The sequence below is a fragment of the Terrimonas sp. genome (assembly GCF_003075435.1).
Lineage (GTDB): Bacteria > Bacteroidota > Bacteroidia > Chitinophagales > Chitinophagaceae > Agriterribacter.
In genome coordinates this window covers 1-55,536 of record NZ_QCZJ01000034.1, presented here as the reverse complement: position 1 = coordinate 55,536, position 55,536 = coordinate 1, and the positions used below count along the sequence as shown (strand labels likewise).

The window sequence follows — 55,536 nt, the reverse complement described above, 5'->3', positions numbered from 1 at the left end:
AGCTGTAAATCAAATAAGTTTATAATAATCCACAATTAAAATGTGGATTGTAAAAAGAAAAAAAGTAACAAAAAAAAGAAAAAGGGTAATAGTAGTAATAGTGTCTACTTTTTTCAGGACATGACAAAAAGATTGTTGTTGGCATCCAAAAAACCTGATAGCTGATACCTGATAGCTTACGGCTGACAGTTCCCCATACCATCTTCCCCTCTTTTACGTTAGATACCAAAACATTATATTGCAGGCAATGCCTTCTTCTAACGAAATAAAAGCTTTTATTAAAGGATTTTACTATTCATTCCCTGTACAACTGTTTATGCTGCACCTCAGGCGTTACCAGGTATTTCTCATTTTCTGGTTTATCCTTTTCAGCACGGTCAATGGTGATTTTATGAGCACGTTTGGCGCTGATGCCTTGTTTCTATCTCCTGAATACCTGGGTGAGGTAAACTGGTTGGGTATGGTTATAGTAGGCGCGGCAACAGGTATATTCTGCATGAGCTGGAATATTACCACGTTTATCCTGCACAGTAACCAGTTCAAATTTCTGGCCACTACCTCAAAACCGTTTTTAAAATATTGCATCAATAATGCCATCATCCCACTAACATTTATCATTTTTTATATCGTTAAAAATGTTTTGTTCGATATACATAGTGAACTATTATCAGCAGGCAGAATAATGTTGCTTATTTCAGGTTTTCTAACAGGCATAACAATAACAGTGATCATCGCCTTTCTCTATTTTTTCCGTACGGAAAAATCAATGATGCGTACAATGGAGCCGGTATTTCGCGACCCTAAAGCATTTGCCAAACAGTTTGGCATCGGCGGAAAACATTTTCATGAAAAGGGCATACTGCGTGTGGAATGGTTTTTCAATACAAGCTTTAAGTTGAAAATGCCACGCAATGTTTCTCATTACTCCCAGGAGTTTATTGATACGGTTTTTAAACGTCACCATTTCACCGCGGTAATATCCATCATATTCGCATTTTTGTTTTTAGCGTTATTGGGCATGCTGATGGATAAACCATTTTTTATTATTCCTGCCGCAGCTGCCATTCTCCTTTTTTTTGCTATACTCATTGCCGCATCAGGCGCATTGGCGTATTGGTTAAAAAGCTGGTGGTTCCCGGTGGTGCTGGTAATTATTTTAGTGTTGAATATTTTGTTTGAAAAAGAAATTATTGATCCGCGTAACAAAGCTTATGGTATAAACTATACTAACCGCAAAGAGCGGCCGGTATATAACAGGGATAGCATTATGCAGCTTTGCAGCATACAGCAGATGGAAGCAGACAAGCAGCACATGATTGGTATCCTGGAAAAATGGAAGCATAAACAAACAGAGGAAAAGCCTTTGCTCTATATCATTAATGTGAGCGGCGGTGGTACAAGGTCTGCAACATTTACATTGAATGTTATGCAGCAGCTTGATGCCATGATGCAGGGCAACCTGATGAATAAAACATTTATCATCAATGGCGCATCAGGCGGTATGCTGGGCGCTGCCTATTACAGGGAACTTTTTCGCTTAAAGCAACAGGGTAAATCTATTAACCTCCAGGATAAACGATACACTGAAAACATTTCTAAAGATTTACTGAACGCATTGTTTTCCTCTTTTGTAACCCGCGACCTTTTTGCACCGGCACAGCAATTTGAAACAGAAAAATTTAAATACTCAAAAGACAGGGGATATGCTTTTGAAGAGCAATTCAGCCGTAATACCGACAGAATACTTGATTACCCGCTGAAGAATATTATCAGTGATGAAGCCGAAGCTAAAGTTCCTTTAATGTTCTTTAATTCTACCATCACCCGCGACGGAAGAAAAATGATGATCAGTACACAGCCTGTCAGTTTTATGATGCGTAACTGGCCTGACTCTGCATCGGGCATCAGTTCAGAAGCAGATGCTATTGATTTTGCTGCCATGTTCAGGAAGCAGGATCCTTATGATCTCCGGTTGCTTTCAATACTCCGCATTAATGCCACATTTCCTTATGTGCTGCCTAATGTATGGTTACCGTCTACTCCAATTATTGATGTGATGGACGCAGGCATGCGTGATAATTTCGGGCAGGAATCTTCGCTGCGGTTGTTAAACGTGTTTAAAAAGTGGATTAAAAATAATACCGGCGGTGTTGTTTTTATACAAATACGCGACCGAAAAAGCGGCGAATGGGAAGACGGCTACGAAGACCCGAGTATTGGAGGTATGTTCACCAAGCCTGTTATGACACTTCAAAATAACTGGATGAAAATGCAGGACTATTACCAGGATGAAATGACGGAATACGGCAATAACAGTTTTCCTTTTTCTTTCACCAAAATCACCTTTATGTATACGCCTCTTCCAAAACAAAAAGGCGCTGCATTAAATTTTCACTTAACACAAACTGAAAAACTGGATATCAGGCGTTCGTTGCAATCAGCGGAAAATGCCGCTTCATTTAAAAGAATCACTTCGCTTGAGCAAGGGTCTTCAAAGGGCGTATCAGGCGAAATGCGTTAGGAATAATGCGGATATCAAACGAAGCCGCTGTATCCTTAGGATCTCCGTCTACGTGCAAAGGTGCTGCGCCCGGGTTATCAATTACGAGCTTTGCGGTTTGATAATATATTACTTTGTTTTTTGTATATAAACGCTCTTTTACCTTGCCGTTGGTAATTTGATGAAGCAACGAAAACAATAGTTGCAGCTTACTCATTTTTTGAACAATCACAATATCAAGCTGCCCGTCATTCAGGCTTGCCTGCGGTGCAATGGTAAACTGGTTACCGAATTGATTGCTGTTGGCAATGCTTATAAAAAAAGCTTCGGTATCAACCTTTTTATCATCCGCATTAATCGTAAATGTGTAGGGCTTTGCTTTTAAGAAGTTAGCATATGTTTGCCTGGCATAAGTAATAAGCCCTCGTTTTTTTTGTTGAGCAAAATCGTGCGCTACCTGCGCGTCAAAGCCAAGCCCGCTAAGCATGCAGGAAAAATGCCGGTTAATAACAAATGCGTCAGTCAATACCGGCTCGCCTGAAAAAATATTATCAAAAGCCCTGGCTGCTTTTTTTGAAATGCCGGCGCTCAGTGCAAGCCCGTTACCGGAACCACAGGGAATCAATCCGAAATTTACATTGGTATCTCTCAGGTCATTTACCACGCTGCTGATGGTTCCGTCACCGCCGGCTACCACAACATCTGTAAAACCCTCATGTAAAATTTTTTCTCTTACCTCGTCATATTTCCCTTCTGCATTGGTTGGCAGCAACAGGAATGCTGTTTGCATGGCAGGCATTCTTGTTTCTATAAGCCTTTTTATTCCAGACCTGTTGCCACTACCGGCTATAGGGTTTAGGAGAAATATGATTTTGCGTTTCATGCCAAATACGGTAATCTCGTAAAACGGTGAAATTATTTTAAATAGCGCATTATATGAAAATGTGCAACACTTTTCTTACTGCCGGTGTCAGCTTATTTTACTTACCCAAAACGTATTTCAATATGCAAAATTTTATCCGCATAGTCTTTGCTGTCATGACATTTGCTACACTGGCATTTAGTTGCTCTAAAGAAAAAAGAGCAATTACCTGTGAAGATAAAATGATTGAGAAACTTGGCGCGCAGGTTAACTGCTCAGTGAAAAGAGAGCTTGAGCGGATGGACAATGTATTAGCTAAAGGCAGCTATAAAGGGAGAATAATTTATTTTATGTTTACCGTGTGCCCATCCTGTAATACCGTTCCGCCGCAGGAAGGTTATGTGTGTGGTAAGGATGATAATATTGAAAAGATTGTTATAGATGACTTTCTGAATAACATAAGCAATGTAACAATTGTAAAAGGCTGCGGTGATTAACAGTAAATAAAAAACCGGCAGGAATACCGGTTTTTTATTTAAATATTTTCAGGTAAAATTTATGCTCTTTGCGAAACCTTTTTCCTGCTTTTTAAAGCCTGTGTAATAGAGGCTGATAAATTCTGCAGCGTTGGTTTACCTTCAAAGCGTTCGCCATTTATAAATAAAGCAGGGCCTGTAACACCGGCATCGGCACCTTCCATCTGGTCTTCCCTCACATACCAGCCGTATTTGGAATTCATCAGGTCATCCAGGAAATGTTTGCTGCTCACGCCTGCATCGCGGGCATAACCTTTAAGACTGATCGTGCCGAGTGTGCGCTGATGCTGCAGCAATATTTCATGCATTTCCCAGAATTTTCCTTCCTGGGCTGCCCCAATGGCAGCTTCAGCAGCCTTAAACGAGCGTTGGTGTATTTTGGTCAAAGGAAAATGGCGGAAATTGTATTTTACTTTTCCCTTATATGTTTCAAGCAACTGGCGTACCACATCGTGGGTTTTGGCGGTTTCAGAGCTCTCATAATCACCATATTCCACAATCAGCACCTTTGCATCAGGGTCGCCAACTATTACTTCTTTTGGAGCGATGATCCTTTCTTCAACTTTAAACTTCATATCCTTTCATTTTATGCTATTTATAATGTCAAAACAAGTGCCACATACGTTATAGTGTCTTTAACGGAGTTGTAAATAACCTGCTTTGAAGTTTACCGGCAAACATACGTTTGATTTCCAGTAGATTATTACAATATACAGAAAAATGACATATTGTCTTTATACTGCAACATGGTTTTAACAAAAAACAGGTAGGTTTGGGTGTAAAAACTAGTAATAATACGATGTCTAAAGCCACTAAATCGGAAATTAAGTTCCTGGAAGGCCCTCAGTCAAGATGGGAGGAATTTACGTTTACATTAAAAGTAGTAAGAGAATTTATCAAAGGGTTCAGGGCATTGCATTTTGCCGGGCCCTGCGTAACCATTTTTGGGTCAGCAAGGTTTAAAGAAGATCACCAGTATTATAAACTCACGGAAGAATTAGCAGCGGAAGTAGCTAAATTGGGCTTTACTGTAATGACCGGCGGCGGACCCGGTATTATGGAAGCGGCGAACCGTGGTGCAAAAGAAGTAGGTGGCAAGTCAGTGGGCTGTAACATTATTTTGCCTTTTGAACAAACGCCTAATCCTTATCTTGATAAATGGGTAGACATTAAATACTTTTTTGTACGCAAAACCCTGCTGATGAAGTATTCCTATGCCTTTATAGTAATGCCCGGGGGATTCGGTACAATGGATGAGTTTTTTGAGGCGCTCACGCTTGTTCAGACAAAAGTGGTGCAGTCATTTCCCATCATTGTTTTCTGCAAAGATTTTCATAAAAAACTGATGGAGTATATTGAGCACCTGAAAACAACAGGCACTATTTCGCCGGAAGATATTGACCTGGTATTGCTAACCGACTCAATTGAAGAAGCTATTGCATATCTTAAAATAAAAAGTATTGAGCAGTTCGGGTTGAAATATGCGCAACCCAAACCATTGGGCTGGTTATTTGAGCGGAAGTTTTTCAGGTGAGTACCTTTTTTTTTCCTGTTTCTCTTCAGCATGAATACAACAATTGCAAATCCATTCCAATTCTAAACTTGTGGATATTAATAAAACAGTGTTGAAATCTGCCACAACCCGGAGAGCGTTTCTTAAAACAGCAGGCGTTGGCGCTGTAGCATTAGCGCTACCCGGCTATTTGTCTGCTGCCGGTTATTCACCGCAGCGCAAAGTTAAGATAGGTATTGTTGGCGGAAGATTTGGCTTGAGCTTCTATTTTCATGAGCATCCCGCCTGTATTGTTGAAGCAGTAAGCGACCTGCGGGAAGATCGCAGAAAACTTCTGATGGATACTTACCGCTGTAAAAAAAGCTATACATCATTAACCGAATTGTTGAAAGACAAAAATATTGAAGCGGTTTTTCTTGCTACGCCTGCACCGGACCATGTAAAGCATACAGTTGAATGCCTTAAAGCCGGTAAACATGTTTTATGCGCAGTGCCTGCTGCAATGACGCTTGATGAATGTGATGAATTAAAAAGAACTGTAGAACAAACCGGGTTGAAGTATATGATGGCAGAAACCAGCGTTTACAGGCAGGGCGCTATTTCTGCAAGAAGGTTTTACAAAGAAGCAAGGTTTGGCAACATATTTAGCGCTGCGGCAGAATATAATCACCCGGGGCTGGAGAAATATTATTTTGAAGAAGGAAAACAAACCTGGCGCCATGGCTTTCCGCCAATGCATTATCCTACACATTGCACAGCATTCCTGGTTTCTGTAACCGGAGCAAGATTAACGCATGTAAGCGCTACGGGTTGGGGTGATGATAGCGATCTGCTAAAGCACAACCCTTACAACAACCCTTTCTGGAATGAAACAGCTTTCTTTAATACCAGTCAAAACATTCCATTTCGTGTTGAAGTTAACTGGAAGGGCGCACTGGTTGAAGCTGAAAGAGCAGAATGGCGGGGAGATAAGATGAGTTTTTTTTATCCTGACGGGCGAAGTAAGCAATTTTCTGTAATAAGCGCCGGAACGGCTTTGGGTAAAGATGATGCCGGATTTACACATGCCCACAATGTGGCAGAGCCCTACGAGGTGCCCAAATGGTGGGAAACAGATATGCTGCCTGAGCCATTAAGACACGATAGCGGTCACGAAGGTTCGCATACTTTTATTACACATGAATTTGTGGATGCCATCATCAATGATCGTACTCCCGAAGTAGATGTTTACGAATCCATTGCTTACACTGCTCCGGGTATTGTAGCACACCAGTCTGCCCTTAAAAGAGGGGAGTATATGGCAATACCTGGATTTGATAAGTAAGCTTTTGCTATCGTTTGAAAGCAGCATGATGAAGTCCTGCTCAATTACTTTTTACCCGGGGATATTCCTCTGTTTTTCTGTTAAGGGTATAACTAAAGTCCTCATCTCCTGAAAGCAGATGCCCCCTGGTATCAATAAAAAACAGGATATTGTCGTCTCCTTTAAGCAAATCAAGCGGTCGTGCCCATCCATCAAAACTAATACGGTAAAGAATACGCCCGGATTGCTCTGTAATAATTTGCCAGCTGCCTTTTGCCATCGTTTCTTTTCTATAACCTATGCCACCCATCATGAAATAAGATGGGTTTCCTGTGAGCGTATCCATGTAAAGAAGAATATACCACTTCATTTTATTGCAGTCCTCATTTTTTTCCAGGCCAAGCTGTATAGCCAGATCGCGGCACGGAGTCCTTCCCTCAAAAACCTGCGGATTGGGTGTTACTGATTGTTTGGCTTTCAGATTAAATGCACCTGTATCTATCGGATTAATATTATTTAATGCAAAGCTATATCCCCCGTTTCCAATAAGCATATTACTATTTCTGTCGAGCAGGTGCAATACATTCTGATTTACTTCCAGGATTGAAAGTACTTTGCCTTCATGCTCAAGATGATAATAATACCCGGATTGATTTAATTGTCCTTCAAAAGCTACACTTTGTTCATTTATAAATCCCGGTGTTCCTGGTTTAGAGATGCCATACTTTGCAACAAGCTTAAATCTTGGTGAATTGATTTCTAATTTCCAGCGTATAAAATCAATAGAATCAACCAAAGATATCCGGAAAAACTCCCTTACAACAGCATGCGGAGGTGTGGAACCTACATAAGTTTGGAGTTTTGCGCCCGCCTGACTGCAAATAATCATTAAAAACAGGAGGCAAAAAAAGGCTTTCATAAATTTTATTTTAAGATAGCAACTGTTTTACCACTTCTTCAACAAAATATATCAACTACCAATTTTTTTGACAAACAGGATTATAATAGCAGCAACCGGAATAAAACGGATTTGTGGATAGGATAAACAAAATGGTCATACAGCATATGGTTGTTTATCATCCGGCTCTGTTCCAAACCTTAAAACATGACCGTCGGGATCCTCTATCTGCATTTCGCAGGCCCATGGAAAATTAGTGGGAGCAAGCCTTATCACCACGCCACAGGACCGGAGGTATTGATGAAAAGCGGATATATCCCCGTCAAAACCGATCCATACCCATGTTCCTGAAACGCCCTGCCCATCCCGGCATAAATATAACCCTGTATTGTCGCGGTTAATGCAGGTAAAACTATCATCACCCCATTCAGCATTTTTAAAGCCAAGAATACCAACATAAAATGCCAGGCTCCGGGAAATGTCTTTTACATTCAGAATAGGAGTAATGTTTTCAAGTCTAAAACCTGCTGCAATACTTTCGCCCATATACCGCCGTGTTCAATAGTAATCAATACCAACATTCAATATGCAACAATTACAGTGTTGCATATTTTGCACAATGTCCGTTATATCTCACGCTTCCTGGATTTTGCATTTTATTAATAATGCAAAAATCAGGCTGAATAGTATCTGTTACTATTTATTTTTTGCATTATGTTCTTATAAATCATATGCTGGCATGAAGTTTTAATTATCTAATAATTGTTCACCCAAAAATAATGATCATGAAAAATGTTGCACAGGTAAAACAAGATCAGAAAAAGGGATTCAGTAATTCCAGGCCGCCTGCAAGAGATAAACTTGATAGTCGCGGGGATTTAGAGATTAACGAAAATCCGGCGGTTCATAATAAGAAGAAATTAAGAAAAGGGGTTAAGGATAAGAACAATGACCCGCAGGGCACCCGTTTGAAAAAGTAAGCGCAGTTATTAAGCATAAAAAAATTGCGCAGGTTCAATACGGTAAAGCCTGCGCAATTCTAAAAACATATCTCTCTTACAATAAATGCTTCTCCATCAAATATTCTGCTATCTGCACTGCATTGGTAGCAGCGCCCTTGCGCAGGTTATCACTTACAATCCACATATTTAAAGTATTGGGCTGCGTTTCATCTCTTCTTAACCTGCCTACAAATACCTCATCCTTTTCATGGGCGTCTTTGGGCATTGGATATACTGCATTTGCGGGATCATCAGCCACTATTATTCCCGGTGATTTTGCCAAAAGATTTTTTACATCAGCTAAATCAAAATCTTTTTCAAACTCCACGTTTACACTTTCGCTGTGGCCGCCCATTACCGGTATGCGAACCGTGGTGGCAGTTACCCTGATATTATCATCCCGCATGATCTTTTTGGTTTCATTCACCATTTTCATTTCTTCTTTGGTATACCCATTATCAACAAACACATCTATCTGAGGGATCACGTTCAGGTCAATCGGGTATTTATATGCCATGGGGTATTCGCCATTTTCTCCCTTAACAGATTTGTTTCTCTCACCATGCAATTGCTCAACCGCTTTAACGCCGGTGCCGGTAACGCTCTGGTAAGTACTCACAACAATTCTTTTAATGCCGTATTCTTTATGCAGCGGGTTTAAAGCCACCACCATTTGTATGGTTGAGCAATTGGGGTTGGCTATAATCTTGTCTTCTTTGGTAAGTGCGTCCGCGTTTATTTCAGGTACCACCAGTTTTTTGGAAGGGTCCATACGCCATGCGGAAGAATTATCAATTACTGTTATACCTGCCGCGGCAAATTGCGGCGCAAGCGTAAGGGATGTACTTCCACCTGCTGAAAATATAGCCACATCAGGCTTTGCTGCGATAGCATCTGCTGCTCCCACTACCTTGTACTTCTTACCCTTAAACTCCACTTCTTTTCCTATTGACCTTTCTGAGGCAACAGGGATCAGTTCCGTAACCGGGAAATTTCTTTCTGCAAGAACCTGTAACATTTTGGAGCCTACTAAGCCGGTGGCTCCTACTACCGCAACTTTCATTTTGGTTTGTTTTAATTTTTAAAGTAATGAAAAATAAAAAAGCCCTTCCGTTCAGGAAAGGCCTTGAATATATTTGTCATACAATACACTTCTTAACCTTTCCTCTGGAGGAACTGTTTCTTTGTGCGCTTTGTATGTTTCATTTTTGTCATAAACGGGGGCAAAAGTAATCAGCCTTTATCATTCTTCCAAAAAATAAACTAATCAACCTGTAAATACGTTTCATCAATAACAACTCATTGAGCTTAACCTGTGGTTTATTCAATATTTTTGTATTTGATCAAATCAGCAATTCTATGAGGAAAGGATTTGTTATAACAGCCATAATAGCTATCGTATTAACGGTTATCCTGAGTTTTACCGCAAGCATGTGGTGGCTTGTGGCGCTTGCTTTTGTATTGTTGGTAACCGGTATGGGCGTTCACGATATGAACCAGAAAAAGCATTCTATTATGCGTACGTACCCGGTGCTTGGGCGCATGCGCTATTGGATGGAAGAGCTAAGACCTAAAATGTATCAATACTTTGTGGAGTCAGATATTGACGGCCGCCCTATAAACCGCATTGACAGGTCAACCATATACCAGCGCGCCAAAAAGCAAACGGACACTATGCCTTTTGGAACGCAGTTGAATGTATATGAAGAAGGATATGAATGGATGAGCCATTCTATTGCGCCTAAAGATTTTAATACATTAGATCATAACCCGCGGGTATTGATCGGCAATAAAGATTGCGGACAACCATATTCAGCCAGCATTTTTAATGTATCGGCTATGAGTTTTGGCTCATTGAGCTCCAATGCTATTGAGGCATTGAATGCAGGCGCTAAAATTGGCGGCTTTGCCCATAATACGGGAGAGGGAGGGTTAAGCCCCTATCATTTAAAACCCGGAGGTGATATTATATGGCAGATAGGCACCGGTTATTTTGGTTGCCGGGATGAGCAGGGAAATTTTTCTGCTGAAGTATTTAAAAAAACGATTGATAAGCCGCAGATAAAAATGGTGGAACTGAAATTATCGCAGGGTGCAAAACCCGGGCATGGAGGAATTTTACCAGCCAAGAAGAATACGCCGGAAATAGCTGCCATCCGCCACGTTGCGCCTTACACTACTATATTCTCGCCGCCGTATCACAGCGCTTTTCATCATCCTAAAGGATTAATACAGTTTATACAGGAACTGAGAACATTATCAGGGGGAAGACCAACCGGGTTTAAATTATGTATCGGCAAAAAAAGTGAGTTCATAGGTATTTGTAAAGCAATGGTGGAACTGGATATATACCCTGATTTTATTACCGTAGATGGTGGCGAAGGCGGAACTGGAGCCGCGCCCCAGGAGTTTTCTAACTATGTAGGCGCTCCTTTAATGGACGGGCTTGCTTTTGTACATAATATGCTGGTTGGTTTTGGTATCAGGCATCACATCACGATCATCGCTTCCGGAAAAATTTTATCAGGCTTCCATTTGCTGAGGGCAATTGCACTTGGTGCAGACGCCTGTAACAGCGCAAGGGCGATGATGATGGCACTGGGTTGTATACAGGCATTGCAGTGCAATACCAATAAATGTCCTACCGGTGTGGCAACACAGGATCCGGAACTTACGGTTGGGCTGGTTGTTGAAGACAAAAAGGTACGTGTAGCCAACTATCACGAGGACACAATTAAAACATTCCTTGAGTTAACAGCCGCTGCCGGGCTTGATAATTATAAGCAACTTACCCGCTCGCATATTTACAGAAGGGTATTTATGAATGAAATGAGAACATTTGAAGATATATATCCTTCTCTTAAACCTGGATGCTTTGTAAATGGTGAGATTCCGGAGAAGTATAAGCAGGATATAGAAGCAGCGAGTGCGGATACATGGTAAGGGGATGTGGGCTATCAGCTTTCAGCAATCAGCTATTGTGCGGATTTATATTCACATTTCGCCTGTCACATATTACGTTTGCTATTCACCATTGCCCTATTTCAACCGCTTAACCTTCACCATCTCAATCCGGGTATCGCTCACGTTAATAATATCAAATTCGTAGCTGTCGATTATTATCCGGTCTTTTATTTTGGGGATCATTTCATAATTGCTGATGATAAAGCCGGATAAGGTTTCTGATTCGGTTTCTTCAAAATCGAAATGGTATTTTTTATTGAGATAATCAAGCTCAAGCCTTCCGGAAAAAATAAATTCATTTTCAGATATCTGTTTTTCAACAAACCTGTCGGTGTCGTATTCATCACGGATCTCTCCAAAAATCTCTTCCAGCAAATCTTCCATTGTTATAATGCCGGCTGTGCCTCCAAATTCATCTACCACCCATGCTATAGTCTTGCGCTCTTTGGTAAATTTTGTAATAAGGTCAGATGCACTCATGCTTTCCGGAACCGCGGGAATAGGCAATAATATTGACTTTATATCAGCAGGGTTTTTGAAAAGCCCGAGCTGGTGAATATATCCCACAATATTGTCTACATTATCTTCATACACTATTAACCGGCTTAGCTTGGTCTCTATAAACCTGCGTTTAACTTCTTCTATTGGCGTTGTAATATCTACAGCGTCAATCTCTTTCCTTGGAATAAGGCATTGCCTGATCTTAACAGAAGGCAATTGAAGTGCATTCTCAAAAAGCTGTGTATTCATGTCCTGCGATCCATCACTCTGGTCTTTATTCTGCTGAACAAATGTTTCAAGATCAACAGGATTAATGGCAGGCTTTTGATCAGATATGCGGATATTAAAAAGATATTTCAGTATCCACTCTGAAGCGTTTACAAACAGGGAGGCGATAGGTGAAAACAATCCATGAAAAAAGTCGAGAATACCCATTTGGGCAAAAACAGATAAAACAGAATCATTCTTTGCCCTGAAAAACGCCCTGAAAGAAAACTGTACAATTAAAATAATAATAGTTGATAGTAATGTTTCAAATATCAACCGCATGTATTTTATATATGCGGAAAAAGTTGAGGTAATATGTCGTTCTATCCAATCCCATAATGGCGACAAAAACTCGCCTACCAGCAATCCGTATATAACTATGGTAAGGGTAAGTCCCAGTATAGCAGTACCAATAAATTTTACGGGCTGATCAAGCAGTTGCGATAAGATTTTACCACTGCGTAATCCCTGCTTTCTTTTTAATTCAAAAGAAAATTTATTGGCAGATACGAATGCCACTTCAATCCCGGCAAAAAAACCAACCAGGAGCAAAGTGAAAACAATACCTACTATTTTTAATACATCTACATTATTCATCTATTCCAAAAATAACAAATTGGTGAAACAAAAGGAAAACTATATTCTGTAAAATATTGAGATATATATTGTTATATACCCGGAGTTGCAGGGATTTCGCTTTTAGAAAAAACTGTTTGCGGGCATCGTCATTTCGACCGCGCAGTACGAAGGCTATGCTGTAATCGCTTTTACGCGCGGGATTCAAAATGAACGATCACCGTTTGCATTTCACTGCCAGCACTAATACAAAGTGTATGACTATTCAACTTAAAAGCGAAATCCCTGCCGGGAATAGTAACGGAACGGGAATAATTATAGTGTGAACAAAAGGATAAATCAGCTATTGAGATAATTTATGATAATCTCCTCCGTTTCGGCGCAGGCCGCATTCAAATCTTTATTAATAACAATATGATGAAAATGATCTTTAAACGATAGTTCATAGGAGGCTTTATTCACCCTTGCAGCCAGTGATGCTGCGGTTTCTGTTCCCCTGCTTTGCAGGCGTTTCTTTAATTCATCTACCGAGGGCGGTTGTATGAAAAGCGACAGGGAGCAATCCGGGTACCGCTCTAAAATACGCAAGGCGCCTTTTACATCAATATCCAGCACAGGCATTTTATTCATATTCCAGATACGCTGTATTTCTGATTGCAAAGTGCCGTAATATTTTCCCTCGTAAACCATTTCCCATTCCACAAATTCGTTTTGATGTATCTTTTGTTTAAACTCATCTTCGCTCATAAAATAATAATCCCTGCCGCTCACTTCCTTCTCTCTCGGTTTACGCGTAGCCGCAGACACAGAAAACGCGAGTTGATCAGGATACTTTTGTAGCAGGTAATGAACAATAGAGGTTTTACCTGCACCTGAAGGTGCCGTTATAATAATTATTTTATGATTGTTTACTGCCATGCTTTCCTATTATATTCTTTTTATCTGTGCGCCCAGGGCGGTTAATCTTTTATCAATATACTGGTAGCCCCTGTCAATTTGCTCAATATTCTGAATAATGCTTTTGCCATCCGCGCTCAGCGCCGCGATCAGCAAAGAAACACCTGCGCGTATATCAGGGCTGCTCATAGTGATACCGCGAAGGCTTTGTGATCTTCCCAAACCAATTACGGCGGCACGGTGCGGATCACACAAAATAATCTGTGCGCCCATATCAATCAGCTTGTCTACAAAAAACAGGCGGCTCTCAAACATTTTTTGATGAATAAGCACTGAACCACGCGCCTGTGTGGCTATAACCAGCATTATACTGATAAGATCTGGGGTGAAGCCAGGCCATGGGTGATCGTAAATGGTCATCACAGACCCGTCAAGAAAAGTTTGAATTTCATATACTTCCTGTGCGGGTATATGTATATCATCTCCTTTAAACTCCAGCTGAATACCAAGCTGCCTGAATTTTTCCGGTATCTGCCCCAGGTGCTCAATACCTGCATTTTTAATAGTGATATCGCTTTGTGTCATGGCCGCCAATCCTATAAAAGAGCCTACTTCAATCATATCCGGCAACATGCTATGTTCTGTTCCGCCTAGATTGTCAACACCTTCTATTGTCAGCAGGTTTGAACCAATGCCATTGATTTTCGCTCCCATGCGTACCAGCATTTTACACAACTGTTGCAGGTAAGGTTCACAGGCGGCATTATATATGGTGGTTGTGCCGCTTGCCAGCACGGCAGCCATTACTATATTTGCGGTGCCGGTTACAGAAGGTTCATCGAGCAGCATATATGTTCCTTTCAGCTTTTCGGCTTCAAGGTGAAAGAATCCATCCTCAGGGTGATAGTTAAATGCCGCACCTAATTTTTCAAAGCCAATGATATGCGTGTCGAGCCTGCGGCGGCCTATTTTATCACCTCCTGGTTTGGGAATGAATGCTTTTTTAAACCGCGCAAGTAATGGACCTGCCAACATAACGGAGCCGCGTAAACGACCACTCTTTTTTTGATATGCCTCACTGCGTAAATAATCAATGTTTACATCATCAGCTTTAAAGGAGCAGACATGCTGGCTGATGCGGTCAACCTTAACATTCATATCCTTCAGCAGCTCAATCAATAAGTTTACATCGAGTATATCAGGTATGTTACTGATGGTTACTTTCTCGGGTGTAAGTAAAACGGCACTGATAATCTGGAGCGCTTCGTTTTTAGCGCCCTGTGGGGTTATTTCACCGTTTAGTTTTTTGCCTCCGGTAACTTCGAATGCATTCATATTAAAAAAGAATGTTTGCAAATATAAAACCCCGGGAATTCCGGGGTTATTTTATTTTTTGAGAAGTATATTTATTTAAACCTCTTCTTAAAATGTTTACCGTTATTTTTATTATTCCTGTCGTTGCGGCCATTGCCATTGTTTCTTTGCTGAAAATTATTCTTCCCTCCGCGCTGATAGCGGCCACTATCCCTGTTATCCCTTTCACGGAATGCTTTTACAAAAGGTGTGTTGGTAAACTCCAACTGCCCGTCTGTAATAGCGTTTAGCTCATTACGTATAGCATCATCATGCACCAGCTCTTTATGCCAGGTATTATAGGCAAGCTTCATATAGTAAGCGATAGAATTTGCAAATCCAGACTTCTTTTCAGGATTTTCTTCTTTCAGCGCTTTATTAATAACCAGCTCAAGATTTTTACCCAAATGGGAATATTTTGGATATTTCTTGGGGTAAGCAAGCATTTCAGGTTTTGCCTTTAATGTTTCGCGGGTAGGTATAGGGTAGGGGCTTTCAACATCCAGTTTAAAATCAGATATCAAAAAAAGATGATCCCATAATTTATGGCGGAAATCCTCTACGTTTTTTAAATGTGGGTTAAGAAAACCCATGAGTTCAATCAAAGCCTGCGCGTTTTTTTGCCTCCGCTCCTTATCTTCTATGGATATTACATAGTCGATCATTTTTTGAATATGCCTGCCATATTCCCGCATTATCAGGTGATTTCTTGTTGTATTATATTCCATGTAGCTTAAATGAGAAAAACAAAAATACGAAAGAGTTGGCAACTTTAAGTACCAACTCTTTCTATAATTTAACGAAGATATGTTTACTTTATGATAAGCCTGCTTACCTGTTGTTCTTTTGTTTTAACATCTATTATCTTCAGGAAATATACACCAGAAGCGTACCTGCTGTTAAACTGCAGTGCTCCCTGGCTTGTTCCGTTCAAATTTAAGCGGCTTGTTTGTACCACCTGCCCGGTACTATTTATAAGCTGCACCTGTATATTATTTTGCCTGGGCGTTCTAAACTGAAGGGTTACTCCGTTGGTGGCAGGGTTAGGAAATAAAGAAAGATTAGTTTGTAATTCATTGTTTGCATCAACCCATTTAATGGCCGTATATTTTACTTTTCCGGCAGCGTCTGTTTGTTTTACACGGAAATACAGTTTACCTGTTACTCCTGCTGGGCGCTCATGATCAAACATATATTTTACAACCGTTGCAGGATTTTCAGGCTTCTTGCTCTGCATACTTCCTATTGTGGTAAAATCTACTCCATTGGCACTCATTTCCACGCCATATAATATATTATTCTCTTCGTTTTCCTTGGTCCAGCTTAATGCTATACTACTATTTTCAGAAGCCTTGGCAAAAAACTCCAGTTTACCAGAAGGCAATACAGAATTGGTACAATAGGTATAAGTAATGCTCATACTGACATTGGTAGCCATTGTAATAACATTGCTCCCTACATGTGAACCAACACTACGGTAAGTAAATTGCGGGTAGATATCGTAAATCACAGCAGTCATACCGCCACCTATGTAGCTGGAAAATGCACTTGCCGGTATGGTTGTATTATAGGTTGTGCCCGCAGGAGGCAGAAAAGCACTTCCTCCCCATATATTAGTGTAATCACTATTTATTTCCCACGGTGGGAGTAAAGAAGGATTATAGCTTGGACCAACCAGAGCATCCGGAAAATTAACTGTGCCATCATATACTTCATCGGTACCAATGCCAGGCAGTGTGATCTCATCCGTTCTTTGAAATACGATCCTGGTAAAGTTGTTTGCAAAGTCGTCTGCATTTATAAGCTGTAACATGGTAAACCCATCAGTGGTCAAATTAAATTCCGCACCAATCAAAGTTCCCATAGATGGGTTAAATTGAGGAAGATAATAAGTCTCGTGCTGCGTTGCAGGTGGACCACCAACATTGTATGTAACCGTTTGGGGGCTGCCTGTAGCACACTGTGCATTAACACTCTTATTAAAGTTTAATAAAGCATAAACTATAATTATGTAAAAGTGTAGAGATTTTAGCCTCATAGGAATTCATTTAGGTTTACAATAGGTATGGATAATATTTTTCCGGTGTTTTCCATTTTGCCTGCGGTCAGACCGGTTAACTTTGCCCCATTCACGCTTCAATGCTCATGGCTCAGTTTAAAAACGGCCTTATTCACCTATTAAAACACCCATTTATTCGAATAATTGTATGCTATGGACGTAATGATAAGCCTATCCCGGCGATTTTTAACAAAGGACAACAACAGCAGTACCCTGGTAGAAAATATTATAACCACCATATGCAATCAATACCCCGGTGCTCATTTTTACCTGTTATCTTATGATAATAAGCAATACAAATTTTCATTGCCAGGCAATGTGCAAACAATAATTGCAGCAATTCCTTTTTTTTTGAGCCCCATAACAAAGTGGATATATCAACGTCAACTAAAAGCACTGGTTAAAAAGTTCAATGCTCAGATATTACTCCATATTAATGATTACATTCCTGTAAATGCAGCAACAACCTATTTGCTGCTCACAAGTGTTACAAACAGTAAACCAGACCAATTAAACAAACCGGATAGAATTATCACATCTTCCCTTTCCATTAAAAATGAACTTGTAAAAAACAACATTGATCCATCACGGATAAGGATTATCCAACCAATGGCTCTCAACATATATCAACCCCTTGATTGGGATACACGTGAACAATCAAAAAAATATTTTTCTGAGGGGAAAGAATATTTTCTTTTTAACGCCTCAGGAGCATCTCATACAAATTTCCTGAACGTATTGAAGGGTTTTTCGACCGTAAAGAAATGGCTTAAATCGGGTATAAGATTGATTATCGTTAATATGGAAACGGGAAAGCATACCGAGAATTTGCTTAACACCTATAAATATAAAAGTGATATAACAATATCAGCAGCAATAAGCAAAGCTGATTATCCCAAACTAGCCGGGGCGGCATTGGCGTTTATATACTTACCCCAATTTGATAGCAATGGTCTGCCATTGGTTGAGGCAATGCAATGCGGTGTGCCTGTAATTACATGGCATAACAATATTTTTTTTGAGTTAGGCAATGATGCTGTTTTATATGTTGAACCGAATAATGAGCAGGATATTGGCGAAAAAATGATGAAAATATATAAAGACGAAAAAACCAGGACAGTATTAATCCAAAAATCCCTGTTGCAGCTGCAAACATTAGCAACGCATAATACAGCCGCTATATTGGAATAATACCGGATTCTTAAGGAAAGAAATCCCTCCTTACATTTGCAGCTTATTTATAAATACAATGGAACAATCAAGAATTACTATTGATGTAAAATTAGATCATGATAAAATTCCGCAGCAAATACTTTGGAATGCTTCTTCAAGCAGCGCGGAAGATGCCCAGGCTGCCAAAGCAATGATGCTGGCTTTTTGGGATGGCAAAGAAAAATCTGCATTGCGTATTGATTTGTGGACAAAAGAGATGATGATGGATGAAATGGGCGATTTCTTCTATCAAACCTTTATGACGATGGCTGACACATATAACAGGGCCACTCATCAGAAAGAGCTGGTTGATGATCTAAAAAAATTCGCAGCAGACTTTTATGCCAGGTCAAGAAAATTGCTGGAGAAATAATAAGCCGTAGCTTTATTTATAAACTATCATTCTAAATTTCTACCGTATGTCACTGGAACAAACTATAAATGATAAATTGAAAACTGCCATGCTGGCTAAAGATGAAAAGGGGCTTCGCGGATTAAGAGCTATTAAGGCAGCAATTATAATTGCTAAAACCGCTGAAGGTGCAGGTGGTAAGATTTCAGAAGCAGATGAAATAAAATTGCTTCAGAAACTGGTAAAGCAAAGAAAGGATTCTCTTGAAATATATCAACAGCAAAACAGGCCTGAGCTTGCACAAAAAGAGCAGGAAGAGATTGAAGTAATTGAAGCATTTTTACCCAAACAGCTTGGTGAAGATGAGTTGAAAGAGGTATTGAAGAAAATAATCGCGGAAACCGGAGCTTCTTCACCTGCAGATATGGGTAAGGTTATGGGGGCTGCAACCAAACAATTATCGGGGCAGGCAGATGGTAAGGCTATCAGCGCAATGGTCAAAATACTGCTGTCAAACTAATGGCGTTTCTGTCATTTCACCTTCAACCTGAAACTTGTATTAATACCATATGTGGCTTGATATAGTTTTTATAATAATCTTAATTGCCGCTGTAATAAAAGGAATCAGCCGTGGCATCATAATGGCGATTTTCTCCTTTATAGGTTGGTTTATCGGTCTTGCAGCAGCCTTAAAACTATCTGCATCACTTGCCGCCTACCTGCAGGACCACACAGCAATAAATAGCAAATGGTTGCCTTTACTATCTTTTATTATCGTATTTGTAATAGCCGTTTTACTTGTGCAACTGGCAGGTAAGGCAGTAGAAAAAATATTCACCATTTCATTATTAGGATGGGTAAATAAGCTGGGGGGTGCATTACTTTATGCGGCCATGTATACGCTGGCTTTTAGTATTATACTTTTTTTTGCAGAGAAAATGCATTTGATAAGTGAGGCTACCGCTTCATCCAGCAGGGTATACGGTATGCTCAGCGGGCTGGGGCCATCTGTTATAGAAGCCATAGGCACGATTATGCCTTTTATTAAAAATTCATTTCACGAGTTGGAAAAGTATTTTGAAAATGCAGGTAAGAAAAGAAGCCTGATCTGATTTTATTGCTCCGGTTTCTTTTCAATTTTTATAGAATCAGCCTTGTTATCACCACTGCTGTCCTGCGAAGCAGGAACGCCCGAAAACTCGGAGTCTGAAACAATAAGTCTTCCGTCAATAGTTTGAAAAAGCTCTATTTTCTTAAAATCCTGAGAAGCCTTAAGTCCCTTTGTTGCAGGTATAATAGTGCCGTCTTTTTTTGTGATCTTAGCCGGCTTATCAGTATAAAACACCTGTTTATTTTGATCCCACCAAAGCTCCTCACACCTTACTGTGTCCTGTTTTGTTAACTGAATAGCAACCACACTATCACGCAGGTAAGCTTTGTTCTGTCCTTCAATATATCTCCCATACTTAGCATCTACAATGCTCTCCACCTGCATGGTCGAATCAAAAAAATCTATATGAAGCGAATTAGGAAACTCAACTCTCGGTAATGTATCCTGGTAGCGGTTCATTACTGGTGCGGTAAGCTTGGAACGCACTTTTCCAGCCTGGCTGTATAGCAACTCAACTTTTTTTGCTTCATCAACACCCATTTTTCTTTTTGCACGCTCACGCAAAACATTTTCATCGTTTTCGCAGGCTGCTAAAAACATGCAGCACACACAAATAAAAAGGGGAAGAAAAGAAATATAGTTGTTTCGGTCAGACATTATTGATAAGTGCGTTTTATAAACCAGATATCACTTAAAGAAAGCCCGACAGCAATGCGGTAAAAGCTTTCCCGGAGCGAATTGCTTTTATTGCCACGGGCGCCGATTTCAAATGCGGTATTTATGCTGGTATATTGTCCGGTATAAAGGCTATATCCATATTTACGCACAGGAAAGGATGCTCCGAACGTTACGGCATAAGTAGGCAGGTTTTTGTTAACCGTTACATAATCCGGTCCTACATAAAAACCGGCGCGGTACTGAACCTGTCCCCAATAGCTGTTGCTTTTATAGTTAGGGATGAAGTTTGTACCCAGGCGGAATACCCAGGTATTCTTAACATCGTCTTTGGTATCATAATACCTGTAATCTGCCCACTGGGCAATATTATATTCGGCGCTAACAGACCATGCCAGCTCTTTCTCTATTGAAATAGCAGCGCCATAAGAAGCAGGCATTATAATTTTACCCTTATCATCAGTAGAGTAATAAACACTGTCTTTCATGATTTCCCCATAAGTGGAATTCACTACATATGTTTCACGCCTGATATCTCGTGTGGCATTCAGATTACTTTTCAACTGTGCAAATGCGCCAAGCTTTAATAATACGCTTTTACTTATATGGGTAGAGTACTGAACACCGCCATGCAGGAATACGCCACCAAAATGCGTACTATCGGCCCATTTTCCTCTCTCGTAAAACACTGTATCATTAACCAGCGAACGCTGTGTTACATAATTTTTACTGCCGAACGCATATCCAAAATTAAAACCAGCTGTAAAATGCTTGCTGCCAAAACCGGTACCTACATACGTTTGATAAAGACCACCATCGCCGGTATAATTTGTTTGCACACTGTCTATACCAGGCAAACGTTCATTTTGCTGAAGCTGGTAACTGATGCGTGTCACGGGACGGATGCCTATATTCATTCCCCAGTTTCTTTTTTTTGCCAGGGGAAATCCAACCTGTATATAAGAAGGAATAATATAGCCCGACCTAAGCGTACGAACAGGATCAACAGCCCGGAGTGTTCTGCCGGTATAATCCAAACCGACATCAAACGTGGTATATTTTAAACGTGCATAAGACGCGGGATTTGTAAAATTTACTGTGACAGGGTCGTAATAAGTTGCTGATATACCGCCCATTGCGCGGTTAACGATATTTTGCCCCGGAAGAATATCTCCAAGTCCATACCGGGAATATGGCGAGTTTTCCTGTGCCAAAACATTATTGTTTACTGCTGATAGAACCAAACTGAAAAAAACCAATCTTCTGCAGTTAGTTATTATACTCACTGATTGCATACAAGCCTTTATAGATTAATTGAGGGTCTGCAAATATCTTATTTTTCATCAGTTGAGCAAAATAGGGTGAATCGCCCCCGGTTAAAAGCACGTTAAAGTTGCTATATCGTTCTGAGTATGCGTCAATTATACCATCAATTTCTTTTGCCATTCCTAATATCACACCACTGGTTATATTGGTTCTGGTATCATAACCAACCAATGGAAAATTCCAGTCTGCCTTTACCAGCGGCAATTTAGCAGTATAATCTCTTAATGATTTCAACCTCATTTCCATGCCAGGAGATATGCCGCCGCCTAAAAACTGCCTGTATTTATCTATAAAATTATAAGTAATACATGTTCCCAAACCAATTACAAGATTATGCCTGCCCGGAAAAAACTCCACTGCCGCAGCACAAAGCGCTAACCTGTCCGCACCAATCGTTTCAGGTTTTGTAACAGGAGCTGTAAACGGCAAAGTAGTGGTATTAGAAAGCAAATGAAACTTTGAATAATTGGCTAAGATGGTTTCAACCTCTTTGGTATGCTCTATTACAGAAGAAAGAATGGTTTTGGCAGGCGATGTTTCTTTCATCAGGTTGGCTATGGTAGAAGGCTCTGCGTCGGGTAAAACTTTTTCATATTGCAACGACCTATCATTGAATACTGCGTATTTAAGACGTGTGTTTCCAAAATCAAAACAAACGGTTATCATTTTGAGCAGTTTGGGTTTATAAAAAATGCATAAAGAGATCAAAAATCACAGGGATTTCGCTTTTAAAAGAAACCGTTTGCAGGCATCGTCATTTCGAGCGAGCAGTACGAAGACTATACTGTAATCGCTTTTACGCGCGGGAGAGCTTTTCTCACCGAAGGTAAATCTGCCGGGACCGTACTAATGCTCAACATTTGCTCTACTGCCCAACGGACCTGCCTGCCGGCAGGCAGGTTTCTCTCCCGCCGCAAGACACTTTAATTAATTTCAACGTACAGGCGGGACCGAAATGACAGGCGCCGTTTGCATTTCACCACCAGCACTAATGCAAAGTGTATAACGATACAACTTAAAAGCGAAATCCCTGTCAAAAGTCAGATAAATAATCCATTTATTTAATAAACATTAATTTTGTAATATCTTTTTCTTAATTCGATTTTCTTCCACAGACTGTTTGCCAGGAAACCTTTTAAAAACTGTAGCTGCATTTTACACAAAGCATGGCTATACAAAAACTTAGGTTAAATGCATCTTATCAAAACTATGACAGCAGAACATCAACGACTTTCCGTAAACGCATCAAGAAAAATACCACTGGAGCAATGGGGACCATATTTAAGCGAAAGACAGTGGGGAACAGTAAGGGAGGATTACAGCAGCAATGGTGATGCCTGGAATTATTTTCCTTTTAAAGACTCGCACAGCAGAACATATAAATGGGGTGAGGACGGATTGGCAGGTATTTGTGACTTTTTTGGAAACCTGTGCTTTGCCATTGCATTATGGAATGGAAAGGATAAAATACTAAAGGAAAGATTATTTGGATTGGGTAACAGTGAAGGCAATCATGGTGAAGATGTAAAGGAGCTTTATTACCAGCTTGATAATATTCCCACACATTACTATATGGAATACCTGTATAAATACCCGCAACAGGCATTCCCTTATGATAAACTGGTGCAGGAAAACCGTTCCAGGTCGCGGACGGAGCCTGAATACGAAATATTGGATACCGGTGTATTCGACAAAAATGAGTACTTCGACGTACTGACCACTTATGCCAAACAAAGTCCGCAGGATATCGTAATTAAAATTGACGTAACCAACCGCGGACCCAAAGCTGCACCTATAACGGTATTGCCTACCCTATGGTTTTATAACCGTTGGAGTTATGTTGGTTCAGATAAAAAGCCTGGTATCAGCTACCTCAGCAAAACTGCGGTAAAAGCAAACCACCATCGCCTGGGAACCTATTACCTGTATTTTCAAAAGCCGGATGATTGCTTTTTTACAGAGAATGAAACCAATATGGAAAAAATTACCGGCAAGCCTAATGAAACGCCTTTTGTAAAAGATGCTTTTCATGACGCGGTTATTGAAGGGAAAAACCTACAGGCATTACGCGATAAAAAATCAGGCACAAAATGCTCTCCTGTTTACAAATTGAATATTCCTGCCGGAGCTACTAAAACTATTTACTGCAGGCTCAGCAATAAACTTATTGAAAACCCTTTTGCTGTTGGCTTTGAAAAAATATTTACCACCCGCAAAGAGGAGGCAAATGATTTTTATGCCGCTATTTTACCTGCCGGTATGGATGCTGATATGGCAACCATACAGCGCCAGGCATTAGCAGGATTATTATGGAGTAAACAATATTATCATTATGATGTAGAACGATGGCTCACTACCGGCGATGGTATAACACCGGTTAGTGACACCAGGAAGCATGGGCGCAACAACGACTGGAAACACCTGAAGAACCAGGACGTTATAGCCATGCCTGATAAATGGGAATACCCCTGGTATGCGGCATGGGACCTGGCATTTCACTGTATAGCAATGGCGGTAGCCGATCCTTGTTTTGCTAAACACCAGCTACTCCTGATCATGAGGGAATGGTATATGAAACCCGATGGCCAGTTGCCTGCATACGAATGGAATTTCAGTGATGTAAATCCCCCGGTACAAGGATGGGCGGCTTTGCAGGTATACTATATTGAGAAGAAGAAAGAAGGCAAAGGAGATATATTGTTTTTGAAAAAAGTTTTTCAGAAACTGCTGATCAATTTTACGTGGTGGATGAACAGGAAAGACGTAAAAGGCAACAATTTGTTTGAAGGAGGGTTCCTGGGACTGGATAATATCGGCGTATTTAACCGCAGCTCTCCTCTCGGCAGTAATATGCATCTTGAACAGGCCGACGGCACAAGCTGGATGGCTATGTATGCGCTGAATATGATGGATATGGCTTTGGAAATAGCCATTCATGATAAAGCTTTTGAAGATACCGCTACCAAGTTTTTTGAGCAGTTTGTATTGATCGCTGAAGCACTAAACGAACATGGTTTATGGAATGAAGACGACAAGTTTTTTTATGATACCCTTTCCATTGCCGGCTCCCAACCATTGCAATTGCGCATTCAGTCTATTGTTGGGTTAACCACATTATTCGCAGTATCTAATATTCAGAAAAAATCACTGGATAAATTAGACGATTTTAAAAAGCGGATGACATGGTTTGAAAACTACCGCAAACGCAATAACTTATTTTGGCCTAATGAAGATCGTAATGATGGAGAGGTTGTACTGCTGTCTCTCCTGCCAAAAGAAAGACTGGTGTTTTTGCTAACACGTTTGCTGAACGAAAGTGAGTTTTTATCTGAAGGTGGTATAAGGGCGCTCTCAAAGTACCATAAGAATAATCCTTATTCCGTAACCATCAACGGCACGTCCTATAATGCCCAGTACGACCCCGGCGATTCAACCTCAGATTTTTATGGAGGAAACTCCAACTGGCGCGGGCCGGTATGGATGCCGATGAATTATCTCGTTATTCAGTCAATCAGGAAATACGGAACTTTTTACGGGGAAAATCTTACTGTTGAATATCCTACAGGCTCAGGTGTACAGTTAACATTAGGTGAAGTGGCTGATGAACTTACGAGGCGCGTGATAAGTTTATTTAAGAAGAATGATAAAGGCGAACGAAAACTTTATGGTGAATACAACTGGTTTTATAAAAATCCCGGCAATGAATCGCTTGTATTATTCTATGAATATTTTCACGGTGACTCAGGTAAAGGATTAGGTGCCTGCCACCAAACCGGCTGGACGGCCCTTGTGGCAGAACTTATAAACGAACTGCATCACAGCACCGCTAAAACAGATCTTGCCTCCGAAGCTGTAGCCGCAGAAAGATTGGCCAAACTGAGGAAAACTGTGGAGCAAGCAGATGAAATAGAATAAGCAGCAGGAAGTAAGCTTTCGCTAAAGCAAAATAGAGATTTCTATAGAACACTACAATACCTTTACGAGGTAACACATTCATCAACCCAGGCTTTGCAGGCTTGTTTGTAACCAGTACCTTTGCTCCACTTTTTTAAAAAGTAAGCAATGAGCACACAACATTTATCTGAGCAGGAAATCATAAGAAGAGAGAAAAGAATTGAACTGGAAAAGCTGGGCATTAATCCCTATCCGCCTGAAGCTTTCCCGGTAACGCACACCGCCGCACAGATCAGAAATAATTTTTCTGAAGAAACCAAGGACCAGTTTGCAGATATAAGTTTTGCCGGCAGAATAATGAGCATACGTGATATGGGCAAAGCCTCTTTCGCGGTGTTACAGGATAATACCGGTCGTATTCAGATTTATGTAAAACGGGATGATATATGCCCGGGTGAAGACAAAACATTATACAATACTGTTTGGAAAAAATTGCTTGATATAGGAGATATTATTGGCGTGAAGGGGTATGGATTTATTACCAAAACAGGAGAAATATCCATACATGTAAGCAGCTTTACAGTTCTATCAAAGTCGCTTAAGCCATTGCCGGTTGTTAAGGAAGCCGATGGTCAAAGCTTTGACGCGGTTACCGATCCCGAATTTAAATACCGCCAACGCTATGTTGATCTTATCATCAATCCCCAGGTTAAGGATACTTTTATAAAACGTACGGTAATGATCAACACTATCCGTGAGTATCTTAACAATCACGGGGCATTAGAGGTTGATACACCGGTTTTGCAAAGCATTCCCGGAGGAGCTGCTGCCCGGCCCTTCATCACGCATCATAATGCGCTGGATATTCCTTTATACCTGCGCATCGCCAATGAACTGTATTTAAAAAGACTGATCGTTGGCGGCTTTGACTGGGTATATGAATTCAGCCGCAATTTCAGGAACGAAGGCATGGACCGTACCCATAATCCTGAATTTACCATTCTTGAATTTTATGTAGCATATAAAGATTATTTCTGGATGATGAATACAACAGAAGCGCTTTTGGAAAAAGCGGCTGTTGCTATGCATAATACTACCGATGTACAGGTGGGCGATAAAACCATCAGCTTTAAAACACCATTCAAACGTGTATCTATACATGATGCTATTAAAGAACATACGGGCATTGATGTGAGCGCTATGAATGAAGATGAACTAAGAGCAGTATGCAAACAACTGCATGTAGAAAACAAACCTAATATGGGCAAGGGCAAACTGATTGATTCCATATTTGGGGAAAAATGTGAACATCACTATATACAACCAACTTTCATTACAGACTATCCTGTTGAAATGAGCCCGCTTACTAAAAAGCATCGTGAAAAAGCCGGGCTGGTTGAGCGATTTGAATTAATGATCAACGGAAAAGAAATCGCCAACGCGTATTCAGAACTTAATGATCCGATAGATCAGCGTGAGCGTTTTGAAGAACAATTAAAGCTGATGGAGCGCGGCGATGATGAAGCAATGTTTATTGATCACGATTTTTTGCGGGCTCTTGAATATGGCATGCCGCCTACTGCGGGTATTGGCATTGGTATAGACAGGTTGTGTATGCTGCTTACCAACCAGGCTTCCATACAGGATGTTTTATTTTTCCCGCAAATGCGGCCGGAAAAAAGAGAAGGAGAAGCACAGGCAATACAGGAAAGCTAAGCAGGATTATTTCCAATGATACTTATCTCTTTTGTCCTGCTTTTCGGGCATATAGCGTGCTGGTAACAACAGATGCTTATAGTGTGTTGATCATAGAATCTATTGATATTGCATATGCTATAGAAATATCTCACAAGCTGTTCCCTGAAATATTTTATCTTTTCTGCATCTGCACCAGTATTGCACAAATCACAAAGCAAACATTTTCTTAATCTAAAAGAAAAGGTTAACCCCAGGGATTTGCACATATCCCAATAAAAAAAACTGCAGCAAAATGCTGCAGGCCCTCTTCATAAAAAACAATTTTATCCATTCACCACAAGGCGGAAACCATTGCCATGAATATTCACGATCTCGATATTATCGTCTTCTTTTAAATACTTTCTCAGCTTTGCGATATACACATCCATGCTCCTTCCATTAAAATAAGTATCACTACCCCATATTCTTTTCAACGCTATTTCACGCGGCAATAAATCATTCTTATACTCTGCCAGCATACGGAGCAATTCATTCTCTTTAGGTGAAAGGGTTTGCGTTTTGCCTTCTACACTCAGCTCTCTGAGTTTCGGATTGAAATGATATTTGCCTAAATCAAACTCAACATTCGCTGTATCCTTGCTCAAATCCTCATTGCGTTTCAGGATGGCTTTTATTTTCAGCAATAAAACTTCGCTGTCAAAAGGCTTGGTAATATAATCATCCGCGCCAAGTTTATATCCCTGTATAATATCTTCCTTCATTGTTTTTGCAGAAAGGAAAAATAATGGAATATCAGGATTGATGTCTCTTATTTCTTCGGCTAATTTAAAGCCATCCATATTAGGCATCATCACATCCAAAAGGCAGAGTTCAAACTTTTCGCGTTGAAACGCCGCTAAGCCAAGCCGCCCATCTCTTTCAAGCGTTACATCATAATCATTCAATTCAAGATAGTTTTTCAAAACCAATCCAAGATTCGGATCATCCTCGCATAATAAAATTTTGTGCTTTTGCGCTTCCATAATCAAAATATTTAATTCAAAATAAATATAATCATTTCCTGCTTACGTATTACCATCAATAAAGTTTTGTTAAACCCTTTTTTTGAGATATCAATGAAGCAGCATTTTTAAAAACATGAATCTTTATTTTTGTTGCAAAAAATATGAGACTTACACCTGAAAATAAATTCAAAAAGTTAGTAGTTATTGGTGATAGGGTGCTTATTAAACCTGTGCATGGTAATGAGCGCACTGCCAGCGGTTTATATCTTCCCCCCGGTGTGCAGGAAAAGGAAAAAGTGCAACAGGGATATGTAATAAAACATGGTCCGGGTTATGCTATCCCGATGCCTGTTGAAACAGAAACCTGGAAGGCGGAAGAAGAGCAGGTAAAATATATTCCCTTACAAGCCAGGGAAGGGGACCTGGCTATATTTCTTTTAAGCGGTGCCACTGAAGTAATGTATGAGAACGACAAATATTTTATTGTGCCTCAGAGCGCCATCCTCATGCTGGAACGCGAAGAAGAACTTTAAAACATTTCAACTATCTTTCCCTAAAAATTTCCATTATGCCTGATAAAAACGGCTTTATTGATTCCATTAAAGCAGGATATAGTTTTAAAGGAGAAAGTTTTCCGCTTGGGGGCGCCATGCTTGATGGCGAAGTTCTGGAGGGGACCTTCGTTCAGCTGCCATTAAAAACAATGAACCGCCACGGGCTGATTGCCGGCGCAACAGGCACCGGAAAAACAAAAACCCTGCAGGTGATTGCCGAAGGACTAAGCGATGCCAGTGTTCCGGTTTTGATGATGGATATCAAAGGTGATTTGAGTGGCATAGCGGAAGCAGGCACAGAAAATGATAAGATAAAGGAACGTTATAGCAGGATAGGGCTTACCTGGTCTGCAAGAGCATACCCGGTAGAACTGATGACGCTTAGTAATGAAAAAGGCGTTCGTTTAAGGGCTACCGTTACTGAGTTTGGTCCAATACTGATTTCAAAAATTCTTGGATTAAACGATACCCAGCAGGGGCTGGTAGCAATGATATTTAAGTATTGCGATGATAATAAGATACCATTGCTGGATCTTAAAGACTTTACCAAAATATTACAGTATGTAAGCAATGAGGGCAAAGCGGAGCTTGAAAAAACCTATGGCAAAATAGCAACCACAAGCACCGGCACTATTTTACGCAAAGTGATAGAACTGCAGCAACAGGGCGCTGATGTTTTTTTTGGCGAACCATCTTTTGAGGTAGATGATTTGATGCGGATAAGTAATGATGGCGGCGGCATAATAAATATACTGAGGGTAACGGATATGCAAAACCGCCCAAAGCTGTTTTCAACTTTTATGCTGCAACTGCTTGCAGAGCTATATGCCGTATTGCCCGAAGCAGGAGACCTTGATAAGCCTAAACTGGTTTTATTTATTGATGAAGCTCATCTCGTATTCCAGGAAGCAACCCAGGCTTTGATGCAGCAAATAGAAACGGTTATTAAACTCATACGCTCAAAAGGTGTTGGCATTTTCTTTTGCACGCAAAACCCGCAGGATGTACCGGCTTCTGTGCTCAGCCAGTTAGGGTTAAAAGTGCAGCATGCGCTGCGTGCTTTTACCGCTGCTGACCGTAAAACCATAAAACAGGCCGCAGATAATTATCCGGAAACAACTTATTATAAGGTTGAAGACCTTATCACTCAAATGGGTATAGGAGAAGCCTTTGTTACATTATTAAATGAAAAAGGTATTCCAACTCCTTTAGTGCATACTATGCTTGCTTCTCCTCGTTCAAGAATGGATATACTGACAGATGGAGAAATTGATGGGTTCATAAAACAATCAAAGCTTGTAAAGAAATATGAAGAAACTATTGATAACGAAAGTGCTTACGAGATAATTAATGACAAATTAGCAGAAGCCGGGAAGAAGTCGCAGGAAGAAAAAACAACTTCCAGGAAGGAGAAAGAACCGCCCTCTGTTATTGAAAAAGTATTAGATAACTCTGTAACCCGGCAGGTGGGAAGAACTGCCGCATCTATCATTACCCGCAGTTTGTTAGGCGCTTTAGGTTTGGGCGGGCGAAGCTCTAAAAAGAAAAGCAGTTGGTTTTAGGATCAAATTGTCAGGTTGTACATTTTTACAATAAACATTTAATTTTTTTCTAAAAAGATCGCATTTTATACAACACAAAAAATTAAATAGATACCACGAAAAGGGTATTGCAGGAATATATATCCTGTATATCTTTGACTCGGTTTTTCATAGGATATTGGATTTTAAAAACGGGCTGGATTTTTATCCTGGCCCTTTTTTTTTATACAGAGTTTCCCTGAATTATCTTCCGTCATACTGAGTATATTTTCTCCAATAAGATGATCAATAATATTCCAGAGTTTTTGTTCTTCGGTTATGCCTAACTGTTGTACCAGTTCTTTAACTGTTGCCGGAGTTTTTTGAAGCAACGTAATTACCTGTAGTTCAAGTTGTGAAAATTCCTTTCTTGATATACTGTATTTTCTCTTTTTTGAAAGACAATTATCACACACGCCACAATCTTTAGCAGTCGTATCTCCAAAATAATTTGCGATGATTTTTGCACGGCACGTCGTTGCGTCTTTCACATAATTTGTGATAGAGGCAATTTGCGACACCAACGCACCTTTCCTTTCATTATAATGCTGCAGATTGATGGCTAAATTTTCTGCTGCTGGTCTTTTATATAAAAACTGTATCTGCGGTTGATCTTTTTGCGGTTGATAACTAATAATATTTTTCTGTGCCAGCTTTATCAAAGCCTTTATAAACTTGTTTGTATCAACCTTCAAAATACCTGCGAGTTCTTTTTCATTTACAGGTACCGGTGCATCAAATATGCCGCCATAAGAGCGAAGCAGCACTTTTATGTACGGCTCCGCTGCAGGATAATCCTTTTCAAAATCTTCAAGCGTATTTTTGCTGCAGGTAAATGTAACAGTTGAAGATAAAAACACCTGCTCATTATAGGTGAGCAGCCCATCCTGCTCCAACGCTTTTATTGCGTAGATGGTAGTAAGCGGTGCAAGTTTAAATGCCTTAACAAATTCCTGTATATTAAAATCGAAATATACGTCTTCACCCGCACCGGCAGGCACCTGCAAATAATTTACCAGCGCCTGGTATATTTTCTTTATTTCTGTGAGAGATGGAAATTTTATTCCGGGGAGCTTTTCCAACTCCCTGATATCATTATCATGATATAATAAAACAGCGTAGGATTTTTTTCCATCACGTCCTGCACGACCGGCTTCCTGGTAATAACTCTCTAAACATTCGGGTATATCCACATGAACAACCAATCGTACATCAGGCTTGTCTATGCCCATGCCAAAGGCATTGGTGCATACCATTATTCTTGTGGTATTGTTCAGCCACTTATCCTGTTTTTCGTTTCTTTGTTCGTGCGTAAGCCCCGCGTGATAGTAATCTGCTTTTATATTATGCAGCTGCAATAATTCGGCAATCTCTTTTGTTCTCTTCCTGTTCCTGCAATATACAATACCGCAACCCTGTACTTTGTTTACAATATCCAGCAGCTTATTGATTTTTACTTCCACATTCAATACACTGTATGAAAGATTAGAACGCTCATACGATAATTTAAAAACCTGCTGATGTGTAAATTCAAGTTTCTCACAAATATCTTTTTGTACGGACTCTGTGGCCGAAGCGGTTAACGCCAGCACCGGCACACCTGGTTTTTCTTTTCGTATATCTGCAATAGCCAGATAGGCAGGTCGAAAATCATAACCCCATTGCGAAATACAGTGCGCTTCATCAACAGCAATAAGGTTAAGCAACAACGCAGGCAAATATTCTTTAAAGAAACTCGTTTGTAATCTTTCAGGAGAAACATACAGGAATTTATAATTGCCGTATAATGCATTATCCAGTGTTTTCTTTACTTCAGGGAACGGCATGCCGGAATGAATTGCCAGTGCCAGTATGCCTTTTTCTTTCAGCTTAGCGACCTGATCCTTCATCAGCGCGATAAGCGGCGTTACCACCAGGCATATTCCTTTTTTCGCCAATGCCGGCACCTGGAAGCTGATAGACTTACCTCCACCCGTAGGCATAATAGCTAAGGTATCATTGCCATCTAATACTGATGTAATGATATCTTCCTGCAATGGGCGGAATGTGTTATACCCCCAGTTGGTTTGTAATATGGAATGAATATCTGCCAGTAGAAAAGTTTAACAGCAAATATCAGTGAAAGTAAGAAGTGAACGAAATGCGTTTTATTTGCAGATGGGTTATCGGAAAAATATATGGATCGCAGGATTATTTTTAATAACATTGATTTCCTGCTGTTCCCGGAAAAACATTGTCAAAAATCCTCTTTTAAGTGATGGCAATCCTATTATTATGGGCGACCCTTTTATGTATAAGTATAATAACCGTTATTATCTTACCGGCACTTATGGTTCTGCCAACGAAGGGTTCCCGTGTTATATCTCTGATGATATGATACACTGGAAATTCAATGGCATGCTGTGGCAAAAGAATGAAAACAGTTGGGCATCGGAAGCGTTCTGGGCACCTGAGGTAAAATTTTACAACAATAAATTCTATCTTACGTACAGTGGATTAAGTAAAGAAAAGAAGGAGCTGCGTATAGCCCTGGCCGTTAGCGATAACCCCGAAGGACCTTTTAAAGATTTGCATGCTCCCTGGTTTGATTTTGGCTTTGGCGCTATTGACGGCGATATATTTGTAGATCGCGATCAACCCTATTTATACTTTAGTATGAATGGCTTTAAAGACGGGTATAGTTTCGGAATTATATATGGGGTAAAATTAGCAAAGGATTTGTCTGCCCCTGTTGGCGACACGGTTAAACTGCTGGAAGCTTCCCAACCCTGGGAGCAGGTTAACTGGGAGCATAACCGCTGTAATGAAGGCCCTTTTGTTTTTAAATATAATGATACCTATTACATGACCTATTCAGGCAATCATACGTTTGAGCGAAATTATGGAATCGGTTATGCTACGGCATCTTCCCCGCTTGGTCCATGGACTAAAGCTGATGAAAATCCTATTGCCACAAAAGATACCATACAGCATATTTCTGGTATAGGACACAATTCGCTGCTGCCCACAAAGCATGAAAACAAAAAGCTCATCATATACCATACGCATGAAGACCCCAAACAACCGGAAAACCAGAGAAGAAATGCCAATATAGGATTAATAAAAATTGACAAAAAAGGCAAGCTGCATTTTGTTCCGGAGGTTAAATAAAGTGCAATAACCAATAAAAATCCTATCTTAACCCTTTAACACTATATCTTTTGCTATATGCAACAACACAAATTCAGCCGCAGGGCATGGAGTAAATTAATGTTAACAGGTTTTGCCGGATCTGTACTTCCTTCCGCGCTTTCTGCAAATAATTTATCATTCAAAGCATCTTTTATTTTAGGCGTTCAAAGCTATAGCCTGCGCGATAAGTCAAGAGAAGAGACAATACAGATCATGAAAGAACTGGGCATTAAAAGCTGTGAAGTATGGCAGGGACATATTGAGCCGCGGGAATTTCAATGGGCAAGAAATATTACCGCGGAACAATTAAAAGAGCGCCAGGACTCGCTGGTTAAATGGAAACAGCAGCTTGACATGAAAGAAATAGCCACGATGTATAAGCAATTCAAAAATGCCGGTATAAAAATACAGGCATACAGCGCCAATATGAATGATAGTACTTCCGACCATGATGTGGAACTGAATTTTAAAATAGCCAAAGCGCTGGGAACGGATACGCTTACTACATCAGCCACCATCACTTCAATGAAAAGAATTGATGCGTATGCCCAGAAGTATAAGATAAAAGTAGGTATGCATAACCATTCCAATGTTGACAGACCGAATGATTTTTCAACACCGGAAAGTTTACAAAAAGCAATGGAAGGTTGTTCATCTTTTACACGCATCAACCTTGATATCGGGCATTTTGTTGCTGCTAATTTAGACCCTGTTGATTTTATCAAAAACAACCATGATAGAATAGTTTGCCTGCATGTAAAAGACCGCAAAAAGAACCAGGGTGAAAATGTTCCTTTTGGTGAAGGTGATACTCCTATAAAACAGGTGCTGGAGCTGGTAAGAGATAATGGCTGGCCGATTCCCGCAAATATTGAATATGAATATGGCGGCGCTGATACCAAAACAGAGTTAGGTAAATGCATGCAGTATTGCAGGGATATTATTGATGGGAAGTAAAGTCGCCAGGCGACAAGATACCTGTGCGTGGCGAAAATGCCTTACGGCTTACCTGCCGCAGGCATGGCAGTCGGGGATGCCACGCACAGCAGACATACAACTGAATCGCTGTGCTAACTGTCTTTGGCTAGCGCAGCAGCCCACCGCTGATTGCCGAAAGCTGATTGCCATTCCTACACCACTTTCTTCACAAACAATCTTCCTGAATTAATCGCCAGCACCACATCACTCAGCCCCATCACCAATGCGCCAAACATCGGGCTGAGAAACCCAAAAGCCGCCAGCGGGATAGCTACTATATTATAGCAAAATGCCCAGAAAAGGTTTTGTTTGATGGTAAGAAAAGTATGCTTACCCAGGCCTAATGACAGCGGTAGATTTTTCAATCCATGATTCATAAGTACCACATCAGCGGTTTGCACGGCTATATGTGAGGCATCGCTCAATGAAATACCAATAGTGGCTTTTGCCAAAGCCGGCGCATCATTTATACCATCACCTATCATGGCAGTTGGCGCCTGTTTTGTCAGCCTTTCTATATGAGCAAGCTTTTGTTCAGGTGTTTGTTCAGCTATCACTTCATCAATACCCACTTCACCGGCTATAGCTTTTGATTTAGCCTCGCTGTCGCCGCTTAGCAAATATGTTTTTATCCCTTTTGCCTTTAGATACTGTACTACGGTTTTTGCTTCCGGGCGTATATCATCTTTTACATCAACCCAGCCAACAAGGCTTTTGTTTTTCAGTACATATACATTATGCGATTTATCATCGCTGATGCCTTCAGTCACTTTAAATGAGCCGGCTATATATTCATCTCCTTCTTTACTGGTAGCTTTCATGCCCAGCCCTTTTACTTCTTCAATCTTATCCCAGCGTATATCTCCTTTCATTTTCCAGGCGGCCGTTATGCTTTTTGCAATGGGGTGATTGGAATATTTTTCGAGAGAAAAAACAATCCGTTTAAATTCCTCCTCGGTTAAATTACTATCTGCTATTTTAAATGCAGCTACTGTTAATGCCCCGGTGGTCAGCGTGCCTGTTTTATCAAATACCACCTGGCTGATATCTTTAAATAATTCAAGGCTTGTAGCATTGCGGAATAATACGCCACTGCGGGCTGCACGTCCTAAGCCTACCGCTACAGCGGCCGGTGTTGCCAGTCCTAACGCACACGGACAGGCAATAACCAGCACCGCAATGCTCCGCATTAATGATGCTGTAAAATCATGCAATACCCAATAGTTAATAATAAACGTGAGCACCGCAATTGCTATTACTGCCGGCACAAAAATGGCACTCACTTTATCTGCCATTTGCTGCACTGGTGGTTTTTCTCCCTGCGCCTGCTTTACCAGGTTTACAATATTTGCCAATGCTGAATCAGAAGCAGCCGCTGTTACCTGGGCTTTTACTGTACCATTCACTACAAGGCTTCCGCCTATCAATAAATCTTTAGCGTGTTTATCAACAGGCAGGCTTTCCCCTGTAATAATAGCTTCATTTATACTCGCATCACCCCATAAAATTTTACAATCCGCAGGCACCTGTTCACCACTTTTGATCAATATAAGATCTCCTGAACGCAGGTCAGCATTGTCAACCGGCATAATTACTTCCTGGTGATTCTCGTCAAAGGCTATCATATTGGCAACAACCTTCTGCGATTTGGCCAGTTTGTTCAATGCTTTCTGGGTTGATTGTATAGAAGCGCTTTCAAGGTAATTACCAAAGAAAACCAGCGTGATTATGGTAGCCGCGGTTTCATAAAAAAGGTAATCCTCCCCGAGGTTTTGTAAAGTGCCGATCAGGCTATATGCAAAAGCCGCTGTTGCACCAACCGCTATCAATACATTCATATTAGGCATACCATTCCGCAAGCTCTTGATAGCGCTTTTGCCAAAATAACCCATACCAATAATATATACGGGTGCACACAAAGCCAATTGTACCCAGGGGTTCATCAGCCAATGCCAGCCCAGTACGCCATGAAACATGTGCAGCAACAATACAATAGTAAAAGGCAGGCACATTAGGGTATATCTTAAATGTATATTGATAGCAGGCTTTGCAGGCACCGATCCGTTATCTGTAATATTGCCTGCCACCTTATATCCTAAACCTTCCACACCCTTTTGTATTTGTGCAGGCGTGCTTTTGCCATTTATCTGAAAAGCTACATCGCCATCTACAAAATTTACTTTAATAGCAGTAGCGCCTTCTTTCTCCAGATAGCGCCTTACGGTTAATGCACAATTGGTGCAATCCATTCCTTCTACTTTCCAATGTATATTTTCCATGCCGCAAAATTAATTTGAAGCTATATGGTGAACGAATTGCAGCAGGAATATCTTTGCAACATAGTAGCAGTAAAGGCTGAAAAAGCCAATTATCTTTGCAACCTTGTAGCATTCAATATATGTATGGAGATTATAACAGCGCTTGAAAAAATTGGAGAAGCCGCCAATACTTTTTGGCAAAACGTTGATGGTAAAGTTTTTGCTTTTGAAGGAGAAATGGGCGCCGGCAAAACTACTTTTATCACAGCGCTCTGTCACGCCAAAGGGGTTAAAAACCCGGTAAGCAGCCCTACTTTTTCACTGATCAATGAATATAGCTATACCGAGAACGGGGTTACGCGTCCTATTTATCATATAGACTTCTACCGGATAAAAAACGAGCAGGAAGCCATAAATGCAGGCATTGAGGATTGCCTGTACTCCGGCAATATATGTTTTGTGGAATGGCCGCAAAAAGCGCTTAATATTTTACCGGAAAATACCGTGCATATTTACATTGAAGTATTAAGTGAAAATACGCGGCTTTTGAAAATTGATTTTCACAGGTGATTTTTTTGTAAATTGTCCGCTCAAATCTATCGCGATTATGCCGGCAGAAAAGCCATTTGTGGGAGCTTCCTTCAGCTATGAAACATTAGAAGAGACCCTGGATATTAAACCCCGCGAAGCCCAGTTATTGATTGGACTTCCGAGGGAAAATACTTTTAATGAAAACCGTATAGCGCTTACGCCTGATGCTATAAATGTATTGGTGAGCAATGGTCACAGGGTAGTGGTGGAGCACAGGGCCGGCGAGGGTGCTCATTTTTCTGAAAAAGATTACAGCGATGCCGGCGCTAAAATTGCCTATGATAAGAAAGAAGTTTTTCAGTGCGATCTTATTATGAAGTCCGCACCGGTAAACGAATGCGAACTGGAGCTTTTGAAGCCGGATCAAACGATCATCTCCCCTATTCATTTACCTGTAATGAAAACATCCATCCTGCAAAGCATGATGGAAAAGCGCATTACAGCACTTTCTTTCGAAAACTTTAAAGACGACTCAGGGCATAACCCTATTGTAAGAAGCATGAGTGAAATTGCGGGCAGCGCGGTTATGCTGCTTGCCGGTAATTATTTAAGTAATGCCAATAACGGAAAAGGAATGTTGCTGGGAGGTATTTCAGGAATCCCGCCAACCAAAGTAGTGATTATTGGCGCAGGTATAGTAGGCGAATATGCAGCACGTACTGCACTTGCAATGGGCAGCAGCGTGAAAGTGTTTGACAATAATATTTACAAGCTCAAGCGCATGCAGGGCAATATAGGGGTTCGCATGTGGACCTCTGTTATCGAACCTAAAATATTAGCGAAACAGCTAAAAACCTGCGATGTGGCAGTAGGTGCTTTGTCCTCTTCGGGAGGAAGAACGCCGATTGTTGCTACAGAAGAAATGGTTTCTATTATGCGGCCCGGAAGTGTGATACTGGATGTTTGTATTGACCGTGGCGGCTGTTTTGAAACTTCTGAAATCACCTCACATGAAAACCCTGTTTTTCTTAAACACGGCGTAATTCATTACTGCGTACCCAATATACCCTCAGGTTTTGCACGCACTGCCTCCCAGGCTATCAGCAATGTGCTGATGCCCTTATTGCTGGAAATTGGCGATGAAGGCGGCCTTGAAAAGCTGGTATGGCATAAGTTTAATATCCGCAGCGGTATTTATCTGTTTAAGGGGGCACTTACCAATGTGTATCTCAGCCAGCGGTTTAATTTAAAATATACTGATTTGAATTTACTGATCGCAAGCAGGAGATAAACCATCTCCAGGATAAAACCATACATCTTATTTATTCTATAAGAAAAGCCATCCTTATCGGATGGCTTTCTTCTTTATAATATTTCAATAAATCAATTTATTGCTTAGGCTCAAGCAGCTTAAAGAACTGATCAAGCTGAGGCAGGATAGCTATCCTTGTTCTGCGGTTTGCAGCTCTTCCGGTAGCAGTATTGTTGTCAGAAACAGGAATGTACTCACTACGTCCTGCAGCTACCATTTTAGCTGGTTCTATGCCATATTGTTTTTGCAGAACTCTTACAACAGATGTAGCTCTTTTAACACTCAGATCCCAGTTGTCAAGTAAAACACCTTTACTGTAGCTAAGATTATCTGTGTGTCCTTCAACCATAAATTCAATATTTGGTTGAGCTTTCAATACCTGTGCAACCTTTCCTAATACTTCTTTTGCTTTATCGGTAATATCGTAGCTGCCACTTTTGAAAAGAAGTTTGTCAGAAATGTCGATAAACACTACACCTTTATCAACTTTTACATTAATATCCTGGTCATCAAGATTACCAATAGCTCCTTTAAGGTTCATTACAAGCGCCATATTTAAAGAATCTTTACGCGCCATAGCAGCCTGCAGATCCTGGATATACGCATCTTTAGCACCTATATTCTCAAGAGATTTTTTGATGCTTTCAGCCTGTGCAGTAGAAATAACTGAGAGATCTTCCAACTGTTTTAAAGCAGTTGTATTGTTTTCTTTGAGGAAAGCAAGTTGTTTGTTCAAATCAGCAATCTGTGCTTCATAGGCCGTCTTCTGACGTTCAGCTTCTGCTTTGGTATCTTCACAAAGCTTAAAATCACCCTGCAATTTTGAATGTGCCTGGTTTAGGGAGTCTAACTGCGCCTGTGCAGCTTTAAATTTTTTGCTGCTCACGCAAGAAAACAGGAAGGCAGGAGCAACAGCCAAAAGAAAAAAATACTTCAATTTCATTTCGTTGTTTTTTGAGATGTTAGGTATTGGTAAAGATATGATATCAGGCTGAATTACAGGGCTGATACTTAAAATTTATCGCGCAAAGCTATTGATTTAATAAAAAAGGGAGAAATAATATCTTCATTATTTCTCCTTTTTATATATGTAAGTATGAAATTTCAAAAGGCTATCCTCTTCTCACCCTGCCTTCAGCATTTCCTCCGGAAGACCTGCTGCTCCTGCCACCATCGCCTCCTGTGCTGCGGTTGCTGCCTGCCGGTCTGTCAAAACTTCTTTGCTGGGCAGGCTGCTGCCTCGGCTGATCAAAACTGCGTTGCGCCGGCTGTTGCTGTCTTGGCTGGTCAAAACTCCGCCGGGCAGGCTGCTGCTGTCTTTGCTGTTCAACGTTTCTTTGCTGTTGTGCCCTCGCTGCATTGTTATTCTGGGATTGTGCTGCCTGCGCTCTTTCTGATCTGTTAAACACCGGCTGCTGGCTATTTCCTTCAGCAAGTTGTCTTCTGACAGGTTCATTGTTTCTTACATTATTATCTCCTGAAGGAAAAGTTGCCCTGGAATTCCCATTACTACTATTGTTTGTATTACCTGCACTTCTGTCAAAACCTCTTGAAGGTCTTGAGCCATTCTGATTATTGATCACTCCATTGTTTGATGGCTGTCCATTAGCTACCCTTGGTGAACGGCCTCCATCAATAGAACCGTCGTCTCTTCTTACAACAGATGGCCTGCTGTTATTATTTACACCTGCATTTCTCTGAACAGATGGGCGGGCATTACCGTATCTTCCGGGCGAAGATTGTGGTGTTCTGGTATAAGAACCTATTCTGCGATTGTCTCTTGTTACTACATCCCTTCGATTATTATAAATATTATTATTGCGATAAATGTTCACGTTATTTACAATATAGGTATTACCACCGCGACGTCCATAGTATCCACCATAATAACCGCCATAATTATAATGGCCTCCATAGTATCCATTCCAGCAGTAAGAAGGGCGATAGATAGATGGTCCCCACCATCCGCCCCAATAACCCCACGGACTGTATGAACCAAAACCCATATTGAACCATCCCCAGTTATAATTAAAGCCAAAGCCCCAACCTGTCCACGGGTTGTAATGCATATTGAATCCCCATGTGTATGGACGTGCAAAATAATGTCTTCCCCACCAAGGGCGGTAATAATAACCCGTACCATATACTACTGTTGGACCATATATATATGTATTAAGATATCCGGGGGTATAGCCCATGTATACGTAATCAGGAGTTACATCGTAAACATAAACATATTTCATTCCGTATACCGGGTAACTGGCAGGAATATATGTAACTGCATAGGGACGCTCAACTGCTACACTCCACGGGCCTGTAGCGCTATATGATTGAAACCACACACCATTATCTACCGCGTAATAATTCCCTCTCCAGCGTATTACCTGCCCGGATGTATTTACAGCATAATCCATATCAGTGCCCTCAATGTCTTCAAACTGAGGATCTCCGTCATATTGAATATCTGCTTTCGCGTTCCGGCGATCTACTTTTGCCGTTTGAGGTACCTGGGCATTCATCACCGCATCTTTCGCAGCAACTGTTCCTGCCACGCTTGCCAGCACATTATCTTTAGGAGACCCTTCGGGGATTTTGGCAAAATCAGCAGGCAATTTATCAGAAGCCATATACTGCCATTTACCATCAAGCGCTGAGGAGCGATACCAACGTCCGGAAAGCAATACATAATACTGCTGACCATCTACATCCATAAAAATATCGTTGTTTGAATTCTTTACATACAAAAGGTTTGTTCCCTGTATTGATGTAAAATTAGGTTCGCCATTTGATTGTAATAATTCTGCAGGCTCAATACTTACAATAATATTTGAAATGATATTATCATTGTCTTCCTGCTGCACATTATTCTCTTTATTTGCAGCGGCTATATCAGTTTGAATTGCTTCAAGGTTGGAGGGAACATTTGTGGTAAGGCTGAAAGGACCGGTTGCAGCATTAGCTACATACCAGTGTTTACCACCATACAAATAAAATCTGTTATCATTATTCTTAACAATAATAAAAGGAGTGTTTACAACAGCCTGAACATTCCATTTACTGTTCATCTGCAGTTTAGGCGCACCATCAATTACTACAAGTAATGAAGGTTTGCTGGTATATAATATTTTAGGAGGATTGTTATTAAACCCTGAGGCCAACCTGGTTTCTTCCTGGTCAAGCTTTAAGGCATTACTGATTTCACTTACGGGGAGCGATAAATTCCAGCGTGTCATTGCAGTTGCTATATCATTACGCAACATATCCAGCTTGCTCTGCTCTGTTTCATTCGGAAGCTTTACTTCACTGATATTTACAGACTGCACATTGAACTGCTGCCCCTGTGTGCTGGCATCAGCATTAAACCATATCATTCCGAAAACAGGATCATCACTGTTTTTACTTAATACTGAAATAGCGGCGTTTGCCTGGAGATTACCATTTGTATACGCTTCGGGCTGCCACTGATAAATTTTTACCAGGCTGCCATCTGAAGCAGTGATGGTTTTAGGCCATTCATTTTGGGAAACGCCTGTTGCCGGAAAAATTAACCCGGTAATAACCGAGAGCATAAGCGTGTATAAAGTTTTCATATTTCTAAGTTTAAGTTGCCGGTATGACGATCATACCATTTATTAGTTTAAAAATAACGCATGAAAGATGCATTTGTAACAGTGACTTTGTTAATAATTTAACTAATTCTGTGAAAGAAATGCTAAGAACGATGAACAGCCCTGCCCCTTAGGGCGGGGTATAATAAATTTTTAACCCGCCCTGAAGGGCGGGGAAATGCATATCTCTTTTTCCCTGCCCTAAAGTGCACGGCCATTCATCCCCCGAAGCGTGACGTTATTCATCCCTTAAGTTCTATGGAAATCTTCCCGACCTCAAAACCAAGGCAATTTCAAATCTCAAATATTATAATGTAAACTTATACCCTACCCCCCTGATGGATTGGAAATAACGTGGATTCCGGCTGTCTTCTTCAAAGTATTTCCGGAAACTGAGAATAAAGTTGTCTACAGTGCGGGTAGTGGGATAAACATTATATCCCCAAACGGATTGCAGTATCTTCTCGCGGGGTACTACATCATTTTTATTTTCAAGCAACAGCTTCAGCAGCATTACTTCTTTTTTACTCAATTCAATATTTTCACCCCTGAAGTTGGTAGCTGTTTGCGCCTTGAAATCAACTGTATTTTTACCAAACTGGTAACGGTCTTCTATTGTTTCTTTATCCTGGAGCTTTTTGTTTTTGTTGATCAGTTTTTGAACCCGCAGTAGTAATTCTTCAAGATTAAAAGGCTTGGTAATATAATCATCTGCGCCCTTTTTTAATCCAAGCACTTTATCAGCATTGGTGCTTTTAGCGCTCAGCATTAATATAGGCACATCATTATTTTTCAATCTCACATTTTCGGCTACGCCAATACCATCAAGCTCCGGAAGCATTACATCAAGAATAATAAGATCAAAATACTCTTCATTTATTCTTTTCAATGCATCAGAACCATTGCCTGCACAGGTTACTTCATACCCTTCCAGCTCAAGGTTGAGCTTTAAGGCTTCCTGTAAATTTTCCTCGTCTTCAACCAATAAAATATATCCCTGTTTTTTTTGCGTGCTCATAATTATGCTGGTTCTGCGGTGTGTAGTGTAATTGCAAAAATACAACCGGAGGGTATATTATCAGTAACCTTTATGATGCCGCTATGGTCTTTTATAATTTTTTTAGTAAGGTATAATCCAAGCCCGGTTCCCTTGGTTTGCCTGGTGTTTTCATTACCGCTACGATAGAACTTCTCAAATATCCTTTTCTTTTCTGCGCCTGATATGCCTTCACCTTCATCTTTTATCTCAAGCAAAACATTGCTATCATTTTTTTTCAGGCTTATGGTAACTACTTTTTGCCTTCCGGAATATTTTATCGCATTATCTATCAGGTTATTTACTGCCAGCTGCAACAGCAGATCATCTCCTTTCACATATATACCTTCTTCGATCTGCTCTTCAACTATAGTAAAAGCAGGGAACCTGGTTTTAAAATAATCTACACTTTCATATACCAATTCTGTAAAATTGATCTCCTGGTTATCGAGCAGGTAATTGCCGGAGTCTATTTGTGAGGCAAGCAGTATATTATTACAAAGGTCATTGAGCCGGTTTGCTTCTTTTAATGTATTATCCAACAACTTCTCCTGCTGGGCGCCCTCAAGTTTACGCTTCAGCATTGTTTCAAGATTAAGTTTTGCAACAGCGATAGGGGTTTTTAGTTCATGCGTTACCGCCATCATAAAATTCTGTTGCTGGTTATTCAGCCGTATCTGTTTCCGCGTAGCACGATATACAAAAACAGCGCCTACCAGAATCAGCAGCATAAACGTAGCGCCCTCACCTATATACTGAAATTCCTTTTTCCTTCTTTCGGTTTCAATTTCAGCAACACGGTTAATATAATCCGGCTGGTCCATTTTAAGCTGCATCATTTTATATGACGACATCTGCTCATTTTGCTTAAGCAGGGATATAAACCAGAATACTAACGCGGTAAGAATATATGTGAGCAGAAACCAATATGCTATGGTAATAACGGTAAGCCGCTTTCTTTTGTATAAGCTTCTCATTATTGCACAACTTTTTCAACCCGTATGCCGGCATTCATTATGTGCTGCAGGGGTGTTTCACGCATAACCTGCTCAATGGTAAAAGTAGTTTTGCCGGGTGTTTTAAACCGGAATGGGTGAGGTGTGATCAACTGTCTTACTTCATATATATCATCCATACCGGTACCAAGCCAAGCTTCATTAGAGGCCAGTGGGATTTCCACACGTTGTTGTTTTACAATATCACCGGGTAGCTGAAACTGCACATTCAGCCATATATTATTATAGCCATAGGCATGCGTATGCCTTAGCGTAACATATATATTATATAGTGATGTGGTATCTGCAATGTCAAAATTCACGGAAGGTTTAAAAGAACGCTCCCATGCCTGATTGGGAATAGCAATGTTGCGCTCAAAAAAATCATTTGTTTTGCAGGATGAAAAATATAAAACAAAAAACGCCGGTGCCAGAACTGAAATTACGCTAAAAGTATACTTGCCCATAGATGTTATATCTTCTTGCTTACAAAACATTTAAAACCTGTTCTTTTGCTTTTTCCAGCTCGTCTTTCATAATTACCACCGCTTTTTGTATTTCAGAATCATACGCTTTTGCTCCGGTAGTATTTATTTCCCTGCCTATTTCCTGTAATACAAACGATAATTTTTTCCCTTTAGCATCTCCGGGCTCTTTTAATAAGGATATAAAATATTCACAGTGGTTTTTCAATCTCACCTGTTCTTCATTAATATCTATCTTCTCAATATAATATATCATTTCCTGCTCCATTCTGTTGCGGTCAAAATTATCCTTGCCTACATTCTCTTCCAGCAGCTTAACTAATCCTTCCCTAATTTTCTGCTGACGCAGTGGCTCAAGTTTAATCACTTTGTTTTGCAGCTCTCTTATATTATTTATTCTTAGCTCCAAATCCCTTTCCAGCATTTCTCCTTCATTAATCCTATGCATATTAATATTGGTTATGGCCTCATTCACCACATCCTGAAAAAGTGCCCATTCATCTTTATCCATTATTTCTGTTGACGGCACCACTACTTCAGGAAGCTTTAACAGCGAGCTGAGAATAGAGCCGGTATCCAGCTTAAGGCTCTCGGCCATTTCAGCTAATTGCTGGTAATACGATTTAGCCAGCTCCGTATTAATCACAACAGGTTTGGCCGCTCCATTTTGCTTTAATGATATGGTACAGTCTATCGTTCCCCTCAGCAATTTTTCTGAGAGCAGGTTCCTGATATCAAATTCATATGCTTTTAACAGCGAAGGAAGCTTCAGCAAGATCTCAAATTGTTTCCCATTCAGCGATTTAATTTCAACGAGGAAGGTTTTCTTTCCTATCGCTTTTTCAGCACGTCCGAAGCCGGTCATTGATTTAACCATGTTTTCTATTTATAGCAAGGTAATTTATTTTCCGAAGAGTTGACGATAGATTGTATTTCCTGACAAGGCTTTAATATCACCCGGCTGCAAATCTCCTATAGTAATATTACCTATCGCACTTCTTATTAAACGCAATGTAGGAAAACCAACTGCTGCTGTCATCTTCCTTACCTGCCTGTTCTTGCCTTCAGTAAGGGTTAATTCAATCCATGATGTTGGAATATTTTTCCGGTAACGTACCGGAGGATTTCGATCTGGTATTAAGGGTGCTCCATTTATGAGCGTTGCTTCGCAGGATTGCGTGCGATATGTTTTGCCATTTATATTAATGTCAATGCCGCCCTGCAATTTCACCAACACTTCTGTTGTTATCTGTCCATCAACCTGCACCATATACTTTCGTTGATGTTTAAACAAAGGGTTTAGTAATTTATGATTTAATGCTGCATCATTGGTAAGTATAAGTAAACCCTCGCTATCATAGTCAAGTCTTCCCACAGGATAAATATCTCTTCCGGGGGAAAAGAGATCTTTCAAACACCGCTTGCCATCCACTGATGTAAACTGTGAGAGCACCATGTAAGGTTTATAGATAATGTAGTATGAGTGATGCATGTGCAAATAAAAAGCCCCCGGTTAACGGGGACTTTTATTATATGGATGGGTTAGTAAGTACCGGGAAATAAATTTCCCGACACAATATTAAAAATAATTTTTACTACCAAGAAAAAAAATCAAATAAATTTTATACACATTTTTAATATTGTTTCTGTGGATATCAACCCGCTCATCGAAAATTTTGATGCCTGCTCAAACCTGTTTGCGGATATTTTTTCTTCATCGCCTATACTGCATACACAGATTTTATTTCTGCCAAGCATGTCCTTAATATCATCTTCTTTGTTTATTGTTACATACACACAGCCTGTAATGCTTAGCTGTTACAGGTTTCAGGAGTATAGCATTAAAACATGCAACAGGTTATAAAGCATAAACAACAGCAGAATTACTTTGCAATAATCTTGCAATGCTGATTTACTTTTGTAAAAAATCGCTTCATGAAATTTCCATCTCCTGTTTCGGTACAATGGGTTGCTGATTTAATAGGTGCCCGGATTGCCGGCAACCTCAATGCCCATGCAACCGGTATTAACGAAATTCACAGGGTTGAACAGGGTGACATTGTATTTGTTGACCACCCTAAGTACTATGATACCTGCATTAACTCTGCGGCAACCTGCATCATTATAAATAATGAAACTACTTTTCCGGAAGAAAAAACTTTGCTGATCACAGAGCAACCATTTGAGGCCTACCTGGCTATAGTGAAACATTTCCGGCCTTTTATTCCTCAAACACAAAGTATACACAACTCAGTAATTGCAGGAGAAGGAACTGTTATATACCCGGGCGTTTTTATTGGCAGCAATTGCATTATAGGGAAGAACTGCATTATTCATCCTAATGTTACCATTCTTGATCATTGCATAATAGGAGACAATGTAGTTATTCAGGCAGGAACAGTTATAGGCTCGGATGCTTTTTATTATAACACTAAAAAAAATAGGGAGGTATGGTTTAAGAAGATGGAAAGTTGTGGAAGAGTAGTTATTGAAGATGATGTTGAAATAGGCTCCGGTTGCACAATTGATCGTGGTGTAACAAATGATACTGTAATTGGTAAAGGCACCAAGATGGATAATATGGTGCATATAGGCCATGATACTATTTTAGGAAAGAACTGTTTGTTAGCAGCACAGGTTGGCATTGCAGGCGGTGTGGAAATAGGCAACGGAGTAACACTTTGGGGACAGGTTGGCGTAAGCAAAACACTTACGATCGGCGATAATGCCGTTGTATTGGCACAAAGCGGGGTGCCATCATCATTAGAAGGAAATAAAACTTATTTCGGTTATCCTGCAGAAGATGCCGGACTTAAAAAACGTGAACTGGTTTGGATAAAACGTATCCCGGAATTATGGAAAAAGGTGATGGGGTAGCGCGTAATTTATGATTTAAATGCCCCGCATAGTTTCGCTTTGTAGTTGATGTGGTAGTTAATATAGTTTGGAGCTATCCTACCGCACCAAAAAGATGAGGGCTTTAGCTGGATTTCAACCATCTTTCATATTTGTTCGGCAGTAATGATTATATACCTGTGTACAGCGTAGCAACCGCAGGCAGGGAAAAGAGCGCGGTGCTGCAGCGCTATTGCCATTAATATGTCTGCCACATCCAACAACAAATCCGGACCTGGCATTTTCACATTCTCACACTTCCACATTCTCACATTTTCAAATCATCACATTTTCAAATCTCCCTTCCCTTGCTCAAAGAAAATTTTATTATCTTCAAATTGCATATGCGTAATATCAGTAAGGTCTCACCATTCCTTTTTTGTTTATTGGTGCTTCTTCATTCCTGCGTAAGCAACAACAAACAAGATGATACAGCTTCAATAAATGCGGTTCCCCGGCTTTCTTACAAACTGGTTAATACCTACCCGCATGATACTTCAGCATTTACAGAAGGGTTAGCCTGGTATAAAGGAAAATTATATGAAAGCACAGGTTCGCCTGATAATATGCCTCACACCAAAAGTTATTTTGGAGTTGTGGATATTAAAAGCGGTGTTGTTAAAAACAAAATTGAGCTTGACAGAAAAATATTTTTTGGAGAAGGCATTGCCATTATCAACGACACAGTATTTCAACTCACCTATAAAAACAGGAAAGGCTTTTTGTATAATGTAAATACACTGCAAAAAACAGGGGAATTCAGTTATAACAATAAAGAAGGCTGGGGACTGACAACGGATGGTAAGCGTCTTATTATGAGCGATGGTACGGATATGATTACCTGGATTGATCCGCACAGTTTTAAAGTTGAAAAAGCATTACGGGTTTCAGAAAACGGAAATGCAGTTAGCAACCTGAATGAGCTGGAGTATATTAACGGCTATATATTTGCCAATGTATATACCACAAATACAATAGTAAAAATAAATGCGGAAACAGGAGAAATCATTGGGAAATTAGACTTGTGGAATATTGATAAAATGGCGAGAGATGAATATCCGAAAGCATTGCACATGAACGGTATTGCTTATGATAGCACAACAAATAAACTATTGGTTACCGGTAAAATGTGGCCGAAGTATTTTGAACTGGAGTTGCTGTAAATTTTATTGCAGATGATTCTCCAGCACCCTCGCCAATTGTTTTACTGCTTCATTATTTTCGGCCATTGCGCCTTTTGAACGAACAGGTAAAATAGATACGCCATTATAAATGCTGTAATGCAGCGTGAGCTTTTGCCCGTTAAAAACAAAATCCCAGTACGAAGTGTTGGAGTCGTCAATCTTATTTGTGAAGTTAACATTCAGCTTATCCGTTAGTAATCCGGCAACACCGTAAAACTTATCAAAGCCGCAGTTTTCATCGATTATAGCTTCTATACAACCATAATCATTACGCAGGGTCAGGTTCATGGTTTATAAATTTAAAGATGATCTAATTCTTAAACGACTTAGCCTTGGGCACTTTCTCGCCGCTGAGAACCCTCTCTGCCCCAACGCTTTTTCCGTTAGCAGGGCAACCGTACTTCGCGGAGCATCCGCTTGTATACGACATTATTAAGAGACTACTTGCTGCATACAAGAGTAATTTTTTCATAGCATCTGGTATTAAATAAGCTGTATCAAACAGATTTATTACTTATTCTAAACGATTAATGAGCATTTTTGGTATGCAAAAATACCAAATCTCATTTGCCGGGTAAGTACAAAATATTTATTGTTCAGCTATATAATTCGCAGAGCTGCAATAGTGTTTTAAAAGGATAAGCGATATTTGCTACTTAAAACAATATAACCGATAAATATATATATGTTACTGGCTACAGACCTGGATGGAACTTTTTTAGGGGGAACTGAAGATGAACGCAAAAATCTCTATCATTTTATTAACAAACATACTGATATAGCGCTTGTTTTTGTAACAGGCCGCGGATTGCACAGCGTGCTTTCGCTTTTCACAGGAGACCTTATGCTTCCTGTTCCTGAATGTTTTATTTGCGATGTGGGAGCTACTATTCTTAACGGTGACACGCATGAGCCCATTGAGCCAATACACAGCAGCATTGAAGCAAAATGGCCGGGCAAACAAAAGATATTAGAAAAATTAAAAGATGTGCCCGGGCTTATTCCGCAGGATGTGCCGCAGGAAAGGAGATGTTCTTTCTTTTTTGATGAAGATATTGACCGGGAAAAACTTGAGCAAACTGTGCAATTATTGAACTGCGATCTTATAATGTCTGCTGATAAATTTGCCGATGTACTCCCCAAACACGTTAACAAAGGAAACACTTTAAAGCAATATATTACATTGCTTAACTATCCTGCAGATGAGATACTGGTTGCAGGAGATACGTTTAATGACCTCTCTTTATTTGAAACAGGATACAAAGCCGTAGCCGTTGGGAATTCAGAGCCCGGACTTATCAGCGCCACAAAAAACAAACCCCATGTTTATCATGCAAAAAATGAGGGCGCAGGGGGAATATTTGAAGCGTTGGAGCATTTCGGGTTTATTAGCTGAGCTATCTTCCTGTTCGATACTTTTTTTAATTTTGGCTCAAATGTTTTTATGAAACACGCTAAACCTTATGCCCTGGGCAAATTATGGTTACCATTATGGGGTATAATATTCCTGTTTTCTTCCTGCGTCCATATAAATTCATCACATCATTTTGCGTATGCACCCTCTGCCATCAATGCTCCTTTTTTAAAAGAGAAAAATCAGCTCAGGTTATCTGGTAATATTACATTGGGCGAAGGTGATGAGGATAACAGCAATAGTTTTTCAAATTATGGCAAGCACCTGAGAACGGCATATGCCATCACTGATCATTTTGGTGTTACAGCAGCATATGCTACCTCAAAAGAAAAGGATTCATATAATCCCAGCTTTCCTGAGTTATCCAAAACAATAGCTTACCGGCGTAGTTTAGTCGAGATAAGTGCAGGCTATTTTACAGCCGTAAATAAGAAAAAGAACCTTTACCTGGAGTGTTACGGTGGATATGGACCGGGAAGAAACAGGATAACGGAAAGCTACGAATACCCTGATACCGCTAATTATGCCGGAGGTTTTTTTAACAACAATTACCACCTGTTGTATATACAACCTGCAATAGTGCTTCATCATGAAAATATTCTGCAGATGGGAATTTCGCTTCGTACAACTATGATAAAGTTTGGACCAGCTTCAACCAGTTATCGTGAAGATGTGTTGAGAGATAGCGATGTGAGACTATACGGGCTCAACAAAGAGCCTTATGTTTTTTTTCAACCGACTTTGAGCTTTAGAATACCATTATCAAAAAGAGGAAAGTTGAATTTAAACCTGGAAGCAACCAGGTCATTCCCGTTATCAGGAAAAAATATATATACCCGGGAAAATATTTTGTTGTTGGGACTTACCTATTCTCCTCTTTCCGGAAAATAAATGCCCCGCAAATTTTATTCAGGTATTCTTTGGCTGGTCTTATATTTTTAGCCTATATTTCTTTATAAATTCAATTCAATGCCTGAAAAAAGATTTCAACCTTTTGTAGCACCTGAAACCAAAATGGCTGAGTTTACCATTAAAGCCATTATCACGGGTTCTGTTTTTGGAATTATATTTGGCGCGGCAACCGTATACCTTGCGTTAAAGGCCGGACTTACAGTATCTGCTTCCATACCCATTGCGGTAATGGCGATAACATTAAGCCGTTTGTTTTTAAAAACCACGATTCTTGAAAATAATATTATTCAGACAACAGGCTCAGCGGGCGAAAGCATTGCAGCCGGCGTAGTGTTTACGCTGCCTGGTTTTTTATTTTTAAGCGATAAATCCAACGAGAGTTACTTTAACTATATTACTATACTGGCGCTTGCCATGCTTGGTGGTGTGCTTGGCACATTGATGATGATACCATTAAGAAGACCTTTAATAGTAAAAGAACATGATACGCTTCCCTACCCTGAAGGAACGGCCTGCGCATCTGTTTTAAAAGCTGGTGAAAAAGGCGGGCATTTTGCCAAAACTGCATTCAGTGGTTTAGGCGTTGCGTTGGCATATGCATTCCTGCAAAAAGTTTTTCATGTAATTGCCGAAACGCCTGCATTCATGACGAAGCAGGTAAATAAATTTTTGCCATCAGCAAAAGTGAGTGGGGAAATTACGCCGGAATATCTTGGTGTTGGATATATTATTGGGCCTAAAATCAGCGGTGTATTGGTGGCAGGCAGTGTACTGGCTTCATTCGCGCTTATACCCTTACTGGCAACGCTGGTACCACCAGAAACTATAGCCGGGCAACTCGTAAAGCTTGGCGTACTGGCAGATATTACAAAGCCCGGAGGCAGGGGCGGCTGGAGTCCCGATACAAGAAGTTTTACTGATTTTTCTGTCGCAATCTATTGGGCATATATACGGCAGATAGGCGCCGGTGCAGTAGCCGCAGGCGGGTTTATTACACTGATAAAAACAATTCCAACTATTGTTGCTTCTTTCAAAAGCAGCGTGGGCTCTTTAAATAAAAAAGGAGATACAACAGGCAGCGAGCTGCGTACAGATAAAGACCTGAGCCTGAAAGTTGTTGGTATCGGCAGTATAGGGCTGATATTGATCGTTTCTGTATTGCCTTTTATTCCCGGAGATAATTTTTTCAGTCGTATACTGGTTGGCATACTCATCATTCTGTTTGGTGCTTTATTTGTTACTGTATCATCCCGCATCGTTGGTTTGATCGGCTCATCCAACAATCCCATTTCAGGAATGACAATAGCTACCATACTCGGCACCTGCCTGATATTTATTGCAGTTGGCTGGACGGGCAAAATGTACGAACCGATGGTATTGGTAGTAGGAGGAATGATCTGTATTGCTGCCGCTAATGCCGGTACAACATCGCAGGATCTGAAAACAGGATATTTGGTTGGCGCTACGCCAAAATACCAGCAGATGGCATTGTTTATTGGTGCAATTGTATCTTCTCTTGCCGTTGGGATAACGATAAAAGTTTTGGATACCCCTACGCCTGAAATGGTAAGCCAGGGAATTCATCATGCTATCGGCCAAACAAAGTATGCTGCTCCGCAGGCAACATTAATGGCAACCCTCATCAAAGGCGTACTGTCTTTTAATCTTGACTGGCAATATGTATTAGTGGGTGTTTTTATTGCCATTGTTGTTGAATTATGTGGTATAAAGGCACTATCATTCGCAATCGGTTTATACCTTCCGCTGGCAACAACATTGCCTATTTTTATAGGAGGCGTTATACGGGGTATTGTTGACTATAAGCAGAAGAAAAAAGGCGAGCAGCTTTCTCCTGAAGAAGAAGACCTGGGTAAGGGAAATTTGTTTGCTACGGGCCTGGTAGCCGGTGGCGCTATAGCAGGGGTGATTGTGGCATTTCTCTCTGTAAACGGTACTATTGCAAACTGGTTGTCAAAAATTAATCTTGAGCATGATCTTTCTTCTTTACTTGGCGGAGCATTGGGTTATGAAATTTTAGGCGTAATATTTTTTGCAATACTTGGTGTGATATTATACAGGGTGGCAACAGGGAAGAAAGCAGAAGCGTAGGTTTACCTTACCCAACCTTAGTGTTAAGAAACACGAATACTGTTTATGTAACAGTACACAACAAACTACTTAAGGTATGAAAAAACTACTCCTCGGGTCAATTGTCCTGACTTTGTTCTCAATTTCTATATTGTTATTCCAGATCAGTTGCCGCAAAGAGGTATCCGCAAGAAATATGGGAGATGGAACCGCCGCCAAAGTTTTGATGTCTAAAGATGTAGAAGTAAAGTATTTTGTGCAAACCGGTGTTGATTCTTTAAATAACCCGCATTTTGATGAGCGGATATTTACCTGTCTCGAATTTTATATTTTGAAAGATGATGAAACTGCACGCGCTAAAATAAACATTAGCTTACCACCTGATGAATATCCATGGCTCGAAGCATGTCTTTCAAAGGATGGCAGCAAAATATTTTTTGGTACTTACCATAAAATTAAAGGATACTCAGGTGTGTACGCCTGCAATGTTGACGGCAGTGATGTTCACATGATAGGTGATGAAAGTTTTTTTCTGCGCGATGTGAAATAGATTAATCTATCCTGTTTGCACCAAAATAGCCATGCAGCACCCCGGGCAGCGCTATATGGTTTTCCTGCTGGTTGTTTTCAAGCAGGCACGCAACTATACGGGGCAGCGCCAGTGAGCTTCCGTTAAGCGTGTGTGCCAGCTGATTTTTGCCATGCTGATCTTTAAAACGGATTTTTGCCCTGTTTGCCTGGTAAGCTTCAAAATTACTTACCGAGCTTACTTCAAGCCATTTTTCCTGTGCAGCGCTGAACACCTCAAAATCATAGGTAAGAGCAGAGGTAAAGCTCATGTCGCCACCGCAAAGTTTAAGAATACGGTAAGGCAGTTCAAGTGTATTCAGCAATCCTTCAACATGGGCTACCATTTCTTCCAAAGCATCGTAACTTTTATCAGGATGTGCGATCTGTACAATTTCTACTTTCTCAAACTGGTGTACCCGGTTAAGCCCGCGCACATCTTTACCAAAGCTGCCGGCCTCCCTTCTGAAACACGGGGAATAAGCCGTCATTTTTACCGGCAATAATGCTTCTTTAATAATTTCATCACGATAAATATTGGTTACCGGCACTTCAGATGTAGGGATCATGTAAAAGTTATCTTCCGGCATGTAATACATCTGCCCTTCCTTATCAGGCAACTGCCCTGTTCCGTAAGCAGACGCCTCATTTACCATAAAAGGCGGCAGGTATTCCGTGTAGCCGGCTTTTGTATTGTAATCAAGAAAATACTGAATAAGTGAACGTTGCAGTTTAGCACCCCTACCTTTATAAAGCGGAAAGCCGCTGCCTGTAATCTTTGCGCCGGTTTCAAAATCAATGATGTCGTATTTTTTTATCAGTTCCCAATGAGGAACGGCATTTTGTGGCAAAACCGGTTTGTTTCCTCCTTCCCGCACCACCACATTATCTTCAGGTGTTTTGCCCGCAGGCACTTTTTCTGAAGGGATATTAGGCAACCTGATCAGCTCAGCCTGTAATTGCTTTTCTGTTTCGGAGAGCTGTTCACTTATCGTGGTTATCTTTTGCTTGTTTGCCGCAACGGCCTGTTTTGCTTTTTCGGCTTCTTCTTTTTGCCCTTTTGCAATCAGTTGTCCTATTGATTTTGAGCTGCTGTTTACAGCAGCCTGGGCGGTATCAAATGCCAGTTGCAGTTTTTTTCTTGTATCATCCAGTTCTATTATTTTATCAACCAGGCTTATATCGGCAAAATGCTTTACCGCTAATCTTTCTTTAACCCATGCTGTGTTCTGCCTGATCGTATTAACCTGTAACATGCTGAAAAATTTTTGCAAATGTAACTGTAAAGCTGGTATTAGCGGTCAGGTATCAGCCTTCAGGTGTTACAAAGCCCACAGCCGTGTCTTGTCCTAGCATAAGTAGACAGATTTAAGAACAAAAAAATCTGTAATACCATGACAAGAGATGTCCAAACGGTGATCCGGTATAGTATTAGCTTTAAGCAAAAAGTAGTCAGAGAGTTAGAA

49 protein-coding genes are annotated in these 55,536 nt (G+C 40.4%); 24 read left to right on the top strand and 25 right to left on the bottom strand.

The genetic code is table 11. The annotated features are described in order from the left end of the window. Positions 1 to 247: 247 nt before the first annotated feature. Positions 248 to 2,521 (top strand): hypothetical protein, encoded by a 2,274-nt coding sequence (locus DC498_RS23195; protein ID WP_116876540.1) that lies wholly within the window; start codon positions 248 to 250, stop codon positions 2,519 to 2,521. Here the strand turns inward: DC498_RS23195 and DC498_RS23190 are convergent. Continuing rightward, positions 2,469 to 3,383, bottom strand: a complete 915-nt coding sequence (locus DC498_RS23190; RefSeq protein ID WP_116876539.1) for a diacylglycerol/lipid kinase family protein — start codon at positions 3,381 to 3,383, stop codon at positions 2,469 to 2,471. The two genes, DC498_RS23195 and DC498_RS23190, sit on opposite strands and share 53 nt — an antisense overlap. Positions 3,384 to 3,505: 122 nt before the next feature. Here DC498_RS23190 and DC498_RS23185 point away from each other — a divergent pair, with 122 nt between their 5' ends. Further along, entirely contained in the window at positions 3,506 to 3,859 is a 354-nt protein-coding gene (locus DC498_RS23185) for a hypothetical protein (protein ID WP_133176959.1), read from the top strand. Positions 3,860 to 3,918: 59 nt separating this feature from the next. Here DC498_RS23185 and DC498_RS23180 read toward each other — a convergent pair whose 3' ends face one another. Further along, the gene (locus DC498_RS23180) at positions 3,919 to 4,473 is read right to left on the bottom strand and encodes a DsbA family protein (protein WP_116876537.1); all 555 of its coding nucleotides are present in this window, start codon (positions 4,471 to 4,473) and stop codon (positions 3,919 to 3,921) included. Between the two features lie 224 nt (positions 4,474 to 4,697). Between DC498_RS23180 and DC498_RS23175 the strand changes: the two genes are divergently transcribed. Beyond that, positions 4,698 to 5,432 carry a TIGR00730 family Rossman fold protein gene (locus DC498_RS23175; protein WP_116876536.1) on the top strand — a complete coding sequence of 245 codons (735 nt, stop codon included), beginning with the start codon at positions 4,698 to 4,700 and terminating at the stop codon, positions 5,430 to 5,432. Between the two features lie 70 nt (positions 5,433 to 5,502). Next, positions 5,503 to 6,735, top strand: coding sequence for a Gfo/Idh/MocA family oxidoreductase (locus DC498_RS23170; protein WP_206197730.1), 1,233 nt, complete (start codon positions 5,503 to 5,505; stop codon positions 6,733 to 6,735). Positions 6,736 to 6,775: 40 nt separating this feature from the next. Here DC498_RS23170 and DC498_RS23165 read toward each other — a convergent pair whose 3' ends face one another. Together DC498_RS23165 and DC498_RS23160 are read right to left on the bottom strand one after the other, a co-directional pair. Then, positions 6,776 to 7,633 (bottom strand): hypothetical protein, encoded by an 858-nt coding sequence (locus DC498_RS23165; protein ID WP_116876535.1) that lies wholly within the window; start codon positions 7,631 to 7,633, stop codon positions 6,776 to 6,778. Between the two features lie 135 nt (positions 7,634 to 7,768). Further along, a complete protein-coding gene (locus tag DC498_RS23160; RefSeq protein ID WP_116876534.1) occupies positions 7,769 to 8,158 on the bottom strand; it encodes a VOC family protein in 390 nt (129 codons plus the stop codon). 239 nt (positions 8,159 to 8,397) lie between these two features. Here DC498_RS23160 and DC498_RS23155 point away from each other — a divergent pair, with 239 nt between their 5' ends. After that, positions 8,398 to 8,592, top strand: coding sequence for a hypothetical protein (locus DC498_RS23155; protein WP_116876533.1), 195 nt, complete (start codon positions 8,398 to 8,400; stop codon positions 8,590 to 8,592). A gap of 76 nt (positions 8,593 to 8,668) precedes the next feature. On the opposite strand, the gene DC498_RS23150 is transcribed toward DC498_RS23155, so the two are convergent. After that, on the bottom strand, positions 8,669 to 9,676 hold the full coding sequence (locus tag DC498_RS23150) for an aspartate-semialdehyde dehydrogenase (RefSeq protein WP_116876532.1): 1,008 nt from the start codon (positions 9,674 to 9,676) through the stop codon (positions 8,669 to 8,671). Positions 9,677 to 9,972: 296 nt separating this feature from the next. On the opposite strand from DC498_RS23150, the gene DC498_RS23145 reads away from it, so the two are divergent. Further along, the gene (locus DC498_RS23145) at positions 9,973 to 11,556 is read left to right on the top strand and encodes an FMN-binding glutamate synthase family protein (RefSeq protein ID WP_116876544.1); all 1,584 of its coding nucleotides are present in this window, start codon (positions 9,973 to 9,975) and stop codon (positions 11,554 to 11,556) included. Positions 11,557 to 11,652: 96 nt separating this feature from the next. On the opposite strand, the gene DC498_RS23140 is transcribed toward DC498_RS23145, so the two are convergent. From DC498_RS23140 to DC498_RS23115, 5 genes are all read right to left on the bottom strand, one after another. After that, positions 11,653 to 12,942, bottom strand: coding sequence for a hemolysin family protein (locus DC498_RS23140; RefSeq protein ID WP_116876531.1), 1,290 nt, complete (start codon positions 12,940 to 12,942; stop codon positions 11,653 to 11,655). A gap of 318 nt (positions 12,943 to 13,260) precedes the next feature. Then, complete coding sequence (gene gmk / locus DC498_RS23130) at positions 13,261 to 13,839, bottom strand: guanylate kinase (RefSeq protein WP_116876529.1); 579 nt, start codon at positions 13,837 to 13,839, stop codon at positions 13,261 to 13,263. A 9-nt stretch (positions 13,840 to 13,848) separates the two neighbouring features. After that, positions 13,849 to 15,153 carry a UDP-N-acetylglucosamine 1-carboxyvinyltransferase gene (gene murA / locus DC498_RS23125; RefSeq protein ID WP_116876528.1) on the bottom strand — a complete coding sequence of 435 codons (1,305 nt, stop codon included), beginning with the start codon at positions 15,151 to 15,153 and terminating at the stop codon, positions 13,849 to 13,851. Between the two features lie 71 nt (positions 15,154 to 15,224). Next, positions 15,225 to 15,899, bottom strand: a complete 675-nt coding sequence (locus DC498_RS23120) for a DUF4290 domain-containing protein (protein ID WP_116876527.1) — start codon at positions 15,897 to 15,899, stop codon at positions 15,225 to 15,227. Positions 15,900 to 15,982: 83 nt separating this feature from the next. After that, complete coding sequence (locus DC498_RS23115) at positions 15,983 to 17,209, bottom strand: choice-of-anchor E domain-containing protein (RefSeq protein WP_116876526.1); 1,227 nt, start codon at positions 17,207 to 17,209, stop codon at positions 15,983 to 15,985. Positions 17,210 to 17,383: 174 nt separating this feature from the next. Between DC498_RS23115 and DC498_RS23110 the strand changes: the two genes are divergently transcribed. From DC498_RS23110 to DC498_RS23095, 4 genes are read left to right on the top strand one after another with little or no spacing between them, the layout of a single operon-like run. Continuing rightward, on the top strand, positions 17,384 to 18,421 hold the full coding sequence (locus DC498_RS23110; RefSeq protein ID WP_116876525.1) for a glycosyltransferase: 1,038 nt from the start codon (positions 17,384 to 17,386) through the stop codon (positions 18,419 to 18,421). A 58-nt stretch (positions 18,422 to 18,479) separates the two neighbouring features. Further along, entirely contained in the window at positions 18,480 to 18,815 is a 336-nt protein-coding gene (gldC, locus tag DC498_RS23105) for a gliding motility protein GldC (RefSeq protein ID WP_116876524.1), read from the top strand. Between the two features lie 46 nt (positions 18,816 to 18,861). After that, on the top strand, positions 18,862 to 19,314 hold the full coding sequence (locus DC498_RS23100) for a GatB/YqeY domain-containing protein (protein WP_116876523.1): 453 nt from the start codon (positions 18,862 to 18,864) through the stop codon (positions 19,312 to 19,314). Between the two features lie 49 nt (positions 19,315 to 19,363). After that, positions 19,364 to 19,906, top strand: a complete 543-nt coding sequence (locus DC498_RS23095) for a CvpA family protein (RefSeq protein WP_116876522.1) — start codon at positions 19,364 to 19,366, stop codon at positions 19,904 to 19,906. A 2-nt stretch (positions 19,907 to 19,908) separates the two neighbouring features. Here the strand turns inward: DC498_RS23095 and lptC are convergent, their stop codons facing one another. Genes lptC through DC498_RS23080 form a run of 3 tightly spaced genes read right to left on the bottom strand, consistent with a single transcriptional unit; the run spans position 19,909 to position 22,572 of the window. After that, positions 19,909 to 20,562 (bottom strand): LPS export ABC transporter periplasmic protein LptC, encoded by a 654-nt coding sequence (gene lptC / locus DC498_RS23090; protein ID WP_116876521.1) that lies wholly within the window; start codon positions 20,560 to 20,562, stop codon positions 19,909 to 19,911. Then, entirely contained in the window at positions 20,562 to 21,794 is a 1,233-nt protein-coding gene (locus DC498_RS23085) for a hypothetical protein (RefSeq protein WP_133176958.1), read from the bottom strand. Before DC498_RS23085 ends, lptC begins: the two co-directional genes overlap by 1 nt. 55 nt (positions 21,795 to 21,849) lie before the next feature. Beyond that, positions 21,850 to 22,572: a type III pantothenate kinase gene (locus DC498_RS23080; protein WP_116876519.1), complete on the bottom strand. Its 723-nt coding sequence runs from the start codon at positions 22,570 to 22,572 to the stop codon at positions 21,850 to 21,852. 543 nt (positions 22,573 to 23,115) lie between these two features. Between DC498_RS23080 and DC498_RS23075 the strand changes: the two genes are divergently transcribed. Both DC498_RS23075 and lysS read left to right on the top strand, forming a co-directional pair. Next, a complete protein-coding gene (locus tag DC498_RS23075) occupies positions 23,116 to 25,821 on the top strand; it encodes an MGH1-like glycoside hydrolase domain-containing protein (RefSeq protein ID WP_116876518.1) in 2,706 nt (901 codons plus the stop codon). Positions 25,822 to 25,968: 147 nt separating this feature from the next. Next, a complete protein-coding gene (lysS, locus tag DC498_RS23070; protein ID WP_116876517.1) occupies positions 25,969 to 27,516 on the top strand; it encodes a lysine--tRNA ligase in 1,548 nt (515 codons plus the stop codon). 305 nt (positions 27,517 to 27,821) lie between these two features. Here lysS and DC498_RS23065 read toward each other — a convergent pair whose 3' ends face one another. After that, on the bottom strand, positions 27,822 to 28,520 hold the full coding sequence (locus DC498_RS23065) for a response regulator transcription factor (RefSeq protein ID WP_116876543.1): 699 nt from the start codon (positions 28,518 to 28,520) through the stop codon (positions 27,822 to 27,824). A gap of 143 nt (positions 28,521 to 28,663) precedes the next feature. Here DC498_RS23065 and DC498_RS23060 point away from each other — a divergent pair, with 143 nt between their 5' ends. Further along, a complete protein-coding gene (locus DC498_RS23060) occupies positions 28,664 to 29,035 on the top strand; it encodes a co-chaperone GroES (protein ID WP_116876516.1) in 372 nt (123 codons plus the stop codon). Positions 29,036 to 29,070: 35 nt separating this feature from the next. Further along, positions 29,071 to 30,618 (top strand): helicase HerA-like domain-containing protein, encoded by a 1,548-nt coding sequence (locus DC498_RS23055; protein WP_116876515.1) that lies wholly within the window; start codon positions 29,071 to 29,073, stop codon positions 30,616 to 30,618. 164 nt (positions 30,619 to 30,782) lie between these two features. On the opposite strand, the gene DC498_RS23050 is transcribed toward DC498_RS23055, so the two are convergent. Then, positions 30,783 to 32,711: a RecQ family ATP-dependent DNA helicase gene (locus DC498_RS23050; RefSeq protein ID WP_255415865.1), complete on the bottom strand. Its 1,929-nt coding sequence runs from the start codon at positions 32,709 to 32,711 to the stop codon at positions 30,783 to 30,785. A gap of 43 nt (positions 32,712 to 32,754) precedes the next feature. Here DC498_RS23050 and DC498_RS23045 point away from each other — a divergent pair, with 43 nt between their 5' ends. Then, entirely contained in the window at positions 32,755 to 33,786 is a 1,032-nt protein-coding gene (locus DC498_RS23045) for a glycoside hydrolase family 43 protein (protein ID WP_116876513.1), read from the top strand. Between the two features lie 57 nt (positions 33,787 to 33,843). Further along, positions 33,844 to 34,764, top strand: a complete 921-nt coding sequence (locus tag DC498_RS23040) for a sugar phosphate isomerase/epimerase family protein (protein ID WP_116876512.1) — start codon at positions 33,844 to 33,846, stop codon at positions 34,762 to 34,764. A 173-nt stretch (positions 34,765 to 34,937) separates the two neighbouring features. Here DC498_RS23040 and DC498_RS23035 read toward each other — a convergent pair whose 3' ends face one another. Further along, entirely contained in the window at positions 34,938 to 37,064 is a 2,127-nt protein-coding gene (locus DC498_RS23035) for a heavy metal translocating P-type ATPase (protein WP_116876511.1), read from the bottom strand. A gap of 24 nt (positions 37,065 to 37,088) precedes the next feature. On the opposite strand from DC498_RS23035, the gene tsaE reads away from it, so the two are divergent. Further along, positions 37,089 to 37,613, top strand: coding sequence for a tRNA (adenosine(37)-N6)-threonylcarbamoyltransferase complex ATPase subunit type 1 TsaE (tsaE, locus tag DC498_RS23030; RefSeq protein ID WP_240628082.1), 525 nt, complete (start codon positions 37,089 to 37,091; stop codon positions 37,611 to 37,613). Between the two features lie 37 nt (positions 37,614 to 37,650). After that, complete coding sequence (locus DC498_RS23025; RefSeq protein WP_116876541.1) at positions 37,651 to 38,865, top strand: alanine dehydrogenase; 1,215 nt, start codon at positions 37,651 to 37,653, stop codon at positions 38,863 to 38,865. 97 nt (positions 38,866 to 38,962) lie between these two features. Here the strand turns inward: DC498_RS23025 and DC498_RS23020 are convergent, their stop codons facing one another. The 7 genes from DC498_RS23020 to DC498_RS22990 all read right to left on the bottom strand — a co-directional run bounded on the left by DC498_RS23020 (position 38,963) and on the right by DC498_RS22990 (position 46,502). Then, positions 38,963 to 39,829, bottom strand: coding sequence for an OmpA family protein (locus DC498_RS23020; RefSeq protein ID WP_116876510.1), 867 nt, complete (start codon positions 39,827 to 39,829; stop codon positions 38,963 to 38,965). A 169-nt stretch (positions 39,830 to 39,998) separates the two neighbouring features. Next, the gene (locus tag DC498_RS23015; RefSeq protein WP_116876509.1) at positions 39,999 to 42,476 is read right to left on the bottom strand and encodes a hypothetical protein; all 2,478 of its coding nucleotides are present in this window, start codon (positions 42,474 to 42,476) and stop codon (positions 39,999 to 40,001) included. 325 nt (positions 42,477 to 42,801) lie between these two features. Continuing rightward, entirely contained in the window at positions 42,802 to 43,512 is a 711-nt protein-coding gene (locus DC498_RS23010) for a response regulator transcription factor (RefSeq protein WP_116876508.1), read from the bottom strand. A gap of 2 nt (positions 43,513 to 43,514) precedes the next feature. Further along, positions 43,515 to 44,507, bottom strand: a complete 993-nt coding sequence (locus tag DC498_RS23005; RefSeq protein ID WP_116876507.1) for a sensor histidine kinase — start codon at positions 44,505 to 44,507, stop codon at positions 43,515 to 43,517. Then, positions 44,507 to 45,022: a gliding motility lipoprotein GldH gene (locus DC498_RS23000; RefSeq protein ID WP_116876506.1), complete on the bottom strand. Its 516-nt coding sequence runs from the start codon at positions 45,020 to 45,022 to the stop codon at positions 44,507 to 44,509. Before DC498_RS23000 ends, DC498_RS23005 begins: the two co-directional genes overlap by 1 nt. After that, positions 45,012 to 45,887: a YicC/YloC family endoribonuclease gene (locus DC498_RS22995; protein WP_116876505.1), complete on the bottom strand. Its 876-nt coding sequence runs from the start codon at positions 45,885 to 45,887 to the stop codon at positions 45,012 to 45,014. Before DC498_RS22995 ends, DC498_RS23000 begins: the two co-directional genes overlap by 11 nt. A gap of 24 nt (positions 45,888 to 45,911) precedes the next feature. Further along, on the bottom strand, positions 45,912 to 46,502 hold the full coding sequence (locus DC498_RS22990; RefSeq protein WP_116876504.1) for a pseudouridine synthase: 591 nt from the start codon (positions 46,500 to 46,502) through the stop codon (positions 45,912 to 45,914). A 443-nt stretch (positions 46,503 to 46,945) separates the two neighbouring features. Here DC498_RS22990 and DC498_RS22980 point away from each other — a divergent pair, with 443 nt between their 5' ends. Both DC498_RS22980 and DC498_RS22975 read left to right on the top strand, forming a co-directional pair. Continuing rightward, the gene (locus DC498_RS22980) at positions 46,946 to 47,887 is read left to right on the top strand and encodes a UDP-3-O-(3-hydroxymyristoyl)glucosamine N-acyltransferase (RefSeq protein ID WP_116876502.1); all 942 of its coding nucleotides are present in this window, start codon (positions 46,946 to 46,948) and stop codon (positions 47,885 to 47,887) included. Between the two features lie 362 nt (positions 47,888 to 48,249). After that, entirely contained in the window at positions 48,250 to 49,068 is an 819-nt protein-coding gene (locus tag DC498_RS22975) for a glutaminyl-peptide cyclotransferase (protein ID WP_133176957.1), read from the top strand. A gap of 3 nt (positions 49,069 to 49,071) precedes the next feature. Here DC498_RS22975 and DC498_RS22970 read toward each other — a convergent pair whose 3' ends face one another. Continuing rightward, positions 49,072 to 49,377 (bottom strand): DUF3630 family protein, encoded by a 306-nt coding sequence (locus DC498_RS22970; protein ID WP_116876500.1) that lies wholly within the window; start codon positions 49,375 to 49,377, stop codon positions 49,072 to 49,074. 397 nt (positions 49,378 to 49,774) lie between these two features. Between DC498_RS22970 and DC498_RS22965 the strand changes: the two genes are divergently transcribed. The 4 genes from DC498_RS22965 to DC498_RS22950 all read left to right on the top strand — a co-directional run bounded on the left by DC498_RS22965 (position 49,775) and on the right by DC498_RS22950 (position 54,053). Next, positions 49,775 to 50,485: an HAD-IIB family hydrolase gene (locus DC498_RS22965; RefSeq protein WP_116876499.1), complete on the top strand. Its 711-nt coding sequence runs from the start codon at positions 49,775 to 49,777 to the stop codon at positions 50,483 to 50,485. A 48-nt stretch (positions 50,486 to 50,533) separates the two neighbouring features. Beyond that, on the top strand, positions 50,534 to 51,394 hold the full coding sequence (locus DC498_RS22960; RefSeq protein ID WP_116876498.1) for a hypothetical protein: 861 nt from the start codon (positions 50,534 to 50,536) through the stop codon (positions 51,392 to 51,394). Between the two features lie 78 nt (positions 51,395 to 51,472). Then, positions 51,473 to 53,524 carry an OPT family oligopeptide transporter gene (locus DC498_RS22955; RefSeq protein ID WP_116876497.1) on the top strand — a complete coding sequence of 684 codons (2,052 nt, stop codon included), beginning with the start codon at positions 51,473 to 51,475 and terminating at the stop codon, positions 53,522 to 53,524. Positions 53,525 to 53,600: 76 nt separating this feature from the next. Then, positions 53,601 to 54,053: a hypothetical protein gene (locus DC498_RS22950; protein WP_133176956.1), complete on the top strand. Its 453-nt coding sequence runs from the start codon at positions 53,601 to 53,603 to the stop codon at positions 54,051 to 54,053. A gap of 1 nt (position 54,054) precedes the next feature. Here the strand turns inward: DC498_RS22950 and serS are convergent, their stop codons facing one another. Further along, positions 54,055 to 55,326, bottom strand: a complete 1,272-nt coding sequence (gene serS, locus DC498_RS22945) for a serine--tRNA ligase (protein ID WP_116876495.1) — start codon at positions 55,324 to 55,326, stop codon at positions 54,055 to 54,057. Positions 55,327 to 55,536: the final 210 nt, after the last annotated feature.

Coding starts and splice junctions, on each gene's coding strand:
- DC498_RS23155 (WP_116876533.1), top strand. CDS start 8,398: ATGAAAAATGTTGCACAGGTAAAACAAGATCAGAAAAAGGGATTCAGT.
- DC498_RS23145 (WP_116876544.1), top strand. CDS start 9,973: ATGAGGAAAGGATTTGTTATAACAGCCATAATAGCTATCGTATTAACG.
- DC498_RS23120 (WP_116876527.1), bottom strand. CDS start 15,899: ATGGAATATAATACAACAAGAAATCACCTGATAATGCGGGAATATGGC.
- tsaE (WP_240628082.1), top strand. CDS start 37,089: ATGGTGAACGAATTGCAGCAGGAATATCTTTGCAACATAGTAGCAGTA.
- gldC (WP_116876524.1), top strand. CDS start 18,480: ATGGAACAATCAAGAATTACTATTGATGTAAAATTAGATCATGATAAA.
- DC498_RS23080 (WP_116876519.1), bottom strand. CDS start 22,572: ATGATAACCGTTTGTTTTGATTTTGGAAACACACGTCTTAAATACGCA.
- DC498_RS23190 (WP_116876539.1), bottom strand. CDS start 3,383: ATGAAACGCAAAATCATATTTCTCCTAAACCCTATAGCCGGTAGTGGC.
- DC498_RS22990 (WP_116876504.1), bottom strand. CDS start 46,502: ATGCATCACTCATACTACATTATCTATAAACCTTACATGGTGCTCTCA.
- DC498_RS23095 (WP_116876522.1), top strand. CDS start 19,364: ATGTGGCTTGATATAGTTTTTATAATAATCTTAATTGCCGCTGTAATA.
- DC498_RS23150 (WP_116876532.1), bottom strand. CDS start 9,676: ATGAAAGTTGCGGTAGTAGGAGCCACCGGCTTAGTAGGCTCCAAAATG.
- DC498_RS23160 (WP_116876534.1), bottom strand. CDS start 8,158: ATGGGCGAAAGTATTGCAGCAGGTTTTAGACTTGAAAACATTACTCCT.
- DC498_RS22975 (WP_133176957.1), top strand. CDS start 48,250: ATGCGTAATATCAGTAAGGTCTCACCATTCCTTTTTTGTTTATTGGTG.
- DC498_RS23110 (WP_116876525.1), top strand. CDS start 17,384: ATGGACGTAATGATAAGCCTATCCCGGCGATTTTTAACAAAGGACAAC.
- DC498_RS23185 (WP_133176959.1), top strand. CDS start 3,506: ATGCAAAATTTTATCCGCATAGTCTTTGCTGTCATGACATTTGCTACA.
- DC498_RS23025 (WP_116876541.1), top strand. CDS start 37,651: ATGCCGGCAGAAAAGCCATTTGTGGGAGCTTCCTTCAGCTATGAAACA.
- DC498_RS23015 (WP_116876509.1), bottom strand. CDS start 42,476: ATGAAAACTTTATACACGCTTATGCTCTCGGTTATTACCGGGTTAATT.
- DC498_RS23115 (WP_116876526.1), bottom strand. CDS start 17,209: ATGAGGCTAAAATCTCTACACTTTTACATAATTATAGTTTATGCTTTA.
- DC498_RS23065 (WP_116876543.1), bottom strand. CDS start 28,520: ATGGAAGCGCAAAAGCACAAAATTTTATTATGCGAGGATGATCCGAAT.
- lysS (WP_116876517.1), top strand. CDS start 25,969: ATGAGCACACAACATTTATCTGAGCAGGAAATCATAAGAAGAGAGAAA.
- DC498_RS22960 (WP_116876498.1), top strand. CDS start 50,534: ATGAAACACGCTAAACCTTATGCCCTGGGCAAATTATGGTTACCATTA.
- DC498_RS22995 (WP_116876505.1), bottom strand. CDS start 45,887: ATGGTTAAATCAATGACCGGCTTCGGACGTGCTGAAAAAGCGATAGGA.
- DC498_RS23140 (WP_116876531.1), bottom strand. CDS start 12,942: ATGAATAATGTAGATGTATTAAAAATAGTAGGTATTGTTTTCACTTTG.
- DC498_RS23010 (WP_116876508.1), bottom strand. CDS start 43,512: ATGAGCACGCAAAAAAAACAGGGATATATTTTATTGGTTGAAGACGAG.
- DC498_RS23000 (WP_116876506.1), bottom strand. CDS start 45,022: ATGTTTTGTAAGCAAGAAGATATAACATCTATGGGCAAGTATACTTTT.
- DC498_RS23035 (WP_116876511.1), bottom strand. CDS start 37,064: ATGGAAAATATACATTGGAAAGTAGAAGGAATGGATTGCACCAATTGT.
- DC498_RS23040 (WP_116876512.1), top strand. CDS start 33,844: ATGCAACAACACAAATTCAGCCGCAGGGCATGGAGTAAATTAATGTTA.
- DC498_RS22955 (WP_116876497.1), top strand. CDS start 51,473: ATGCCTGAAAAAAGATTTCAACCTTTTGTAGCACCTGAAACCAAAATG.
- gmk (WP_116876529.1), bottom strand. CDS start 13,839: ATGGCAGTAAACAATCATAAAATAATTATTATAACGGCACCTTCAGGT.
- DC498_RS23100 (WP_116876523.1), top strand. CDS start 18,862: ATGTCACTGGAACAAACTATAAATGATAAATTGAAAACTGCCATGCTG.
- DC498_RS22980 (WP_116876502.1), top strand. CDS start 46,946: ATGAAATTTCCATCTCCTGTTTCGGTACAATGGGTTGCTGATTTAATA.
- DC498_RS23005 (WP_116876507.1), bottom strand. CDS start 44,507: ATGAGAAGCTTATACAAAAGAAAGCGGCTTACCGTTATTACCATAGCA.
- DC498_RS22950 (WP_133176956.1), top strand. CDS start 53,601: ATGAAAAAACTACTCCTCGGGTCAATTGTCCTGACTTTGTTCTCAATT.
- DC498_RS23075 (WP_116876518.1), top strand. CDS start 23,116: ATGACAGCAGAACATCAACGACTTTCCGTAAACGCATCAAGAAAAATA.
- DC498_RS22965 (WP_116876499.1), top strand. CDS start 49,775: ATGTTACTGGCTACAGACCTGGATGGAACTTTTTTAGGGGGAACTGAA.
- lptC (WP_116876521.1), bottom strand. CDS start 20,562: ATGTCTGACCGAAACAACTATATTTCTTTTCTTCCCCTTTTTATTTGT.
- DC498_RS23165 (WP_116876535.1), bottom strand. CDS start 7,633: ATGAAAGCCTTTTTTTGCCTCCTGTTTTTAATGATTATTTGCAGTCAG.
- DC498_RS23175 (WP_116876536.1), top strand. CDS start 4,698: ATGTCTAAAGCCACTAAATCGGAAATTAAGTTCCTGGAAGGCCCTCAG.
- DC498_RS23180 (WP_116876537.1), bottom strand. CDS start 4,473: ATGAAGTTTAAAGTTGAAGAAAGGATCATCGCTCCAAAAGAAGTAATA.
- DC498_RS23060 (WP_116876516.1), top strand. CDS start 28,664: ATGAGACTTACACCTGAAAATAAATTCAAAAAGTTAGTAGTTATTGGT.
- DC498_RS23195 (WP_116876540.1), top strand. CDS start 248: ATGCCTTCTTCTAACGAAATAAAAGCTTTTATTAAAGGATTTTACTAT.
- serS (WP_116876495.1), bottom strand. CDS start 55,326: ATGTTACAGGTTAATACGATCAGGCAGAACACAGCATGGGTTAAAGAA.
- DC498_RS23020 (WP_116876510.1), bottom strand. CDS start 39,829: ATGAAATTGAAGTATTTTTTTCTTTTGGCTGTTGCTCCTGCCTTCCTG.
- DC498_RS22970 (WP_116876500.1), bottom strand. CDS start 49,377: ATGAACCTGACCCTGCGTAATGATTATGGTTGTATAGAAGCTATAATC.
- murA (WP_116876528.1), bottom strand. CDS start 15,153: ATGAATGCATTCGAAGTTACCGGAGGCAAAAAACTAAACGGTGAAATA.
- DC498_RS23055 (WP_116876515.1), top strand. CDS start 29,071: ATGCCTGATAAAAACGGCTTTATTGATTCCATTAAAGCAGGATATAGT.